The 57,010-nt window shown below is 73.3% G+C and carries 53 protein-coding genes and 1 tRNA gene (2 of these 54 running past the window's edge); 37 read left to right on the top strand and 17 right to left on the bottom strand.

Translation table 11 applies throughout. The features are described from left to right. The 4 genes from AB0K25_RS18225 to AB0K25_RS18240 all read left to right on the top strand — a co-directional run. Positions 1-1,232 carry the 3' portion of a PhoH family protein gene (locus AB0K25_RS18225; protein WP_219467112.1) on the top strand. The gene continues 184 nt to the left of window position 1, outside the view, so only the last 1,232 of its 1,416 coding nucleotides appear in the window; its start codon lies beyond the left edge, outside the window; the stop codon is at positions 1,230-1,232. Between the two features lie 287 nt (positions 1,233-1,519). Continuing rightward, positions 1,520-2,218, top strand: coding sequence for a transglycosylase SLT domain-containing protein (locus AB0K25_RS18230; protein WP_208568575.1), 699 nt, complete (start codon positions 1,520-1,522; stop codon positions 2,216-2,218). Between the two features lie 114 nt (positions 2,219-2,332). Next, a complete protein-coding gene (locus AB0K25_RS18235) occupies positions 2,333-2,986 on the top strand; it encodes a rhomboid family intramembrane serine protease (RefSeq protein ID WP_208568574.1) in 654 nt (217 codons plus the stop codon). 133 nt (positions 2,987-3,119) lie between these two features. After that, positions 3,120-4,088: an NAD(P)/FAD-dependent oxidoreductase gene (locus AB0K25_RS18240; RefSeq protein ID WP_208568573.1), complete on the top strand. Its 969-nt coding sequence runs from the start codon at positions 3,120-3,122 to the stop codon at positions 4,086-4,088. Between the two features lie 130 nt (positions 4,089-4,218). Here the strand turns inward: AB0K25_RS18240 and AB0K25_RS18245 are convergent, their stop codons facing one another. Next, positions 4,219-4,905 carry a TetR/AcrR family transcriptional regulator gene (locus AB0K25_RS18245; protein WP_219467115.1) on the bottom strand — a complete coding sequence of 229 codons (687 nt, stop codon included), beginning with the start codon at positions 4,903-4,905 and terminating at the stop codon, positions 4,219-4,221. A 141-nt stretch (positions 4,906-5,046) separates the two neighbouring features. Between AB0K25_RS18245 and AB0K25_RS18250 the strand changes: the two genes are divergently transcribed. Beyond that, positions 5,047-6,000 (top strand): NAD-dependent epimerase/dehydratase family protein, encoded by a 954-nt coding sequence (locus AB0K25_RS18250; protein ID WP_357536243.1) that lies wholly within the window; start codon positions 5,047-5,049, stop codon positions 5,998-6,000. 75 nt (positions 6,001-6,075) lie between these two features. On the opposite strand, the gene AB0K25_RS18255 is transcribed toward AB0K25_RS18250, so the two are convergent. Together AB0K25_RS18255 and glpX are read right to left on the bottom strand one after the other, a co-directional pair. Then, positions 6,076-7,047: a DMT family transporter gene (locus AB0K25_RS18255; protein ID WP_219467119.1), complete on the bottom strand. Its 972-nt coding sequence runs from the start codon at positions 7,045-7,047 to the stop codon at positions 6,076-6,078. Continuing rightward, positions 7,044-8,075, bottom strand: a complete 1,032-nt coding sequence (gene glpX, locus AB0K25_RS18260) for a class II fructose-bisphosphatase (RefSeq protein ID WP_208568569.1) — start codon at positions 8,073-8,075, stop codon at positions 7,044-7,046. The genes AB0K25_RS18255 and glpX overlap by 4 nt, the downstream gene beginning before the upstream one ends. A gap of 158 nt (positions 8,076-8,233) precedes the next feature. Between glpX and AB0K25_RS18265 the strand changes: the two genes are divergently transcribed. Both AB0K25_RS18265 and AB0K25_RS18270 read left to right on the top strand, forming a co-directional pair. Further along, entirely contained in the window at positions 8,234-8,944 is a 711-nt protein-coding gene (locus tag AB0K25_RS18265; protein WP_219467123.1) for a DUF4245 domain-containing protein, read from the top strand. 287 nt (positions 8,945-9,231) lie between these two features. After that, positions 9,232-10,077, top strand: coding sequence for a hypothetical protein (locus AB0K25_RS18270; protein ID WP_219467125.1), 846 nt, complete (start codon positions 9,232-9,234; stop codon positions 10,075-10,077). Between the two features lie 87 nt (positions 10,078-10,164). Here AB0K25_RS18270 and AB0K25_RS18275 read toward each other — a convergent pair whose 3' ends face one another. Genes AB0K25_RS18275 through AB0K25_RS18285 form a run of 3 tightly spaced genes read right to left on the bottom strand, consistent with a single transcriptional unit; the run spans position 10,165 to position 13,579 of the window. After that, on the bottom strand, positions 10,165-11,079 hold the full coding sequence (locus AB0K25_RS18275) for a PLP-dependent cysteine synthase family protein (protein WP_219467126.1): 915 nt from the start codon (positions 11,077-11,079) through the stop codon (positions 10,165-10,167). 1 nt (position 11,080) lies between these two features. Further along, positions 11,081-12,484, bottom strand: coding sequence for an EamA family transporter (locus AB0K25_RS18280; protein ID WP_219467128.1), 1,404 nt, complete (start codon positions 12,482-12,484; stop codon positions 11,081-11,083). A gap of 12 nt (positions 12,485-12,496) precedes the next feature. Beyond that, a complete protein-coding gene (locus AB0K25_RS18285; RefSeq protein ID WP_357536247.1) occupies positions 12,497-13,579 on the bottom strand; it encodes a serine O-acetyltransferase in 1,083 nt (360 codons plus the stop codon). Positions 13,580-13,801: 222 nt separating this feature from the next. On the opposite strand from AB0K25_RS18285, the gene AB0K25_RS18290 reads away from it, so the two are divergent. Together AB0K25_RS18290 and AB0K25_RS18295 are read left to right on the top strand one after the other, a co-directional pair. Continuing rightward, complete coding sequence (locus AB0K25_RS18290; RefSeq protein WP_219467133.1) at positions 13,802-15,220, top strand: PLP-dependent aminotransferase family protein; 1,419 nt, start codon at positions 13,802-13,804, stop codon at positions 15,218-15,220. 39 nt (positions 15,221-15,259) lie between these two features. Next, the gene (locus AB0K25_RS18295) at positions 15,260-15,997 is read left to right on the top strand and encodes an alanyl-tRNA editing protein (RefSeq protein ID WP_219467136.1); all 738 of its coding nucleotides are present in this window, start codon (positions 15,260-15,262) and stop codon (positions 15,995-15,997) included. Between the two features lie 7 nt (positions 15,998-16,004). Here AB0K25_RS18295 and AB0K25_RS18300 read toward each other — a convergent pair whose 3' ends face one another. Together AB0K25_RS18300 and xseA are read right to left on the bottom strand one after the other, a co-directional pair. Further along, positions 16,005-16,217 (bottom strand): exodeoxyribonuclease VII small subunit, encoded by a 213-nt coding sequence (locus tag AB0K25_RS18300; RefSeq protein ID WP_219467138.1) that lies wholly within the window; start codon positions 16,215-16,217, stop codon positions 16,005-16,007. Beyond that, positions 16,214-17,440, bottom strand: coding sequence for an exodeoxyribonuclease VII large subunit (gene xseA, locus AB0K25_RS18305; protein WP_219467152.1), 1,227 nt, complete (start codon positions 17,438-17,440; stop codon positions 16,214-16,216). Before xseA ends, AB0K25_RS18300 begins: the two co-directional genes overlap by 4 nt. Before the next feature lie 179 nt (positions 17,441-17,619). On the opposite strand from xseA, the gene AB0K25_RS18310 reads away from it, so the two are divergent. Then, positions 17,620-18,606, top strand: a complete 987-nt coding sequence (locus tag AB0K25_RS18310) for a 4-hydroxy-3-methylbut-2-enyl diphosphate reductase (RefSeq protein WP_219467161.1) — start codon at positions 17,620-17,622, stop codon at positions 18,604-18,606. Between the two features lie 228 nt (positions 18,607-18,834). Then, a complete protein-coding gene (locus AB0K25_RS18315) occupies positions 18,835-19,290 on the top strand; it encodes a hypothetical protein (protein ID WP_357536250.1) in 456 nt (151 codons plus the stop codon). 91 nt (positions 19,291-19,381) lie between these two features. Here the strand turns inward: AB0K25_RS18315 and AB0K25_RS18320 are convergent, their stop codons facing one another. After that, entirely contained in the window at positions 19,382-20,533 is a 1,152-nt protein-coding gene (locus tag AB0K25_RS18320) for a DNA recombination protein RmuC (RefSeq protein ID WP_208568557.1), read from the bottom strand. A 53-nt stretch (positions 20,534-20,586) separates the two neighbouring features. On the opposite strand from AB0K25_RS18320, the gene AB0K25_RS18325 reads away from it, so the two are divergent. After that, on the top strand, positions 20,587-21,387 hold the full coding sequence (locus tag AB0K25_RS18325; RefSeq protein ID WP_363821301.1) for a hypothetical protein: 801 nt from the start codon (positions 20,587-20,589) through the stop codon (positions 21,385-21,387). A 155-nt stretch (positions 21,388-21,542) separates the two neighbouring features. Here AB0K25_RS18325 and ppc read toward each other — a convergent pair whose 3' ends face one another. Beyond that, a complete protein-coding gene (gene ppc, locus AB0K25_RS18330; protein ID WP_357536254.1) occupies positions 21,543-24,329 on the bottom strand; it encodes a phosphoenolpyruvate carboxylase in 2,787 nt (928 codons plus the stop codon). A gap of 164 nt (positions 24,330-24,493) precedes the next feature. After that, positions 24,494-25,516 carry a hypothetical protein gene (locus tag AB0K25_RS18335; RefSeq protein ID WP_219467169.1) on the bottom strand — a complete coding sequence of 341 codons (1,023 nt, stop codon included), beginning with the start codon at positions 25,514-25,516 and terminating at the stop codon, positions 24,494-24,496. A gap of 83 nt (positions 25,517-25,599) precedes the next feature. On the opposite strand from AB0K25_RS18335, the gene AB0K25_RS18340 reads away from it, so the two are divergent. Beyond that, the gene (locus AB0K25_RS18340) at positions 25,600-26,640 is read left to right on the top strand and encodes a S66 peptidase family protein (protein WP_219467171.1); all 1,041 of its coding nucleotides are present in this window, start codon (positions 25,600-25,602) and stop codon (positions 26,638-26,640) included. 275 nt (positions 26,641-26,915) lie between these two features. Here AB0K25_RS18340 and AB0K25_RS18345 read toward each other — a convergent pair whose 3' ends face one another. Beyond that, on the bottom strand, positions 26,916-27,812 hold the full coding sequence (locus tag AB0K25_RS18345; protein ID WP_219467173.1) for a helix-turn-helix transcriptional regulator: 897 nt from the start codon (positions 27,810-27,812) through the stop codon (positions 26,916-26,918). Positions 27,813-27,963: 151 nt separating this feature from the next. Between AB0K25_RS18345 and mfd the strand changes: the two genes are divergently transcribed. The 4 genes from mfd to AB0K25_RS18365 all read left to right on the top strand — a co-directional run bounded on the left by mfd (position 27,964) and on the right by AB0K25_RS18365 (position 35,263). After that, a complete protein-coding gene (gene mfd, locus AB0K25_RS18350; RefSeq protein WP_363821306.1) occupies positions 27,964-31,611 on the top strand; it encodes a transcription-repair coupling factor in 3,648 nt (1,215 codons plus the stop codon). Between the two features lie 123 nt (positions 31,612-31,734). Then, positions 31,735-32,520 (top strand): hypothetical protein, encoded by a 786-nt coding sequence (locus tag AB0K25_RS18355; protein ID WP_219467177.1) that lies wholly within the window; start codon positions 31,735-31,737, stop codon positions 32,518-32,520. Next, positions 32,517-33,506, top strand: a complete 990-nt coding sequence (locus AB0K25_RS18360; RefSeq protein ID WP_219470671.1) for a nucleoside triphosphate pyrophosphohydrolase — start codon at positions 32,517-32,519, stop codon at positions 33,504-33,506. Before AB0K25_RS18355 ends, AB0K25_RS18360 begins: the two co-directional genes overlap by 4 nt. 137 nt (positions 33,507-33,643) lie before the next feature. Next, positions 33,644-35,263: a DUF885 domain-containing protein gene (locus tag AB0K25_RS18365; protein ID WP_219467180.1), complete on the top strand. Its 1,620-nt coding sequence runs from the start codon at positions 33,644-33,646 to the stop codon at positions 35,261-35,263. 53 nt (positions 35,264-35,316) lie between these two features. Here AB0K25_RS18365 and AB0K25_RS18370 read toward each other — a convergent pair whose 3' ends face one another. Both AB0K25_RS18370 and AB0K25_RS18375 read right to left on the bottom strand, forming a co-directional pair. Further along, positions 35,317-36,153, bottom strand: coding sequence for an NUDIX domain-containing protein (locus tag AB0K25_RS18370; protein WP_363821310.1), 837 nt, complete (start codon positions 36,151-36,153; stop codon positions 35,317-35,319). A gap of 155 nt (positions 36,154-36,308) precedes the next feature. Beyond that, complete coding sequence (locus AB0K25_RS18375) at positions 36,309-37,001, bottom strand: hypothetical protein (protein ID WP_208568548.1); 693 nt, start codon at positions 36,999-37,001, stop codon at positions 36,309-36,311. A 222-nt stretch (positions 37,002-37,223) separates the two neighbouring features. Here AB0K25_RS18375 and eno point away from each other — a divergent pair, with 222 nt between their 5' ends. The 20 genes from eno to AB0K25_RS18475 all read left to right on the top strand — a co-directional run bounded on the left by eno (position 37,224) and on the right by AB0K25_RS18475 (position 54,275). Next, entirely contained in the window at positions 37,224-38,507 is a 1,284-nt protein-coding gene (eno, locus tag AB0K25_RS18380) for a phosphopyruvate hydratase (RefSeq protein ID WP_208568547.1), read from the top strand. 31 nt (positions 38,508-38,538) lie between these two features. Further along, positions 38,539-39,162 carry a septum formation initiator family protein gene (locus tag AB0K25_RS18385; protein WP_357019836.1) on the top strand — a complete coding sequence of 208 codons (624 nt, stop codon included), beginning with the start codon at positions 38,539-38,541 and terminating at the stop codon, positions 39,160-39,162. Positions 39,163-39,196: 34 nt separating this feature from the next. Further along, complete coding sequence (locus AB0K25_RS18390; protein ID WP_219470673.1) at positions 39,197-39,754, top strand: DUF501 domain-containing protein; 558 nt, start codon at positions 39,197-39,199, stop codon at positions 39,752-39,754. Then, on the top strand, positions 39,751-40,257 hold the full coding sequence (locus tag AB0K25_RS18395; RefSeq protein ID WP_219467207.1) for an amino-acid N-acetyltransferase: 507 nt from the start codon (positions 39,751-39,753) through the stop codon (positions 40,255-40,257). Before AB0K25_RS18390 ends, AB0K25_RS18395 begins: the two co-directional genes overlap by 4 nt. Before the next feature lie 125 nt (positions 40,258-40,382). Next, positions 40,383-41,621 carry a hypothetical protein gene (locus AB0K25_RS18400; protein WP_363821314.1) on the top strand — a complete coding sequence of 413 codons (1,239 nt, stop codon included), beginning with the start codon at positions 40,383-40,385 and terminating at the stop codon, positions 41,619-41,621. A 154-nt stretch (positions 41,622-41,775) separates the two neighbouring features. Continuing rightward, complete coding sequence (locus AB0K25_RS18405) at positions 41,776-42,717, top strand: Ppx/GppA phosphatase family protein (protein WP_219470674.1); 942 nt, start codon at positions 41,776-41,778, stop codon at positions 42,715-42,717. Between the two features lie 435 nt (positions 42,718-43,152). Further along, complete coding sequence (locus tag AB0K25_RS18410) at positions 43,153-43,485, top strand: PadR family transcriptional regulator (RefSeq protein WP_219467211.1); 333 nt, start codon at positions 43,153-43,155, stop codon at positions 43,483-43,485. Then, on the top strand, positions 43,482-44,582 hold the full coding sequence (locus tag AB0K25_RS18415; protein ID WP_363821317.1) for a hypothetical protein: 1,101 nt from the start codon (positions 43,482-43,484) through the stop codon (positions 44,580-44,582). Before AB0K25_RS18410 ends, AB0K25_RS18415 begins: the two co-directional genes overlap by 4 nt. A gap of 108 nt (positions 44,583-44,690) precedes the next feature. Beyond that, positions 44,691-45,182, top strand: coding sequence for a hypothetical protein (locus tag AB0K25_RS18420; RefSeq protein WP_255597890.1), 492 nt, complete (start codon positions 44,691-44,693; stop codon positions 45,180-45,182). A gap of 215 nt (positions 45,183-45,397) precedes the next feature. After that, positions 45,398-46,084: a dienelactone hydrolase family protein gene (locus AB0K25_RS18425; protein ID WP_208568659.1), complete on the top strand. Its 687-nt coding sequence runs from the start codon at positions 45,398-45,400 to the stop codon at positions 46,082-46,084. A 33-nt stretch (positions 46,085-46,117) separates the two neighbouring features. Next, positions 46,118-46,927: a uracil-DNA glycosylase gene (locus AB0K25_RS18430; RefSeq protein ID WP_363821320.1), complete on the top strand. Its 810-nt coding sequence runs from the start codon at positions 46,118-46,120 to the stop codon at positions 46,925-46,927. A gap of 19 nt (positions 46,928-46,946) precedes the next feature. After that, positions 46,947-47,684 carry a DUF4129 domain-containing protein gene (locus AB0K25_RS18435; RefSeq protein WP_363821354.1) on the top strand — a complete coding sequence of 246 codons (738 nt, stop codon included), beginning with the start codon at positions 46,947-46,949 and terminating at the stop codon, positions 47,682-47,684. 72 nt (positions 47,685-47,756) lie between these two features. Continuing rightward, positions 47,757-48,344, top strand: coding sequence for a hypothetical protein (locus AB0K25_RS18440; protein ID WP_357019853.1), 588 nt, complete (start codon positions 47,757-47,759; stop codon positions 48,342-48,344). Then, entirely contained in the window at positions 48,344-49,351 is a 1,008-nt protein-coding gene (locus AB0K25_RS18445) for a MoxR family ATPase (protein WP_208568540.1), read from the top strand. The genes AB0K25_RS18440 and AB0K25_RS18445 overlap by 1 nt, the downstream gene beginning before the upstream one ends. Next, a complete protein-coding gene (locus AB0K25_RS18450) occupies positions 49,351-50,721 on the top strand; it encodes a DUF58 domain-containing protein (RefSeq protein WP_357536355.1) in 1,371 nt (456 codons plus the stop codon). The genes AB0K25_RS18445 and AB0K25_RS18450 overlap by 1 nt, the downstream gene beginning before the upstream one ends. A 5-nt stretch (positions 50,722-50,726) precedes the next feature. Next, positions 50,727-51,287, top strand: coding sequence for a hypothetical protein (locus tag AB0K25_RS18455; protein WP_363821357.1), 561 nt, complete (start codon positions 50,727-50,729; stop codon positions 51,285-51,287). Between the two features lie 91 nt (positions 51,288-51,378). Then, positions 51,379-52,716, top strand: coding sequence for an NAD(P)/FAD-dependent oxidoreductase (locus AB0K25_RS18460; protein WP_208568539.1), 1,338 nt, complete (start codon positions 51,379-51,381; stop codon positions 52,714-52,716). Positions 52,717-52,846: 130 nt separating this feature from the next. Beyond that, positions 52,847-52,930: transfer RNA gene (locus tag AB0K25_RS18465), tRNA-Leu, on the top strand. A 110-nt stretch (positions 52,931-53,040) separates the two neighbouring features. Continuing rightward, a complete protein-coding gene (locus AB0K25_RS18470) occupies positions 53,041-53,862 on the top strand; it encodes a Bax inhibitor-1/YccA family protein (protein ID WP_219467221.1) in 822 nt (273 codons plus the stop codon). Positions 53,863-53,954: 92 nt separating this feature from the next. Beyond that, the gene (locus tag AB0K25_RS18475; protein WP_208568537.1) at positions 53,955-54,275 is read left to right on the top strand and encodes a hypothetical protein; all 321 of its coding nucleotides are present in this window, start codon (positions 53,955-53,957) and stop codon (positions 54,273-54,275) included. Positions 54,276-54,279: 4 nt separating this feature from the next. Here the strand turns inward: AB0K25_RS18475 and AB0K25_RS18480 are convergent, their stop codons facing one another. From AB0K25_RS18480 to AB0K25_RS18490, 3 genes are all read right to left on the bottom strand, one after another. Continuing rightward, positions 54,280-55,542: an acetyl-CoA C-acetyltransferase gene (locus AB0K25_RS18480; RefSeq protein WP_357536271.1), complete on the bottom strand. Its 1,263-nt coding sequence runs from the start codon at positions 55,540-55,542 to the stop codon at positions 54,280-54,282. 249 nt (positions 55,543-55,791) lie between these two features. Beyond that, positions 55,792-56,595 (bottom strand): SGNH/GDSL hydrolase family protein, encoded by an 804-nt coding sequence (locus AB0K25_RS18485; RefSeq protein WP_208568535.1) that lies wholly within the window; start codon positions 56,593-56,595, stop codon positions 55,792-55,794. Between the two features lie 85 nt (positions 56,596-56,680). Then, positions 56,681-57,010, bottom strand: partial view of an SGNH/GDSL hydrolase family protein gene (locus AB0K25_RS18490; protein WP_357536273.1) — the 3' end only. The gene runs 720 nt beyond the window's last position; only the last 330 of its 1,050 coding nucleotides appear in the window; the start codon falls outside the window, past its right edge — the gene reads right to left on this strand; its stop codon occupies positions 56,681-56,683.

Genomic DNA, 57,010 nt, shown 5'->3' on the forward strand with positions numbered 1-57,010 from the left:
ACCGCTTCGCCGAGCACGAGGTGGTCCTGCCCCTCGTGGTGATCTCGGAGCTGGAGGGCAAGCGGCACCACCCGGAGCTGGGTTGGTTCGCCCGCCAGTCCCTGCGGATGCTCGACGAGCTGCGGGTCCGGCACGGTCGGCTGGACCGCCCGGTGCCCGCCAACGAGTCCGGCGGCACGCTCACGGTGGAGCTGAACCACTCGGACGGCGGCGTCCTCCCCCCGGGCTTCCGCAACGAGTCCAACGACGCCCGCATCCTGTCGGTGGCGCTGAACCTGGCCGCCGAGGGGCGGGAGGTGACCCTGGTCAGCAAGGACATGCCGTTGCGGGTCAAGGCCGCCGCGGTGGGCCTGCGGGCCGACGAGTACCGGCACGGCCAGGCCAGCGATCCGACCTGGACGGGGATGGCCGAGCTGGAGCTGGGTGAGGACGAGATCGGCCGGCTCTACGCCGGGGACTGCCTCGACCTGGACGCCGCCGCCGGGCTGTCCTGCCACACCGGCCTGGTGCTGCACTCCACCCGGGGGTCGGCCCTGGGTCGGGTGCTGCCCGACAAGACGGTCCGGCTGGTCCGGGGCGACCGGGAGGCGTTCGGGGTGCACGGGCGGTCGGCCGAGCAGCGGATCGCGCTGGACCTGCTGCTGGACGAGTCGATCGGGATCGTGTCGCTGGGCGGTCGGGCCGGCACCGGCAAGTCGGCGTTGGCGCTCTGCGCCGGGCTGGAGGCGGTGATGGAACGCCGCCGGCACAAGAAGGTGGTGGTCTTCCGCCCGCTCTATGCCGTCGGCGGTCAGGAGTTGGGCTACCTGCCGGGCTCGGAGTCGGAGAAGATGTCGCCCTGGGCGCAGGCCGTCTTCGACACCCTCGGCGCGGTGGTGCACGAGAACGTGCTGGAGGAGGTCACCTCCCGGGGCATTCTGGAGGTCCTCCCGCTGACCCACATCCGGGGCCGGAGCCTGCACGACGCCTTCGTCATCGTCGACGAGGCGCAGTCGCTGGAGCGGGGGGTGCTGCTCACCGTGCTGTCCCGGATCGGGCAGGGCTCGCGGGTGGTGCTGACCCACGACGTCGCCCAGCGGGACAACCTGCGGGTGGGCCGGCACGACGGGGTGACGGCGGTGATCGAGGCGCTGAAGGGACATCCGCTCTTCGCGCACGTCACGCTGAACCGGTCCGAGCGTTCCCCGATCGCGGCGATGGTGACCGATCTGTTGGAGGACATCCCGGGCTGAGTCCTGCGAGGGGTGGGGTCGCCCCCCATCGTCCGCATTCACTTTGTGGCACAGGTCACAATTCGCGCGCCGGGTTTCCCATCAGCCTCACTGTGCGCGATGGTGTCCCACGAGCGCCCACGTCCCGGTGGGGGTCATTGGTGAACGTTCGTCCCATCCGTGGACGAGCCGCCACCGCCCGCCGGTACGTCGGCGGCGACCGGCTGAGGTCGGGGCGCTCGTGGTGCGACCACGCCCGGCACGGGCTGGTCCGCGCCGCGCCATTGCCCCCGACGAAGGGATACTTCGTGAGTCGGCTGTGGAGCCGGTTCGGTGCCCGTACGGCCGCTGTCGCACTGCTCTCCGTGGGCGTTGCCGGCGGTTTCTACCTGGGCGAAGACCGGGAAACCCAGCAACAGGGCCTGACCGCACAGGTCGGCCTCCAGGTCGACCAGGCCGAGTACGACTACCAGCGTGACCGGCAGGCCGACCACCGGCGGGAGTCCGCCAAGCAGCGGTCCGCCGAGTACCAGGCGCGGCAGCGGGCCGCCGCAGCGGCCAAGGAGGCCGCCCAGCGGGCCAAGGCCGCCGAGGCCGCGGCGGCGTCGCGCAAGAAGGAACGTGATGAGGCCGAGGCCAAGGCCAAGTCGGAGGACGGGAAGATCAAGCCCTTCGCCGGCCCGGTCCCGGCCTCGTGCAGTTCCTACAGCGGGCACCGCAAGACCGGTTGCGCGATGCTCCTCCAGGCGGGCTTCAAGATCGACCAGATGCCCTGCCTGGACAAGCTCTGGAACAAGGAGAGCGGCTGGAACCCCAAGGCCAGCAACTCCTCGTCCGGCGCGTACGGCATCCCGCAGGCCGTGCCCGGCAACAAGATGAGCTCGGTCGCCAGCGACTGGCGGACCAATCCGGTCACCCAGATCAAGTGGGGCCTCGGCTACATCGAGGGCCGGTACGACAGCCCCTGCGGGGCCTGGGCCAAGAGCCAGAGTTCCGGCTGGTACTGATCGACGGGTACGACGGCGGGGCGGGTGGGCGACCACCCGCCCCGCCGTCGTCGTACCCCCGGTGGCGCGGGACCCGGGTGGCGGTCGGCGAAGAATGCTGATAGCCATGGTGGGGTGACCCTGCACCCGACGGGCGGCGACCCCGACCGGTTCGGCACCGAGGCGTTCTACGCGTCGCTCGGCCGGGCCTTCGTCGCCATGTGCGCGGTGGTGCCGTTCCTCTTCCTCATCGAGGCCCTCGACCAGGGGCTCGGCTTCGGGCTCGACGTGGCCGCCGGGATCATCCCGCAGCGCATCCAGGGGCTCGACGGGGTGTTCTTCTCGCCGTTCCTGCACCACGGCTTCGACCACCTCTACAGCAACAGCATCCCGCTGATCCTGCTCGGCACCTTCGTGCTGGCCGCCGGTAGCCGCCGGTTCCTCTGGTCCACCCTGGTCATCATCCTGGTCAGCGGCCTCGGCGTCTGGTTCACCGGCTCGCCCAACTCGGTGGTCGTCGGCGCGAGCGGGGTGATCTTCGGCTACCTGGGCCTGCTGTTCACCCGGGGCGTCGTCGAGCGGAGCTGGTGGAACTTCGGGGTGGTGCTGCTGGTCGGCCTGCTCTACGGCTGGCAGCTGCTCGGCATCCTGCCCACCGACGAGCGGATCTCCTGGCAGGGGCACCTGTTCGGGCTGCTCGGCGGGGTGGTCGCGGCGATCCTGTTCCGGCGTCGCCGCCCGTACGACCCGTACGGGGAGTACCGGGTCGAGTCCACGCTGAGGTCCTGAGCGGGGCGCGACCCGCCCGGCACGCGGTACGGCCGGGAGATGCTTGCCCGGACGGGGTGGCGGGCCTACCGTCGGCAGCAGCACGCGTTGATCCAACTGTGTGTGCCCGCCAGCGGAAAGCGACGGTACGCCCATGCGCGAGGTCGATGTCGCCGTGATCGGAGCCGGTCCGACGGGGCTGTTCGCCGCGTACTACGCGGGTTTCCGGGGCCTGTCGGTGGCGGTGGTCGACGCGCTGCCCGAGCCGGGCGGGCAGATCACCGCCATGTACCCGGAGAAACTGATCCTCGACGTCGCCGGTTTCCCCGCCGTCAAGGGCCGGGAGCTGGTGGCCAACCTGGTCGCTCAGGCCGCGCCCTACCACCCGGAATACCTGTTGGGCACCCGGGCCGAGAAGCTCGCCCACCTCGACGGCCGACCGGTGCTGGGCCTGGCCGGCGGCGAGCAGCTGCGCTGCGGTGCGGTGGTGGTCACCGGGGGGTTGGGCAGCTTCACCCCGCGTCCGCTGCCGGTGGCGGACAGCTTCCTCGGTGGCGGGATCGTCTACTTCGTACCGGAGCCGGCCGCGCTCGCCGACCGGGACGTGCTGATCGTGGGCGGCGGTGACTCCGCGTTCGACTGGGCGGCGACCCTGCAACCGTTGGCCCGTTCGGTGACCCTGGTGCACCGCCGGGAACGGTTCCGGGCGCACGCCGGCACGGTGGCCCGGGTGCTGTCCCTGCCGGTGCGGGTCGTCGTCAACGCCGAGGTGACCCGGCTGTACGGCGACGACACGGTGACCGCCGCCGAGATCACCGTACGGGGTGGCGCGGCGGAGACCCTGCCGGTCGACACGGTGGTCGCGGCGCTCGGTTTCACCGCCGACCTGGGGCCGCTGGCCGAGTGGGGGCTGCGGCTGGACCGGCGGCACATCGTGGTGGACAGCGCGATGGCGACCAACCTGCCCCGGGTCTTCGCCGCCGGGGACATCACCGAGTACCCGGGCAAGGTGCGGCTGATCGCCACCGGTTTCGGTGAGGCCGCCACCGCCGTCAACAACGCCGCCGTGGCCATCGACCCGGCGGCGCATCTCTTCCCCGGCCACTCCTCCGACGCCGGCTGACCCGGCGGCCACGGCCGGGCCGAGCCGGTGCCGGCCGGTCTGCAGGTGAGACCTGCGCCGTTCGGTGCGCTGCGGGAGGCCGGTGCCGGGCGGTCCGGCGCGGTGGCGGTCGGCCCTCGCCCGCCCCGGGTCAGGGCAGGCCGACGAGGTCGGCCATCAGGGCGGTCTGGTGGTCGAAGTAGGCGTCCCGGTGGGGCAGGGCCGGGCCGAGGCGGCCGAAGAGGTCGAAGCTGATCAGCCCGAAGAGCTGGGTCCAGCCGGCCATGCCCCGGGCCAGCAGGGCCTCGGGCAGGCCGGGGAAGAGGCCGGTGGCGATCTCGGCGAGGTCGGAGCGGACCGGTTCGGGCAGGTCGTCGTCGGGTGGGGCGAGCCGGCCGTCGGCCACCCCGTCGCGGAGGATGCCGATCAGGGTCCGTGGCGGGCGCTGGGCGGGGAGCACGGTGTCGACCGGGGCGGCGTACCCGGGGACCGGGCTGCCGTAGAGCAGGGCGTACTCGGCGGGGTGCGCCAGCGCCCAGGCGCGGGCGGCCCGGCACGCGGCGTGCCAGCGTCCGCGCAGGTCGGCCCGGTCGACGGCGGCGTCGGCGGACTCCACTGCTTCGCCGAGTGCGTGGTACGCCTCGATGATCAGCGCGGTGAGCAGGTCGTCGCGGCTGGGGAAGTAGCGGTAGATCGCGGACGAGACCATGCCCATGTCCCGGGCGACCGCCCGTAGGGAGAGGTCGGCACCGTCGGTGGCGAGGTGGCGGCGGGCGGTCGCCTTGATCTCGTCGATCATCTCGGCGCGGACCCGGGCGCGGATCGAGGAAGCCGGCATGGCTCCACTCTGCCACGGTCCAGAGCGGCAATCAAAATAGAGAGCACTGCTCTTGACGGGGAGCGGTCGGTCGGACATGCTGAACACGGTTCAACGAGAGCACTGCTCTCTATCCAGCCTCCCGCTCTGAAGGGTTCTCCCATGTCACTGCACGTGATCGTCGGTGCCGGTCCGGTCGGCACCGCCACCGCCCGCCACCTCGCCGAGCGGGGCGAGCAGGTCCGGCTCGTCACCCGACGGGGCACCGGCCCCGTCGACCCGGCCATCGAGCGGATCGCCGCCGACGCCGCCGACACCGACCGGCTGACCGCCCTCACCGGCGGGGCGGTCGCGCTCTACAACTGCGCCAACCCCGCCTACCACCGGTGGGCCACCGACTGGCCGCCGCTGGCCGGCGCACTGCTCACCACCGCCGAGCGCACCGGCGCGGTGCTCGCCACCGTCGGCTGCCTCTACGGCTACGGCCCGGTCGACGCGCCGATGACCGAGGACACCCCGCTCGCCGCCACCGGCACCAAGGGGCAGGTCCGCAACCGGATGTGGACCGAGGCGCTCGCCGCCCACCACGCCGGCCGGGCCCGGATCACCGAGGTGCGCGGCTCGGACTACCTCGGTGCCGAAGGCAACTCCCTGCTGCCGTTGGTGCTGCCGAAGGTGCTCGCCGGGCAACGGGTCTTCCTGCCGGTGAACTGGGACGCCCCGCACAGCTGGACGTACGTCGGGGACGTGGTGCGCACCCTGGTCGCCGCCGCCACCGACGAGCGGGCCTGGGGACGGGCCTGGCACGTGCCGAGCAACCCGGCCGTCAGCGCCCGCGAGCTGGCCGGACGGGTGGCGCAACTGGCCGGCGCCCCGGCGCCGAGGCTGGTCCGGATGCCCTACCCGTTGCTCTGGCTCGGTGGCCTGAACGACCCGTTCGCCCGCGAGCTGCGGGAGACCGCACACCAGTTCGCCCGGCCCTTCGTGCTGGACTCGACCCGGGCCACCGAAACCCTGGGCATCACGCCGACCCCGCTGGACGAGGCGCTGGCCGACACCGTCCGGATCCTCGCCGCCACCATCCGGACGCCCACCCCGGCGGGCGGGGCGCACTGACCGCCGCCCGACGGTCGGGCCGCGCGGACGCTCGACCGGCCGACGGCCCGCCCGACGGCAGGTCCGGTGCGCAGGTCAGCGACGGTGCACCGGGCCGAGCGCCGCGACCAGCACCGCGACCAGGGTGAGTGCCGCGCCCGCCAGGGTGGCCGGGCCCGGGTGCGACGCCGCCGTCGGGAGCACCACGTCCAGGACGACGGCCCCGACGACCTGACCGGCGATGGTGGCGAGCCCCAGCAGCAGCACCCCGGTGAACCGGACGAGTGCCGCCGCGACCGCGATGAAGACGATGCCGATCGGGCCACCCAGATAGAGCCACGGCTCGGTCGGCAACCGGCCGGCGGGGCCACCCCGGATGGCCACGTCCACGCCGAAGGCGACCAGCAGGGCCGCCGTACCGACGGCGAAGTTGACTCCGGTGGCGGTCAGCGCGCTGCCCGCGGCCGCGCGGACCAGGCCGTTGACCGCCTGCTGCCAGGCCAGGCCCAACCCGGCCAGCAGGGGCAGCAGAGCCAGCGCCAGGGTGCCCGGGTTACCCAGCCGGTCACCGACCGCCAGCAGGACGGCCAGCACGGTCAGCACCGCGCCGGCCAACCGGGCCACGGTCACCGGCTGACGCCCACCCGGCCCGATACCCGCCCGGTCCACGGCCAGGCTGCTGGCCGACTGCCCGGCGACCACCGCCACCGTGAAGACCGCCACGCCGAGCACGCCGATGGTGAGGCCCTGGGTGGCGACCAGGAACGCCCCGCACACCCCGCCCAGCATCTGCCAGGGGCGCAACGTGCCGGAGCGCAGCGCGGCACGCAGGTCGGCCAGCCCGCGTCGCCCACCGGGCAGCGCGGGGACCAGCACCAGCAGCACCACCAGGCCGAGACCGAAGGAGACCACCGCCGCGGCGATCCCGTCGGCCAGGCGTACGCCCAGCTCGCCGTTGATCCGGGACTGGACGGCCACCCCGACCCCGGCGGCGGTCGCCAGCCCGATCCCGGCGATCCGGCGGGAGGTGGGCAGGACGGCGGGAACCGCCGTGCCGGTCGCGGTCACTCCTGCTCTGCCAGGGGCCTGCCGTCGAAGTCCACCGCCGAGTAGAGGGCCAGCTTCTCCAACCGGTGGTACGAGTCGATCACCCGGATCGTGCCGCTCTTGGACCGCATCACGATCGACTGGGTGTACGCCCCACCGGCCTGGTACCGCACCCCGCGCAGCAGGTCACCGGAGGTGACCCCGGTCGCCACGAAGAAGCAGTTGTCCCCGGTGACCAGGTCGTCGGTGCCCAGCACCCGGTCCAGGTCGTGCCCGGCGGCGAGCGCTTTCTCCCGCTCCTGTGCGTCCTGCGGCCAGAGCTTGGCCTGCATCGCCCCACCCATGCACTTGAGCGCGCACGCGGAGATGATCCCCTCCGGGGTGCCGCCGACGCCCATCAGCACGTCGACGCCCGACTCGCCCCGGGCGGCGGCGATCGACCCGGCGATGTCGCCGTCGGAGATGAACCGGATGCCCGCCCCGGTCCGCCGGATCTCGTCCACCAGGTCCGCGTGCCGGGGACGGTCCAGCACGCAGACGGTGACCTCGGCGACGTCGGTGCCCTTGACCTTGGCGATCCGTCGGATGTTCTCCGCCGGCCCGGCCTCGATGTCGACCACGTCGGCGTACTCCGGGCCGACGGCCAGCTTCTCCATGTAGAACACGGCGCTCGGGTCGAACATCGCCCCCCGCTCCGAGACGGCCAGCACCGCGAGCGCGTTGGGCATGCCCTTGCTCATCAGCGTGGTGCCGTCGACCGGGTCCACCGCCACGTCCACCTCGGGGCCGGTGCCGTCACCCACCTGCTCGCCGTTGAACAGCATCGGGGCGTTGTCCTTCTCGCCCTCGCCGATCACCACGACGCCGCGCATCTGGATCGAGTTGATCAGCTTACGCATCGCGTCGACGGCTGCCCCGTCGCCGCCCTCCTTGTCGCCCCGGCCGACCCACCGACCGGCGGCCATCGCCGCGGCCTCGGTGACCCGGACCAGGTCGAGGGCGAGGTTGCGGTCGAGATCCTGTGGGACCCGCGTCCTGGTGTTCGTCATGGCGGCTTTCCTCCTCGCGACGGTGCGGGGTGGACCGGCAGGGGCTGCGCTCGCCACTGCCAGCTTTGTCGCTGATCCTCACACGATGCCAGGTCCGGCGGCGGGGCGGGGCGATGGTGGGCGGGATCGCCCCACCGGGCGGCTGCCAGAATGGGCCGGTGGAGCCCGCACAGCCTGCCGACCGCGTACCCGCCGATCCGACCCCGCCGGACGGCCAGCCGCCGCTGCCCCCGGGTGACGGGCCGGTGACCGGTGCCGCCCCCGCCGGGCCCGCCCCCGCCGCCGAACCGGCGCTGGTCGCGGCGGCGGACGACCGGGCGGGCGAGCCGGTGCCGGTCCGCTCCGGCCGGGCGGAGAAGTCCCGCTCCGAGCGCTCGCCGAAGGACATGGCGTTGTCGCTGCTGGTGCTGCTGGTGCCGATCGCCCTGCTACTCGCCTTCTACCGGGGCTTCCTCGGTGGCGAGCAGCCCACCACCGTCGACGCCGCCCCCGCCTACGAGCAGGCCCGCGCCGCGAACGTCTTCCCCGTCACCGAGCCGTCCGGGCTGGGCTCCGGCTGGCGTACGGTCAGCGCGAGCTTCCGCACCGTGGACGACGGGGCGAACCTGCGGGTGGGCTATCTCACCCCGGAGGGGCGGGGCGCCCAACTGGTGCAGAGCAACGTGCCGCCGGAGCGGTTGCTGCCCGCCGAGCTGACCGCCGAGGGGCAGCCGCAGGGGCCGGCCGACCTGGGCGGGGCGAACTGGCAGCGGTACACCGGGCGGGGCAACGAGCAGGCCCTGGTGCTGCTCGAACCGGGCCGTACGGTGATCGTGGTCGGCGACGCCCGGGACAACGAGCTGCGCGAACTGGCCGGCGCACTACGCTGACCGGCCGCGTGACCCTGGTCGGCGCGGTGCTGCGGACGGTCGGCGCGGTCCTGCGGACGGTCGACGCGGTGCTGATCGTGGTCGGGCCAAGCGGCGTCGGTCAGGAAGTCCGCGGCAGTTGCGGGCGGGTGGATTGCGGAAGGCGACGCGCGGGAACAGAAGGGACGCGACCCCCGGGGTCCGGCGCGACCGGGCGGGGATCGCGCGCCACGCGGGAAGCGTCACGCCCGCGACGCCACGCCCCCGACGCCCGCCGGGGGTCGGACGACCCGACTGGAGAGCCTGACGTGACCATTCGACGTTTCAGCGCGGCGGTCTTCGCCGCAGCGCTGCTCACCCCCGGCCTGGCCGCCTGCAACAACGCCGGGAGCGGCGAGGCGGGGGCCTCCGCATCCCCGACGGTCTCCGGCGGCGCCGCCTCGGGCAGCGCCTCGCCGGGCACCTCCGAGGCCAAGCAGGCCCTGCTGAACTCCACCAACGAGATCCGCAACGGCAATTTCCGGTTCACCATGACCGGGGTGGGCTCCACCGCCGAGGGGCAGGTGCACCAGCCCAGCCAGAGCGCCCAGATGAAGCTGAGCATCGGTGACGCGTCCTCGGACCTGATGATGAACCTGGACCTGATCCACGCCAAGCCGGACAGCTGGGTGAAGCTGGACCTGGGCGGCAAGTCCGCCAGCAGCATCCCCGGCGCGCAGAAGCTCAGCCTCGGCAAGTACCAGCACCTCGACCAGACCCGGATCAAGGGCAACAAGTCGCTCGGCTTCGACTTCGAGAAGGTCGACCCGGCCGGCAGCGCCGTGCTGACCCAGGGCATCACCGAGGTCCGGCAGACCGGCGAGGGCGCCTACGCCGGCACCCTGGACGTGTCGAAGGCCGCCGAGGCCGGTTCCGTCGACCAGACGGTGATCACCGCGTTGGGCGCCCAGGCGCAGTCGGTGCCGTTCACCGCGAAGCTGGACCCGCAGGGCCGGCTCAGCGAGCTGGTGGTGCAGATCCCGGCCGCCGGCCAGGTCGCCGCGCAGGACATCAAGATCACCTACTCCGACTACGGCAACGCCACCGCCGCCCAGAAGCCCGCCGCCGACCAGGTGGTCGAGGCACCGCAGGAGCTGTACAACCTGTTCAGCTGAGCGTGTGTACCGACGGCGGGGTGGCCCCGGGGCCACCCCGCCGTCGGCGTGTCCGCCTCAGCACCCGGTGGTGCGGTCAGCCCCGGTTCAGAGCAGTTCCAGGTAGTCGTTGACCCGGTCGTAGGCCACCGTCAGCAGGGTCAGCGGCTCGTCCGAGGCGGCCAGCAGCCGGCGGCACGCGGCGATGTTCGCCCCGGTCGACGGCCCCGCGCCGATGCCCTCGCACTCCATCAGCCGACGCATCCCGTCGATGGCGTCCGCCTCGCTCACCGTGACCATCTCGTCGATGATCTCGGTGTTGAGCACCGGCGGGATCATGCCGATGGACAGCCCCTGGATGCGGTGCGGGACGAACACGTCGGCGAACATGTCGCAGCCCTCCGGCTGCACGCCGAGGATGCGCAGCCCGCCCTGGTGCTGCCGGAGCACCTCACCGATGCCGGTCAGGTGACCGCCGGTGCCGATGCCGGCCACGTAGGTGTCCACCCGGGTGCCGTCCAGGTCGGCGATGATCTCGCGGACGGTGGTCAACCGGTGGATCTCCGGGTTGGCCGGATTGGCCGCCTGGTTGAGCATCACGTACTCGGGGTGCTCGAACTGGATCTCGGTGGCCAGCTCGCCGTGCGAGTTGTTGCCCCGGGTGCTGTCCGAGAGCCGGACGTCCACCCCGAAACTGGCCAGCAGGCGACGCTTCGACTCGCTGTAGTTGTCCGGAATGACCAGCACCACCCGGTAGCCGAGGACCGCGGCGGCGATCGCGATCCCCATCCCGGTGTTGCCCCCGGTGGGCTCCAGGATGGTCTGCCCGGAGCCCGGCTTGAGCAGGCCGTCCCGCTCCGCCGCCCGGATCATGTTCAACGCGATGCGCATCTTGTGGCTGCCGCCCGGGTTGTTCAGCTCCAGCTTGAGCAGGATCTCCCCGGGCAGGTCGGCGGTGAGCCGGCTGAGCCGCACCAGCGGGGTGCCGCCCACCGTGTCCAGGATCGAGTCACGAATGCCCATCTCAGCCCACCTCCGCCGTACGCCGGTCCGGGCCGGGCAGGAAGCGCAGCTCGGTGTAGTCGCCTTCGACACACCGGAACAACCGCGCCTCCCGGACGCCGGTGTCGTCGATGCCGACCACCAACTGCGTAAGCGTGGGATAGAGCGGCGCCCCGTCGACAAGCGCGTTGCGCCGGTCCTCGTCACTGAAGTAGGCCCGGCCGTTGGGATGCGAGTGGTAGAGCACCACCACCGGGTCGTCCCCGTCGAGGTTGTCCTCCAGATAGATCAGGTCGGCGGGGGCCAGCACGTAACCGGTGGTGGCGGTGCGGGGGAACCGGACCGGGTCCTGCCGGTGCATCTCGTCGGCCATGTTGCGCGCCTCGTGCACCCGTCCACTGGCGTGCACGAACCCGCACGCCTCCCCGGGGTAGGCGGTCCGCGCGTGCTCGTAGACCGCGTCGAGGGTGGACTCGTCGAGCGTCGCCCCGTCGTCCACGGGCACCGGTGCGGGCGTCGCCGCCGACCCGCCCCCGGTCGCCTTCTTGGTCAGACCGAACGCGGCGAGCATGACCACCGCCAGGACCACCGCCAGGGCCGGCAGCGCCGAGTTCTCCAGCACCGCCGAGCCGAACAGCGCCACCACCGGGAAGAGCACGAAGACGTACGACACCAGCACCGCGTCGACGTGCTGGAGCAGGTAGAAGTAGGCGGCGAAGCCGATCACCGAACCGACCAGCCCGAGATAGAGCACGCCGGTGAGGGACCGGCCGGAGACCGCGCCGAGGTCGGGCTGCTCGACGGTCACGCCGAGGACCACCAAGCCCAGCGCGCCGAGCCCGATCGGGAGGGTCTCCTGGGTGAGCACGTGCACCGTGCCGCCGTAGCGGGCCATCACCGCGTACGTCAGGGCGTGCATAACCGCGGCCAGGAGCACGGCGGCCGGCGCGAGGACGCCCCGGGCGCTGATCCCGGCGGTCAGCTGGACGATGCCGACCAGGCAGCCGAGGCCGACCACCACGCCGGCCCACTGCATCCAGCTCACCGAGATCCGTGAGATCAGCACGGAGAACAGCAGCAGGAAGACCACGACCGACGAGAAGATCAACGCGGCCAGGCCGGAGCTGATGTGCTGCTCACCGTAGTTGATCAGGGCGTACGGGACGGCGACGTAGACCACCGCGATGAACGGCACCACCCAGCGTCGCCCCGGCGGCGGCAGCAACGACACCCCGGGTGTGGCGAGACAGACGGCGAGCAGGAACGGGAAGGCCACCAGGAAGCGCAGCCCGGCCGCGGTGATCGGGGGCAGGGTCTCCACACTCATCTTCATGCCGTACCAGGTGGTGCCCCAGATCAGGCACACCAGCAGATAGAGCAGCCCGAGCTGCCAGCGGCCGGCACGCCGGCCGGTGTCGTTCGTCATGTCATCTCCTGGTCACGCGAAGCCGAACTCGTCGAGCGCTCGCCAGAGTTGCTGGAGGTTGTAGAGGACCGTCTCGTTCCCGCAGGTGTCGATGATCCGGAGCCGCTCGTCGGTGCCGGGACGGTTCACCGCGCACCGGACCCGCCGGTCGTCGCGTTCGAGGACCACCACCGGGCGGTGCTGGCCGGTGCTGGTCACCAGGTCGACCTCGATCGCGGCGAGACCGGTGCCGTGCACCTCGACCACGCCCTCGCAGACCGGTACGACGCCGAAGACCCGGACGTTGCACTCGCCGGAGGTGCCCTGGTACTGGTTGAGCAGCCGGACCCGGCGGTGGCTCGGCACGTCGGTGGTGACGATGATCCCGGGCCCGATCAGCACGTCGTCGCCGACCGTCACCGCACCGAGGATGCGGGCGAACGCCCCCACCTCGACCCGGTCCCCGAGCCGGGGGTGCCGCCTGCCGTTGGGGTTGTCGGCGATGCCCCGGGCACCGAGCACCACACCCTGGAGGATGTACGCGTCGTCGCCGATCACCGTGGTCTCGCCGATCACCGTGCCGAGCCCGTGGTCGATGATCAGCCGTCGTCCGATGCGGGCGGCGGGGTGGATCTCCACGCCGGTGCGGACCTTGGCGACCTCGGAGACCCGACGGGCCACGGCGAGCCGGACGTCCTGACCCAGCGGGGTGTCCTCGGCCTGGTGGATGGCGTGCGCCACCCGGTAGGCGAGGGTGGCCCGGTAGGCGATGTAGCTGTCCCAGACGTACCGCCACGAACTGCCGGCGGCCGGGTCCCGGCGGGCCAGCGCGAGCAGGTCCTCCATGGCGTGCGCGCAGATGGTGCGCAGTCGTTGCGGGGACAGCAGCACCTGGGTCACCGACGAGGACGCCTCGGCCTCGGTGATGCGCACGATCTCCTGCCGCAGCAGCGGCTCCAGGGCGTCGGTCGACTCCTGGGCGACGTCTGCCGCCCGGGAGGTCACCGGTGACGGCCTGTCGTCCGGCCCCGGGGGCGGTGTGGAGCCGGTACGGGGGCCGGGCACGCGCTGCCCGGTGCCGGTCGAGCCTGCGGTTTCGTGCAACGACGACTCCATGCGGCTCCTGCTCCCCGTTCTGCTGTGAACCGTCTCCTTTGGCGGCTCGAGTGAGGTGACACTCGCTGCGGTGTCACGACCCGGGAAGCTGGCAATGGCCGCCGAGCGGGCACGGGGCGTTACCAGGTGGTAGTCACAGCCCCCCGCTAACGTGACGATGGAATATTGCTCAAGTCAGTGGCTGAGGGAAATAGCCAATCCTCAGTCCATTGGGGGGAGAGCATGAACGCGGAAGAGTTGGCGGCTCAGCTCGGTGCGTGGAAGCAGGACCAGACCCGGCTCTACCGGGGGCTGGCCGAGCAGCTGCGGCTGCTGATCCGCCTCGGCTCGCTGCCCCCGGGCAGCGAGCTGCCCCCGGAACGCCGGCTCGCCGTGGTGCTGTCCGTCAGCCGGACGACCATCGCCCAGGCGTACAGCCTGTTGAAGGACGAGGGTTGGCTGGTCAGCCTCCAGGGCAGCGGCACCCGGGTCGCGCACGCCCAACCCGCCGTCCTGCCGCCCGCCGACTACGGTGCCGCGGCGAGCGGTTTCATCGCCGACGTCGTCCGCGATCGGGTGCGTACCGTCGACCTGACGGTCCCGGCGCCACCGCCCGGCCCATGGCTGATGACGGCGATGTCCCGGCTGCCCGCCCTGGCCGCCGCGGCACTGCCCGGCCGGGTGTACGAACCGGCCGGCTACCCCGCGCTGCGGGACCGGATCGCCGGCAAGCTGACCGCCGACGGCCGGGTCACCGCCGCCGAGGAGGTGATCGTCACCAACGGCGCGACCCAGGCGCTGTCCCTGCTGGCCGGGGTGTTGACCCGCCGGGGCGACACCGTGCTGGTGGAGGAGCTGACCTGCCCGACCGTGCTGGCGTCGCTGCGTACCGCCGGACTACGGCTGGTCGTGGTGCCGATCGAGCGGGAGGGGGCCGACCCGCAGGCGGTCGAGGCAGCCGTCCGCCGGTACGAACCCTCCTTCATCTATGTCATCCCGACATACCACAACCCGACCGGGTGGACGATGACCGAGCAGCGCCGCGCAGCGGTCGCCGCCATCGCCCGCCGGTACGGGGTCCCGCTGGTGGAGGACCTCACCCTCGCCGACACCCGGATCGACGGCCCCCTCCCGCCGCCCCCGATCGCCGCGTACGCCCCCGGCGCGCAGATCTACACGGTGGGCAGCCTCAGCAAGGTCTGCTGGCCGGGGCTGCGGATCGGCTGGCTGGTCGGGCCCCGCCGGGAGCTGCAACGGATCGTGCACCTGCGGGCCATGTACGACCTGGGCTGCCCGCTGCCCACCCAGTTGCTCGCCGTCGAACTCCTCGACGACCTGCCGCAGATCCGGCTCGAACGGCAACGGGACCTCCTCCTCCGTCGCGACACCCTGCTCGCCGCGCTCGCCGAGCACCTGCCGCAGTGGCGGTACGAGTCACCGCACGGCGGGCTCAGCGTCTGGTGCGCCACCCCCCGACCGCTGCAACAGCTCAACCACGTCGCCCAGCACCACGGCATGCAGTTGATGCTGGGTGCGCACTTCGCCGTGGGGGCGCGCTCCTACCTGGACCATGTCCGGCTTCCCTTCACCCTCGACGAGGGGGAGCTGGTCGAGGTGGTCAAACGGCTGGCCGGCTACTGGGCCGAGGCCGGGCGTGGCTAGGCTCACGATGCGCGACGATCGGTAGTACGCTGCGCCCCCATGGGCATCTCCCACCACGGACGCACCGAACGTCTCGACCTCGCCGACCCGTCCCTGCGCGAGTGGACCTGCCGGGTCGTGCACGTCGACCCCGAGCGCGGCATCGTGCTGGACCGGTCCGCTTTCTACCCCGGCGGCGGCGGACAGCCACCGGACCACGGCGTCCTGCTGTGGCAGGGGGTGCAGACCCGGATCGTCGGCACCCACAAGGGTGACGACCTCTACCTGATCCCCGCCGAGGGCGACCCGACGCCGCCGGTCGACGCCGAGGTCCAGGGCGCGATCGAGGACGAACGCCGGTTCACGCTGATGCGTACCCACTCGGGGCTGCACGTGCTCTGCGGGGTGGTGTTCCGCGACTTCGGCGCGCTGGTGACCGGCGGCAACATGGAGCCGGGCGAGGCCCGGATGGACTTCAACCTGCCGCAGCCCCCCGAGGGCTTCAAGGGGCTGCTGGAGGAGGCGGTCAACAAGGAGTTGGCCACCGACCGGCGGATCTCCGTGCGGGTGCTGCCCCGAGACGAGGCGTTGGCCATCCCCGACATCGTGCGCACCCAGACCAACCTCATCCCCCCGGACGAGCAGGAGGTCCGCATCGTCGACATCGAAGGGCTCGACGTGCAGGCCGACGGCGGCACCCACGTGGCGTCCATCGGGCAGGTCGGGCGGCTCCAGGTGGTCAAGGTGGAGAGCAAGGGCAAGCAGAACCGTCGGGTCCGCATCCGCCTGGTCGGCTGACGCCGGATCAGGCGTCGGTGGCCGACCGGGCGGCGTCGATCCGGGCCCGCGCGCCGTCGAGGGAGCGTTGGCAGGCGGCGGCCAGCCGCTCGCCGCGCTCCCACAACGCCAGCGACTCCTCCAACGAGGTGCCACCCGCCTCCAGCCGCTCCACCACCTGGGCCAGTTCGGCCCGGGCCTGCTCGTAGCTGAGCTGCTCGTCGGCTTTCCGGTCGCTCATCTCGTCCTCGTCTCCTCGACGGTCGTGGTCAGTTCGCCCTCGGCGAGGCGTACCCGCAGCGGATCGCCCGTGGCCACCTCGCCGGCCGCCCGGACCACGTGCCCGTCGGCCCGTTGCACGATGGCGTAACCCCGGTCGAGGGTGGCGGCGGGGGAGAGCGCCCGCAACCGGGCCAGGGTGTGCCGCAGGTCGCCGGTGGCCGCGTCGAGCCGGTGGTGCAGGTTGCGCCCCGCCCGGTCCCGCAACGCCGACACCTCGGCCGCGCGCTGCTCGACCATCACCTGCGGGCGGGCCAGCACCGGCCGGGAGCGCAGCAGGGTCAGCCGGTGCGACTCCCGGTCGACCAGGTTGCGGACCGCCCGCTCCAGCCGGGACCGGGCCTGGCCGATCAGGCGTACCTCGTCGGCCAGGTCGGGGACGACCCGCTTGGCGGCGTCCGTCGGGGTGGAGGCGCGCACGTCGGCGACGTAGTCGACAAGCGGGGCGTCCGTCTCGTGGCCGATCGCGCTGACCACCGGGGTACGGCAGGCGAAGACCGCCCGGCACAGCGCCTCGTCGGAGAAGGGCAGCAGATCCTCGATGCCGCCGCCGCCCCGGGCCAGGATGATCACGTCGATGGTCTCGTCGGCGTCGAGGACCCGCAACGCGTCGACGATCTGCGACACCGCACCCGGCCCCTGCACCGCCACGTTGACGGTGCGGAACTCCACCGCCGGCCAGCGTCGCCGGGCGTTGGTCAACACGTCCCGCTCGGCGGCCGACGCCCGGCCGGTGACCAGGCCGATCCGCTGTGGCAGGAACGGCGGCCGGCGCTTGCGGGCCCGGTCGAACAACCCCTCGGCGGCGAGCAGCTTCTTGAGCTTCTCCAGCCGGGCCAGCAGCTCACCGAGCCCCACCTGGCGGATCTCGTCGGCGCGCAGGCTCAGCGTGCCCCGGGCGGCATAGAACTCCGGCTTGGCGTGCAGCACCACCCGGGCGCCCTCGCGCAGCTCCGGTGCGCCGGCGTCCAGGACGTCCCGGTTGGTGGTGACGGTGAGGCTGAGGTCGGCCGACGGGTCGCGCAGGGTGAGGAAGACCGTGCCCGCCCCCGGCCGGCGGCTGATCTGCGCCACCTGCCCGTCGACCCAGACCCAGCCGAGCTTGGCGATCCAGGCGCCGACCTTCTGGCTGACCACCCGGACCGGCCAGGGTTCCTCGGGGGTGCTGCGGGGGGCATCGGTCACCCGCCCACCCTACGGTCCGCCTCCGACGACCCGGGGCAGCCCCGACCGCCCGCGCCACGCGTCCCGGCCGGGTCCCGGGAGCTGCCGCGTGAGCACGCCACGGGACGGGACGGCGTACCCCCGCTGTGGTACGGGTCGCAGCTCCTGCCGGTGGGGATGCCGGCACGTACGATGGGCGGGTGACCGAGGCTGAGGCGACCCCCAAGACCGGCAAGCGCGTGCTCCTGGCCAAGCCCCGCGGCTACTGCGCGGGGGTGGACCGGGCGGTGCAGACCGTCGAGGAGGCGCTGAAGCTCTACGGTGCCCCGATCTACGTCCGCAAGCAGATCGTGCACAACAAGCACGTGGTGCAGACCCTGGAGGCCCAGGGCGCGATCTTCGTGGAGGAGAACGAGGAGGTGCCCGAGGGCGCCACCGTCATCTTCTCCGCGCACGGCGTCGCCCCCGAGGTCTACGAGCAGGCCAAGGCCCGGTCGCTCAAGGCGATCGACGCGACCTGCCCGCTGGTGACCAAGGTGCACCAGGAGGCCAAGCGGTTCGCCGCCGAGGACTACGACATCCTGCTGATCGGCCACGAGGGGCACGAAGAGGTCATCGGCACCGCCGGGGAGGCTCCCGCCCACATCCAGCTGGTCGACGGCCCCGACGACGCCGACACGATCACCGTGCGGGACCCGAGCAAGGTCGTCTGGCTCTCCCAGACCACCCTGTCGGTCGACGAGACGCTGGAGACGGTGGCCCGGCTCAAGACCCGGCTGCCGCTGCTCCAGTCGCCGCCCAGCGACGACATCTGCTACGCCACCTCCAACCGGCAGCACGTGGTCAAGGAGATCGCCCCCGACTGCGACGTGGTGATCGTGGTCGGCTCGCGCAACTCCTCCAACTCGGTACGCCTGGTCGAGGTGGCCCTGGACGCCGGGGCCCGCGCGGGGCACCTGGTCGACTTCGCCCACGAGATCGACGACGCCTGGCTGACTGGTGCCGCCACCGTCGGGCTGACCTCCGGTGCGAGCGTGCCCGACGAGCTGGTCCAGGAGGTGCTGGCCCACCTGGCCGAGCGGGGCTTCACCGACGTCGACGAGGTGGTCACCGCCAACGAGCGGCTGACCTTCTCACTGCCCCAGGAACTCAAGCGCGACATGAAGGCCGCCGCCGCCCGCGGCTGACGGTCCGCCGCGTCCTGGGCTGACGGTCCGCCGCTGCGCTGCGCTGACGGTCCGCCGCTGCGCTGCGCTGACGGTCCGCCGCGTTGGGCTGGGTGACCGCCGCCCGCTGGGCTGTCGGGCCTTTCGTGCCCGGGGTCGTCGGGGCCCGTGGCCGGGACCGACGGGTTTCCCCGGGGATCGATGCCTGTCCCACGGAACGGAACGCGGAAGGGGTGCGTCCCAGTGGGTATGAGAACTCCTCGGATGGCGTTGGTCGTGCTGCTGGCCGCCGGTGTGGCGCTCACCGGCTGTGGCGGGGACGATGCCGACGTCACCGGCCCCCCGGCCGTGCCGACCAGCTCCCCGACGGACCCGGCCACCCCGTCGCCGGCCTCGGTGGCCCCGTCCACGTCACCCGCAGGCCCGGTGCCACCCGGCGCGTCGGTGCCACCCGGCGGGCCCAAGTTGCCCGGTGGCGGGCCGAAGGTGCCGCCCGGTCCGGGCGCGACCGAGCTGACCGGCACGGTCGAGTCGGGGGTCGAGCCGGGCTGCCTGCTGCTCGACGGGCACCAACTCGTCGGCGGCCCCAAGGACGTGCTCGTCGTGGGGGCCCGGGTCAGCGTCACCGGCCGGGCCCAGCCCGACCTGATGAGCACCTGCCAGCAGGGTGTCCCGTTCGTGGTGGAATCCGCCCGCCGCTCCTGACCCGCCCGGCCCGCCCGGCCCGGTGCCCACGCCTGCGGCCGTGCCCGGGGCCGGCGGGCCGGACCGGCAGGTGGAGCGGGTGGGGGGCGGCCTAGGAGCGGTCGTCGGTGGGGAGCAGCTCGGGGGCCTGGGGCTGGCGGGGGGCCAGCTCGACCTGGGCGGGGACGGCCAGCTCCTGGTCGGAGACGCCCAGCTCGGCCAGCTTGCGCGCACTGACCAGCACCCGTGCCTCCAACGAACCGACCGCCCGGTTGTACGCCGTCACCGCGCCACCGAGCGAGGTGCCGAGCTTGCCGACGTGATCGCCCAGGGTGGACAGTCGGCCGTACAGCTCGCGGGCCAGCGAGTGCACCGCCACCGCGTTGCGGGCCAGCGCCTCCTGCCGCCACGAGTAGGCCACCGTACGCAGCAGCGCGACCAGGGTGGCCGGGGTGGCCAGCACCACGTTGCGGGCGAACGCGTGCTCCAGCAGCGTCGGGTCGCGCTGCAACGCCACGTCCAGGAACGGGTCGGCCGGCACGAACAGCACCACGAACTCGGGGGTGTCGTCGAACGCCGCCCAGTAGGTCTTCGCGGCCAGCGCGTCGACGTGCCCGCGCAGGTGCTTGGCGTGCCGGTCGAGGTGGGTGTCGCGGCCGTGCTCGTCGCGCGCCTCCATCGCCGTCAGGTAGGCGTCGAAGGGTGCCTTGGCGTCCACCACCACCGTGCGCCCGCCGTGCAACCGGACCACCAGGTCGGGGCGGACCCCCTGGTGGTCGGTCGTGGCGGTGACCTGTTCGCTGAAGTCGCAGTGCTCCAGCATGCCGGCCGCCTCGACGATCCGACGGAGCTGGTGCTCGCCCCAACGCCCGCGTACCTGCGGGGCGCGCAGCGCGGCGACCAGCTGTTTGGTCTCGGTGCGCAGCTCGCTGGAGACCGCCCCCATGGAGCGGACCTGTTCGCGCAGCTCGGCGTAGGCGTCGACCCGGTCGCGTTCCAGCTCGCCGACCCGGGTCTCGTAGCGGCGCAGGGTGTCGTGCAGCGGGGCCACCGCGCGGGCCACCGCCTCCTGGGACTGGGCGGTCGCCTCGTAGCTGAGCGCCCGCATCGACTGCTCCAACCGGCCCTCGCCTTCCCGGGTGGCGGCGAGGGTGGCCTCCAGCCGGGCGATCTCGGTGGCCGACCGGGAGCGGGCGGCGTACCAGCCGAGGGCTCCACCGGCGGCGAGACAGACCACCACCACGGCCAGCGTCGAGAAGTCCATCACCAGAGCTTGCCAAACGGGTACGACTCGACGCCCCCGGGTACGTTCGTAGGATGGAATTTCTGCTCGTGGCGATCCTGATCGCCCTGCTGGTCGGTGGTTTCGTCTGGTGGCGGCGGGAGAAGGCGGCCCGGGAGGCGCGCAGCCTCGCCGACGTGCGGGCCGACGCCCAACGGTGGTACGAACGCCTCGGCGGTCAGGTGATGAACCTGCACGGCGACGACCCGGCGGTGCGTCAGGCCCTGGTCGACGCGGGTGAGCGGTACAACGCGGCGGGCAGCCAGTTGGAGCAGGCCCGGACGGTGCACCAGTTCCGGCTGGCCCGGGAGACCGCGTTGGAGGGGCTCGCCTACGCGCGGGCGGCCCGGGTGGCGCTCGGCCTGGACCCGGGCCCGGAGCTGCCCCCGCTCGCCGCCGCGCAGGGGGCCGGGGAGATCACCCGGGAGCGTCAGGTGGACGTGCAGGGGCAGACGTTCAGGGCCGGCCCGCAGCCCGGCCGGGACACCCCGTACTACTACCCGGGCGGGCGCTACCAGGGGCGGCCGGTGCCGGCCGGCTGGTACTCGACGCCCTGGTGGAAGACCGCGTTGGGGGCGGGCGTCGGTGTGGTCGGCGGGATGCTGATCGCCGACGCGCTCTTCTCGCCGGCGTTCGCCGACCCGGGTTACGACGCCGGCTACCAGGAGGGCTTCGGCGACGGCGCGGACTTCGGCGGTGATTTCGGCACCGCCGGGGACGCCGGCGGCGGTGACTTCGGCACCGCCGGTGACTTCGGCGGGGGTGACTTCGGCGGCGGTGGGTTCGGCGGCGGCGACTTCGGGGGTGGCGACTTCGGCGGTGGTGGCGACTTCTGACGTCAGGGCTCACGCTGTGGGCCCCGACCGGTCCCTACCCGCCGCGCACCTACCGCGATCCGGGCCGGCCCGGATCGCTTCGGCCGGCCTGGATCGCTGCGGCCGGGCCGAGCGGGCCCCTGCGGTAGCCGTGGCGTCGGCAGGGGCCCGGCGCGTCAGCCGGTGTTGCGCATCCCGGCCGCGATGCCGTTGACCGTGGTGAGCAGGGCACGCTCCAGGGCCGTACCGTCGCTGGGGGCGCGTCGGCCGCCCGGCGCGGTGGCCACCGCCCGGCCGGCGGCGCCGGAGTCCCGGTACTGCCGCAGCAACGCCACCTGGAGGTGGTGCAGCGGCTCCAGGTAGGTGTCGCGCACCGCGAGGGTGCGTTGGAGCACCGGTGAGTTCTCCAGCAGGGCCGGCGACGAGGTGACCGCCAGCACCTCCTGCTTGGTCAGCTCGTACTCCTGCTCGATCTTGTCGAAGATCGGGTGCAGCTGCTCCGGAACCAGCGTCTCGACGTACCGGCGGGCGATGCTGAGGTCGGTCTTGGTCAGCATCATCTCCACGTTGGACAGGAACGTGCGGAAGAAGTGCCAGTTGCGGTTCATCTCGGCCAGCACGTCCTCCAGGCCGGCGGCGCGGGCGGCGGCGAGGCCGGAGCCGACCCCGAACCAGCCGGGCACGATCTGCCGGGTCTGCGTCCAGCCGAACACCCACGGGATGGCCCGCAGGCCGCCCAGACCGGCCCCGGTGTTGGGCCGCTTCGCCGGCCGGGAGCCGATGTTGAGCGCACCGAGCAGCTCGGTCGGCGTGGACGCCCAGAAGTACGCCGGCAGGTCCGGGTCCTCCACCAGCCCACGGTAGGACCGGAAGGCCGACTCGGAGACCACGTCCATCGCCGCGTCCCAGGTCTCCAACTGCTCGGCGGGTTGCCGGGGTGCGGTGTGCAGCAGCGTGGCCTGGAGCACCGCGGCCACGGTCAGTTCCAGGTTCTCCCGGGCCAGCGCCGGCAGGGTGTACTTGTCGGAGATGACCTCACCCTGCTCGGTCACCTTGATCGCGCCGTCCAGGGTGCCGTACGGCTGGGCCAGGATCGCCTCGTGGGTGGGGCCGCCGCCGCGCCCGACCGTGCCGCCCCGGCCGTGGAACAACCGCAGGTGCACGCCGTGCTGGGCGGCCACGTCCCGCAGCGCCCGCTGGGCCCGGTGGATCGACCACTGGCTGGTGGTGATGCCGGCCTCCTTGTTGGAGTCGGAGTAGCCCAGCATCACCTCCTGCACGTCGCCCCGGGCCGCGACCAGCGCCCGGTAGGCCGGCAGGGAGAGCAGTTCGTTGAGCATCTCGCCGCCGGCGTTCAGCTCGGCCGGGGTCTCCAGCAGCGGCACGAAGCCGATCCGGGCCCGCCCGGTGTGCACGTCGACCAGGCCGGCCTCCCGGGCCAACACCACCGCCGCGAGGACGTCGTCCACGCCGAGGGTCATCGAGATGATGTACGACTCGATGACCTCGCCACCGAACCGGTCCTGCGCCTCGCGGATGGTCCCGAACACGTCGAACGTCTTGCGCGCCCCCTCGGTCAACGGGGTGTCCAGGGCGGACAGCGGCCGGCGGCCGGTCAGCTCGTCGGCGAGCAGCTTGGTGCGCTCCAGGCGGGTCAGCGCCGGGTAGTCCGACACCTCGCCGACCGCCGCGTACAGCTGGGTGAGCACCTCGTGGTGCTTCTCGGCGTGCTCCCGTACGTCCATGGTGGCCAGGTGCAGGCCGAACGCGGAGACGGTACGGATGGTCGAGGCGAGCCGGCCGACGGCGGTGAGCTGCCCGGAGTTGCGGGCCAGCGAGGCGCGCAGCAGCTCCAGGTCGGCGATCAGCTCGCCGGAGCCCTGGTAGTCGCGGCCCGGCACGTGCGGGGTGCCGGCGCGCAGCCGCTCCCGGGTGTTGGCCAGCTTCGCCTTCACGCAGCGGGCCTTGAGCCGGTAGGGCTCCTCGGCGTTGACCCGGCGGAACCGGGGGGCCACCTCGGGCAGCGCGTCCAGGTCGGCGGCGAGGCTGGCCGACAGGTCCAGCGACACGGCGCGTAGCCGGCGGGAGACGGAGACCTCGTTGACCAGGTGCTCCATCGCCGCCTCGGTGGCGGTGATGCCGTGCTCGTGCTGGATGCGCAGCACCTCCCGGGTGACCACGGGGGTGACGAACGGGTTGCCGTCCCGGTCGCCGCCGATCCAGGTGCCGAAGGTCAGCGGGCGCGACGTCGGCGAGGTCTCCACGCCGAGGGTGCGCAGCGTGTCGGCCAGGTCGTCGAGCACCTGCGGGGCGGCCTCGGCGTACAGGTCGCGCAGGTAGTAGATGGCGTTGCGGGCCTCGTCGGTCGGGTCGGGCCGGTCGAGGCGCAGCTCGTCGGTCTGCCACATCAGGTCGAGCAGTTCGGCGAGGCGGCGGTTGGCCGGGCCCTCGTCGCTCGCACCGTAGAGGATGGCGTTGGCGGTCTCGGTGTCCAGTTCGTCGGCGATGGCGCGCAGCTTGGACAGGATCGACCGGCGGGCCGCCTCGGTGGGGTGGGCGGTGAAGACGGGGCGTACCGCGAGGCGGCGGGCGGCGGCGGCGATCTCCTCGGCCGGCACCCCGCGCTCGGCGATCATCTTGGCGGCCTGATCGAGCCAGCCGCCCTGGATCGCCCGACGGCGGCGCAGGTCCCGGGCCCGGTGCACCTGCTCGGTGATGTTGGCCAGGTGGAAGTAGGTGGAGAAGGCGCGGGCCAGCTTGGTGCCGGTGGTCACGTCCAGCCCGCCGAGGCGCTGCGCGGCGGCCGGCGCGTCGGAGCGGACCTGGGCGCGGATCTCCTCGACCAGGTCGAGCAGCGGCCGACCCTCCTGCCGGGCCAGGGTCTGGCCGAGCAGGGTGCCGAGCCGGCGGATGTCGGCCCGCAGGGCGGCGTCGGGCCCGTCGTGATCATGCTGGTCGGTCACCGTGCGCTCCTTACGTGAGTACGAAGGACAGCGCTGTCCGACTCCCTGGATGGTATCTGCGCGGCCCGGTCGGCGAGGAAGGGGTTCGGTGTGTCACCTTCCCCACGATCGCCGTGTCCCACCCCCGCCCGGTGGATTCGACCCCGCCCGCCGGCGGTCCGGCCTCACCCGTCCGGTCGGGTGTCGACCCGGTGGGTGGTGGTCCGGCGGGCCCGGAACCGGGCGGCGGTGAGCAGGCCGAGCAGCCCCAGAACGGCCCAGGTCAGCAGCCCTGCCAGGGGCCAGCGGGCCGACCGCCAGTCGAAGTAGACGGCCGACTTGAGCAGGTCGGTGGCGAGGCCGGGGACGTTCCAGCGGTGCATCCCGCGCAGCGCGGCGGGCAGGAACTCCGGGGCGTAGATGCCGCCCGAGCCGGGGTTGCCGAGCACCACCAGCAGCAGGATCACCAGCCCGGTGCCGAGCAGTCCCAGCCAGCCCTGCACGGCGGCGGCGACCATCGCGGCGGTGAAGACGGTGAGCGTGCCGACCGCCGCCACCGTGACCAGGTCGTGGTCCCAGACGTCGAGGACCGGGCCGACCAGCACCGCGCCGATGGTCCCGAGCAGCACCGCGTGCACGGCCAGCGAGCCGATCCGCAGTCCGGCCCGGCGCAGCCCGCGTGGGGCGGTGCCGAGCGAGACGCCGAGCGCGGTCGAGGCCAGGTAGCCGCCGAGCACCAGCCCGACGGCCAGGTAGAACGGCACCAGACCGCGCGGGTCGTCGGGGGAGACCGGCACCTGGTCGGTGACGGTGAGCGGCAGTCCGGCCTGCTGGGCGGCCGGGGTGAGGACCCCGGTGACCAGTTCGGTGGCGGCCGGGGCGGAGGCGCTGGCGGTGGCGAGGGTGAGCGTGCCGTCGGGGGCCGAGGTGAGCACGGCGTACACCTGGCGGGCGGTGAGGGCGTCGTCGGCCGCGCCCGGGTCGGCGTACCCGATGGGCTCGATGGTGTCGGTGCGGGCCCGCACGGCGGTCAGCAGCGCCTCGGCGCGCTGGTCGCCGGTCACCACCCCGACCGGCACGTCCCGGGGGTGCGGCTGGTGCAGCGCGCCGACGTAGGCCGCGATGAACGCGCTGGCCAGCACCAGCGTGCCGAACAGCAGCGCCGCCGTGCGGGGCAGCCAGGCCCGGGTCCGCGGCTCCTCGTCCACCGGCTCAGCCTATGGCCCGTAATGCCCGGCCTGTGGGGTTTCGTCAGGCGAAAACCGCTGGTGACGGGCGGTAGGTTCCGACCGTGAGCCGTCCCGCGTACCCCGCCAAACCGAAACCGGGCGACCGGGTCGCCGTCGTCTCCCCCTCCGCCGGCCTGCCGGGTCTGTTCCCGCACGTGTACGAGCTGGGCCTGCACCGGCTGCGCGAGGAGTTCGGCCTGGTGCCGGTGGAGTACCCGACCACCAGGCAGACCCGGGCCGACCCCCGGGACCGCGCGCGGGACCTGACCGCCGCCTTCGCCGACCCGACGGTCACCGCCGTGCTCGCCACCGTCGGCGGCGACGACCTGATCACCGTCACCCCGCACCTCGACGACGCGGTGCTGCGGGCCAACCCGAAGCCCTACTTCGGCTACTCGGACAACACCAACGTCCTCAACCACCTCTACCGGCTGGGGATGGTGGCCTACCACGGCGGCTCGGTGCTGGTGCACCTCGGCCGACCCGGTGCGCCGCACCCGCTGACCCTCGACTCGCTGCGTGCCGCCCTGTTCACCTCCGACTGGTACGAGCTGACCCCCGCGCCGCAGTGGGGTGACGAACCGGGCGACTGGCGGGACCCCGCCACGCTCACGGTCGAACCGCCGATGCTGCCCGGCGAGGGCTGGCGCTGGCGGGGACCGTCGACGGTCGTCGAGGGCCGGACCTGGGGCGGTTGCCTGGAGATCCTGCACTGGCTGATGGCCGCCGACCGGGTCCCGTCGGCCGCCGAACTGGCCGGCTCGGTGCTCGTCGTCGAGACCTCCAACGAGCTGCCCGACGCGCAGGAGGTGTTCCGGATCGTGCGGAACATGGGGGAGCGGGGACTGCTCGCCGCCTTCCCGGCGATCATCGTCGGCCGGCCCAAGGCGTGGGACTTCGCACGACCGCTGCCGGTGGCGCAACGGCTGGCGTGGGCCGCCGCCCAACGGGGTGCCATCGTCCGGGCGCTGAGCGCGTACCGCCCGGACGCGGTGGTGGTCTTCGACGTCGACCTGGGCCACACCGACCCGCAGTTGATCATCCCGTACGGCGGGGAGATCCGGGTCGACGCGGTCGAACGACGCATCGCCGTGCGCTACTGAACGGGACGCGGCCGGGTGTGGAGGTGCCGCACCGGGGTACGGCACCTCCACCGGGCGCCGGACGGCATCCCCGGTCAGCCCGACTGGGGGGTACGCGGGCCTCCCCGAACAGGTCCGCGTCTCCCTCGGCCGTCGCAACGTCGACCGACCGGGCTGGCTGTTCCATCCTCGGTTGGCACGGGGGTCGAAATCTTGAAGATTCGTGCGCGGTTCGGTTCGACCGGCGGCCCCGCCACGACGAGCGCCCCGCGGCCCGGGTGCCGGGCAGCGGGCCGTCAGTCGGCGGGTGCGAGCAGTCGACGCAGGCGGGCGGGCGGATGGCCGACCCGCTCCCGGACCACCCGGCTCAGGTGCGCCTGGTCGGCGAAGCCGTACTCGGCGGCGATCGTCACCAGCCGGGGCGGATCGGAGCGGCCCAACAGATCCAGCACCGCCCGGACCCGCAGCTCGTTGCGGTAGGCGGTGAGGCTGCGCCCGGTGACCCGCTGGAACACCCGGCTCAGGTGGTGCGGTGAGCAGCCGACCAGCCGGGCGACCTCGGTGAGCCCCAGGGTGAAACCCGACGCGGCGAGCACCTGGCGGGCCTGGTCGGCGAGGCGTCGATGGGCGGCCAGGGTGGCCGGTCGCCGCCCCACCGCACGGTCCAGGTCCGCGCCCGGGGCACCCCGGCCCAGCGGGCTGCCACTGAGCAGGGTGGCCAGGAACTGGTGGGTGTGCTCGGTCAGCTCGAAGCCGTCCAGACCCCGCCGGCTGCGGGCCACCAGCATCCGGTGCTCCAGGTCCAACGCGGCGTCGAGCTGACCGTCCCAGCTGCGCCGGGTGAACCAGTCGCGGGCGTCCGGGCGTTCCTCGAGGACCTCGGGGCGGATCTCCAGGCACGAGTAGACGTCGCCGCAGCCGAGCGGATGGGCCACGCTCATCTCGTCGCCGGGTCGGGTCAGCAGCACCGACGTCGCATCGGCGAACGCGATCTCACCGTTGAGCCGGCGCAGGTATCCGCCGGAGCGCCCCAGGTAGACCCGGTAGCCGAGGTTGGGCACCGGGCCCACCCAGCCCGGCTCGTCGATCAGGCAGCGCACCTCGTAGAAGGTCATCCCGTCGGGCAGGCCCAGACCCCGCCACCGTCCCTGGGTGGTCTGTTGGCGTGGGTCCGCGCCCCACTGCTGTGGCATTGGTCCTCCCCCGTTCCGGCACCGCCGCTGCGGGCTCGATTGTCTCCCTCGCGAGATAGGCTGGCGGCCGTGCACCCCCCGGCCCGGCCGGGCGTGGGGGCATCTTCGCGCGCCCCGGGCCGACCGGCGGCTTTCCTGGAAGTGATCACTGATGCTCACCGGACTCTTCTCCGCCGCCCTGGCCGACCCCGGGCTGGCCCGTGCTCGTGACCTGGCGCGCTCCGGTGCCGCCCAGGTCGACGGGCTGGACCTGACCGCCCCGGCCGCGCTGCGCCCGTTCGCCGTGGCCGCCGTCGCCGCCGACGAGCCGGTCGGCGGGGCCGGCCGGCCGGTGCTCGCGGTGACCGCCACCAGCCGGGAGGCCGACGACCTGGCCGCCGCGCTGGGCAGCCTGCTCCCGGCCGGGCAGGTGGCGGTCTTCCCGTCCTGGGAGACGCTGCCGCACGAGCGGCTCTCACCCCGTTCCGACACCGTCGGCCGGCGACTGGCCGTGCTGCGCCGCCTCGCCCACCCCGACACCGCCGACGCGCAGGGGGTGACCGGCCCGCTGCGGGTGGTGGTGGCCCCGGTGCGCTCGCTGCTGCAACCACAGCTCAAGGGCCTCGGCGACCTGGACCCGGTGCAGCTCGCCGCCGGGGAGGAGGCCGACCTGGAGCAGGTCGCCCGCCGGCTCACCGACCTGGCGTACGCCCGGGTCGACCTGGTCACCAAACGCGGCGAGTTCGCCGTGCGCGGCGGCATCCTGGACGTCTTCCCACCCACCGACGAGCACCCGTCCCGGGTCGAGTTCTGGGGTGACGAGGTGGAGGAGATCCGCACCTTCGCCGTCGCCGACCAGCGCACCATCGAAGGCGTACCGCAGCTGTGGGCCCCGCCGTGCCGGGAGCTGCTGCTGACCCCGGCGGTGCGCCGGCGGGCCGCCGCGCTCGCCGGGGAGCACCCGGAACTGGCCGAGATCCTCGACAAGCTGGCCGAGGGCATCCCCGTCGAGGGGATGGAGTCGCTGGTGCCGGCGCTGCTCGGCAGCGAGAGCCTGGAGCTGCTGGTCGACACCATGCCGGCCGGCACCCACGTGCTGCTCTGCGACCCGGAGCGGATCCGCACCCGGGCCCACGACCTGGTGCGTACCTCGGAGGAGTTCCTCCAGGCGAGCTGGGCCGCGGCCGCCGTCGGTGGCCAGGCCCCGGTCGACCTCGGCGCCGCCGCCTTCAAGTCCCTGGCCGAGGTACGCGCCGCCGCCCGCGCCCTGCGCCAGCCCTGGTGGACCCTCGCCCCGTTCGGGCTGGTCGAGGCGGACGCCGCCACCCCCACCCGGCAGCCCTGGGAGGATGCGCCGGGCGGGGGAGACGTGACCCCCGACGACGCGATCACGGTGACCCTGGCCGCCCAGCCGGCCCCGCTCTACCACGGTGAGACCGGCCGGGTGGTCGACGACATCAAGCGCTGGACCGGCGAGGGCTGGGCGGTCGCGTTGGTCTTCGAGGGGCACGGTCCCGCCCAGCGGGCCGTCGAGGTGCTCCGCGACGCGGGCCTGGGCGCCCGGCTCACCGAGCAGGTGCCGGCCGCGCCCGCCCCCGGCGAGGTGCTGGTCACCTGCGGCTGCCTGACCGCCGGCTTCGTCGACGAGGCGTCGAGGTTCGTGCTGCTCACCGGCAACGACGTCACCGGTGGCCGGGGCACCTCCACCCGGGACATGCGCAAGATGCCGAGCCGGCGGCGCAACACCATCGACCCGCTGGAGCTGAAGGCCGGCGACTTCGTCGTGCACGAGCAGCACGGCATCGGCCGGTACGTCGAGCTGGTGCAGCGCACCGTCAACGGCGCGTCCCGCGAATACCTGGTCATCGAGTACGCGGCCAGCAAGCGCGGCCAGCCCGGCGACCGGCTCTTCGTCCCCACCGACCAGCTCGACCAGCTCTCCCGCTACGTCGGCGGCGAGCAGCCCACCCTGCACAAGATGGGCGGCCCGGACTGGCAGAAGTCCAAGGCCCGCGCCCGCAAGGCGGTCCGGGAGATCGCCGCCCAGCTGATCCAGCTCTACGCCGCCCGCAAGGCGTCCAAGGGGCACGCGTTCGCCCCGGACTCCCCGTGGCAGCGGGAGCTGGAGGACGCCTTCCCGTGGCAGGAGACGCCCGACCAGTTGGCCGCCATCGAGGAGGTCAAGCGGGACATGGAACAGACCGTCCCGATGGACCGGCTGATCTGCGGTGACGTCGGGTACGGCAAGACCGAGATCGCCGTCCGGGCGGCGTTCAAGGCGGTGCAGGACGGTAAGCAGGTGGCGGTGCTGGTGCCGACGACGTTGCTGGTGCAGCAGCACTACAACACGTTCGCCGAACGGATGAACCAGTTCCCGGTGACCATCCGGCAGCTGTCCCGCTTCCAGACCGCCAAGGAGAGCGAACGGACGTTGGAGATGGTCGCCGACGGCACCGTCGACATCGTCATCGGCACCCACCGGCTGCTCCAGACGGCCACCCGGTTCAAGCAACTCGGCATGGTGGTCATCGACGAGGAGCAGCGCTTCGGCGTCGAGCACAAGGAGCACCTCAAGACGCTGCGCGCCTCGGTCGACGTGCTGAGCATGTCGGCCACCCCGATCCCGCGGACGCTGGAGATGGCGATCACCGGCATCCGCGAGATGTCGACCATCGCCACCCCGCCGGAGGAGCGGCACCCGGTGCTGACCTTCGTCGGGTCGTACGACGACCGGCAGGTGGCCGCGTCCATCCACCGTGAGTTGCTCCGCGACGGGCAGGTCTTCTACCTGCACAACCGGGTGGAGTCGATCGACCGGACGGCGCGGAGGCTGCGCGAGCTGGTGCCCGAGGCGCGGGTGGCGGTGGCCCACGGGCAGATGGGCGAGGAGGCCCTGGAGAAGGTGATGGTCGGCTTCTGGGAGAAGGAGTTCGACGTCCTGGTCTGCACCACCATCGTGGAGTCCGGCATCGACATCCCGAACGCCAACACCCTCATCGTGGAGCGGGCCGACCTGCTCGGCCTGGCCCAGCTGCACCAGATCCGGGGCAGGGTGGGTCGGGGCCGGGAGCGGGCGTACGCGTACTTCCTCTATCCGCCGGAGAAGCCGCTCACCGAGCACGCGCACGAGCGGTTGGCCACCATCGCCCAGCACACCGAGCTGGGCGCGGGCATGTACGTGGCGATGAAGGACCTGGAGATCCGGGGCGCCGGCAACCTGCTCGGCGGCGAGCAGTCCGGACACATCGAGGGCGTCGGGTTCGACCTGTACGTCCGGATGGTCGGCGAGGCGGTGTCGGCGTTCAAGGGGGAGAGCACCGAGTCCGACGAGCTGGCGACCGACGTCCGCATCGATCTTCCGGTCGACGCGCACCTGCCGCTGGACTACGTGGGGGTGGAGCGGCTGCGGCTGGAGATGTACCGCAAGCTCGCCGAGGCGCGTGACGACGAGCGGCTGCGCGAGGTGGTCGCCGAGATGACCGACCGGTACGGCGAGCCGCCCGCCCCGGTGCAGAACCTGGTCGCGGTGGCCCGGTTCCGGTTGCTGGCCCGCCGCTACGGCCTCTCCGACGTGAGCGTGCAGGGCAAGCACCTGCGGTTCGGGCCGCTGCCGTTGCCCGATTCCAAGCAGTTGCGGCTCAAGCGCTACCACCCGGACTCGGTCTACAAGCCGGCCACCGACCAGGTCAGCGTGCCCCGGCCGAGCACCCGCCGGGTCGGTGGCGAGCCGTTGCGTGACCAGGCGCTGTTGGAGTGGTGCGCCCAGCTCCTCTCCGACGTCCTCGGCGAGCCGGCCCCGCTGGCCGGGGCGCGGGCATGAGCGGCCGGTCGGGTCCGGTGACCCGGGGTGGCCGGGGCCGGGGGCGCGAAAGCTGCGGGCGGGGGCCGCAGCGCGTGGTGGGCGGCGTCACCGTAGCCGGGCAGGCATGAGAGAGTGACCGTCATGCGTGCACGCCGTCTCATCGCCGCCGCCAGCGTCGCGGCACTGGGTGTCCTCTCCCTCACCGCCTGCGGCAAGGCATCTCCGGATGTGGCCGCATACATCGGCGACAGTCGCTACTCGGTCGCCCGGGTGGACGCGATCTACACCGACGCGCAGACGAGGTACGCCGAGGCGGTGCGGCAGGGCGCGGCCCAGTCCGGCCAGACCCCGGCCCCGGAGCAGCTGCGGGCCGGGGTGACCCGGCAGGACGTGGTGAACCTGCTGGTCAGCATCGACCTGGGCAAGCGGGTCGCGGCCGAGAAGGGCCTCCAGGTCCCCGACCAGATCACCCCGGACCAGCTGGCCCAGCAGTTGCAGATGCCGCCGCAGGCGGAGTTCGCGAAGCTCTGGGGTGAGTGGGCGGACCTGTTCTCCGTGCTCAGCCAGCAGTTGCCGCCGGCCGACCTGAGCGACGAGTCGGTGATGGCGGTCTACCACGCGATCGAGAAGACCGGCGGCATCGACAAGGGGCTGCCGGTGGCGCAGGTGCGGCAGCTCTTCGGCGACGGCGGTTTCGTCCGCAGCGCCGCCGCGTTGAGCAACGCGCTGGGGGAGCAGGCCGACAAGCTTGACGTCGAGGTCAACCCCCGGTACCGGCCGCTCGGCGTCCCGGCCTGGGTCAACAAGGGTCAGGAGCTGGTCTTCTACGCGCTGCCGTACATCGACGCGAGCGGCCCGGTGACCGACGTGTCGACCCCCGAGCCGGTCGGCAGCCCGACCCCGGCGCAGGGGCCGGTGGCCTCCTGAGCACGTCCCACCGGATCGTCCTGCTGGTCACCTCGCCCCGGTTGCCGGCCGGTCTGCTGACCGCCGCCGCCTGGGACGTGCTGCGCTCCGCGCCGGTGCTGACCGGTGCACAGAGCGCCCAGGTCGCGGCGGTACGCGCGGCGGGCGTCGAGGTCACCGTCGTCTCCGGCGGAGCCACCGACGCGTTGCTCGACGCGGCGGCGGCGGGCGGTACGGCGGTCTGGCTGGCCGGCCCGGCCGGCGACGAGTCCCTGGCCCGGGAGTTGGGTCTGCGGTTGGCCCGGCAACCGGGGCTGGCCGAGCTGGAGCTGATGTACGGCTCGTGGGACCCGCCGGGGGCCCGGCTGCTCGATGCGGTCGAGGTGATGGACCGGCTCGCCTCCCCGGGTGGTGACCCGTGGAAGCGGGCGCAGACCCACCGTAGCCTCGCCGGTTTCCTGATCGAGGAGTGCTACGAGGCGTACGACGCGATCAGCGACGGTGACACCGACGCGCTCCGTGAGGAGTTGGGCGACGTGCTGCTCCAGGTGCTGCTGCACGCGCGCCTGGCGGAGGACCTGCCCGAGGGTGAGCGGTGGAACGTCGACGACGTGGCCGGCACCCTGGTCGACAAGATGGTCCGCCGGAACCCGCACGTCTTCGCCGGTGCCGAGGCGGGTTCGCTGGCCGAGATCGAGGCGAACTGGGAACGGATCAAGCGGGCCGAGAAGGCCCGTGCGTCGGTGCTCGACGGCATCGCGTTGAGCCAGCCGGCGCTGGCCCTGGCGGCCAAGGTGCTGGACCGGGCCGGTCGGGCCGGCCTGACCGCCCCGCTGCCGTCCCCCGACGCCCAGCCCGACCCGGAGTCCCACCTGGGTGCCACCCTGCTGACCCTGGTCGCCGAGGCCCGCCACGCCGGCCTGGACCCCGAAGCGGCTCTCCGCCGCACCACCCTGGCTCACACCCGAACCCTCCGCACCACCGAACCCCCCACCTCGTCGAGTTGATCAAGAGGTTTGCGTCAGCCCTGCGCGATCCGGTGACGCGAACCTCTTGATCACGAGAGCGGGGCGGGTGTGCGGTGCCGCGAACCTCTTGATCGACGAGGCCGGGGCGGGCGGTGGGGAGTGGGTAGGGTCGGGGGATGGGTTCATTCGTGCCGTTGGCGGAGCGGATCGTCGAGGCCGTGCTGGAGAGCCGGCCGGGGGTCGCCACGTCGAGCGGGGACCACCGCTACGACGACCGGTTGCCCGATCTCTCCGCCGGGGCGGTCGCGGCCGACCAGGCGATGCTGAGGGAGGCCGCCGACGCGCTCGCCGAGGTCGACACGGACTCGCTCGACGTCGAGGAACAGGTCGACCACGCGCTGCTCAGTGCCCTGGTCGACCGGGAACTGTTCGAGTTGAGCGAGATCCGGGCCTTCGAGTGGGACCCGCTGGTGCACAACCCCGGTCCGCTGCTGCACGCCCTGCTCGCCCGCCCGTACGCCCCGGTGGAGGAGCGGCTGGCCCACCTGGCCGGGCGGCTGACGGCCGTACCCGACGCGTTGGCGACCGCGCGGACGACGTTGCGGGACATGCCCCGGGTACACGCCGAGACGGCGGTCGGGCAGTTCGTCGGCACCGCCGCGCTGATCCGCGACGAGGTGCCGCTGCTGCTCGCCCAGGCACCCACGCTGGCCGGCACGGTCGGGCCGGCCGCGACGGCGGCGATCGCCGCGCTCGACGAGTTCGTCGGCTGGCTGCGCGCCGGGCTGGCCGCCGAAACCGGGCCGGGCCGTGACCCCCGGCTGGGCCGCCGCCGCTGGGAGGCCCGCCTCTGGCACACCCTCGACACCGAGCTGGGCGCCGCCGAGGTGCAGCGCCGCGCCTGGGCCAACCTGGACCGGGTCACCGCCGAGATCCGCGCGGCGGCCGTCGAGCTGGTCGGTGGCCCGGCCGACGACGAGACGGTACGCCGGGCGCTGGACCTGCTGGCCGCCGAGCACCCCGACGACCACTCCATCGTGGACCTCGCCTCGGTCACCCTCGACGAGGCCGTCGACTTCGTCCGGGCCCACGACCTGGTCGGCCTGGTCGACGACCCGTGCGTGATCCAGGAGATGCCGGAGTTCGCCCGGGGTGTCGCGGTGGCCTACTGCGACTCGCCCGGCCCGCTCGAGCCGGCCGACCTGCCCACCTTCTACTGCATCGCGCCCACCCCGGCGGACTGGCCCGCGCACCGGGTCGACTCGTTCTACCGCGAGTACAACGACCACATGATCCGCAACCTGACCGTGCACGAGGCGATGCCGGGGCACTTCCTCCAGCTCGCCCACGCCCGCCGGTACGCCGGCCCCACCCGGGTCCGGGCGCTGACCGAGTCGGGGGTGTTCATCGAGGGCTGGGCGGTCTACACCGAGGAGCTGATGGCCGGCCTCGGCTTCGGCGGCCTGCCGGTCCGCCTCCAGCAGCTCAAGATGCAGCTGCGGATGACCATCAACGCGCTGCTCGACCAGTTGGTCCACTGCGACCAGATGACCGAGGCGGACGCGTTGGCGCTGATGACCGAACGCGGCTTCCAGGAGGAGGGCGAGGCGGCCGGCAAGTGGCGGCGGGCGCTGCTCACCTCGACGCAGCTCTCCACCTACTTCGTCGGCTACAGCGAACTGGCCGACGTCGCCGCCGCCCGGCCGGCCGGGGTGTCGGTGCGGGACTGGCACGACGCGATGCTCGCCCACGACTGCCCGCCCCCACGCCACCTGCGCACCCTGCTCGGCATCTGACCGCCACGCCACCCCGGCCGGGTGCCCGCCGTCCGGGCCGCGCGGGTGCCGGCTCAGCCGCGGGCGGCGACGGCGTCGATCAGCCAGCGGGAGATCGAGTACGCGGGCGGCAGCTCCGCCGGCAACGCGTCCACCGGGAACCAACGGGCCCGCACCAGCTCCCGCCCGTCCACCACCGGTTCGGCTCCGGCATCGGCGACGGTGGCGGTGAACCCGGCGAGCAGCACCCCCGGCCCGGAGATCGCCCAGGGTTGGCTGCCGAAGTAGTCGATCGTGTCGAGGTCGAGCGAGACCTCCTCGGCGACCTCCCGCCGGACCGCCGTCTCCAGCGACTCGCCGGCCTCCACGAATCCGGCGACCAGCGCCCACAGCTCGGTCGGCCCGGACGCATGCCGGACCAGCAGCAGCTCGGTGGGGCCACCGGCCGGGCCGGGGCGGGTGATCGCGGTGAGCACCGCCGGGGAGAGCCGCAGCGGCACGTACAGGCCGCAGTCGGGGCAGCGGCGGGCCGTCTCGCCCGGCACGTCGGCCAGCGCCGCCCGGCAGACCCCGCACCAGCGGTGGGTACGCCGCCAGGTGACCACGGCCACCGCCCGTCCGGCGAGCGTGGCGACCGGCTCGGACAGCTCGGCGGCGAGCGCCCGCCAACTGCGCCACCGCCCGACCGGCTGTCGACCCCCGGCCCTGCTCCCCATGGTCTCCCCGCTCCCCGGCTCCCCGCCCTCGGTCGGGTTGTCCCGGGTGGCTGGCCGGCCCGGGTCGGCCGTCTCCAGCGCCCAGGCCGGCACGCCGTCGAGCGTGCCCAGCGGCACCCATCCGGTCCCGGCCGGCAGCTCGCCGACCCGGGGCAGGCCACCGTCGGGGGTGGTGAACAGCCGGGTGCCGGCCACCAGCAGACCCAGATCGCCCGACGCGGGCGCGGGCCCGGCAGCGTGGCCGGCCGCGTCGTCAGCCGGAGGCGTGGGGCCGGCGGGGCGGTCGGTGGCGGTCGTGGAGGCCGCCGGGTGGTCGGCCGGGGGCGTGGGGTGTCCGGGCGGTGGGACGGTCACGACGACGCCGGCCGGCGGTCCGTCACCCCGGCACCGGCCGGCAGGTCGAACGCCGTCGGCGTCACCGAGTCGGTGAAGCGTTCCAGGGCCAGCTCGACCGGCTGGCCGTCGAGCAGACCGGTGAAGCTGCCGAGCACCCCCTCGGTGGTGACGCAGGCGTCGAAGTCCCCGGCGGAACGCCGGACGGCGACGCAGGTGGCGTGGTGGCCGACGAGCGTGGTGTCGCTCTGCTTGACCTGGGCCTGCGGGTCCAGGGCGGCCTCGGTGAGCAACCGGATGACGGCGGGCGGGGTGACCAGCCCGGCCTTGCGGGCCTCGGCGAACAGCGGCACGGCGGCCTTGCCGGACATCAGCACCGGCGGCTCCACCGTGCAGGCGGTCCGCCCGGCGGTGGTCGCGCACCGGGTGATGGCCTGCTCGGAGACGGTGATCTTGCCGGCGGCCCAGGTGTACGCCGAGCGGGCCGGCTCCTTCTCCTGGGCGATGGTGGTGGTCCGGCCGCCGGGGAGCCGGTATTCGGCGGTCCAGGTCTGGACCAGGGACTCGTCCAGCCGGGTGGCGAGATCGTTGATCAGATCGGACCGGCCGAGGGTGCGTCCGGTGTCGTCGAGGGTCTGACAGCCGGTGACGGTGAGCGACGCGATGACCGACACGGCGAGCACGCGGAGGGTGGTCGAGACGGCGGGCATGGCGACCAGCGTGGTCGATCGTGTCCACCCGGCGCAAACCGGTTGCCGGTTGAGGGGTGAGAATCCGGGAATGTCCGTTAGGGCGGGCTGATTAGGGGTGGGCTACGTGTGCCCGGACGCCGTGCAGCCGAGCGTCGCCCGATACGCTGCGTTCAACACAACTGCCCCAGCCGCACCGTCGCGGCCCATACCGGATTCGCACAACGAACGAGGAGCGACTCAGTGGCAACCATCGAGGGAATCGTCGCCCGGGAGATTCTCGACTCACGGGGCAACCCGACGGTCGAGGTCGAGGTAGGGCTGGACGACGGCACGATCGCTCGCGCCGCCGTACCCTCCGGCGCCTCCACCGGCGCCTTCGAAGCGGTCGAGCTGCGCGACGGTGACAAGGACCGCTACCTGGGCAAGGGCGTCGAGAACGCGGTCGCCAACATCGAGGACAAGATCGTCGACCAGCTGATCGGCTACGAGGCCAGCGAGCAGCGGCTGATCGACCAGAAGATGCTCGACCTCGACGGCTCCGACAACAAGGGCACGCTGGGCGCGAACGCCATCCTCGGGGTCTCCCTGGCGGTGGCCAAGGCGGCTGCCGGCAGCGCCGAGCTGAGCCTGTTCCGTTACCTGGGTGGCCCGAACGCCCACCTGCTGCCGGTGCCGATGATGAACATCCTCAACGGTGGCGCGCACGCCGACTCCAACGTCGACGTCCAGGAGTTCATGATCGCGCCGATCGGGGCCCCCAGCTTCCGGGAGGCGCTGCGCTCCGGTGCCGAGGTCTACCACGCGCTGAAGTCGGTGCTCAAGAAGAAGGACCTCTCCACCGGTCTGGGTGACGAGGGTGGCTTCGCCCCCAACCTGCCCAGCAACGCCGCCGCGCTCGACCTGATCGCCGAGGCGGTCGAGAAGGCCGGTTACCGGCTGGGCACCGACATCGTCTTCGCCCTCGACGTGGCCGCGACCGAGTTCTTCGACAACGGCACCTACACCTTCGAGAGCGCCGCCAAGAGCGCCGAGGAGATGAGCAACTACTACACCAAGCTCATCGGCGACTACCCGATCGTCTCCATCGAGGACCCGCTGGCCGAGGACGACTGGACCGGCTGGGCCACCCTGACCGCCGCCGTCGGCGACCGGATCCAGATCGTCGGCGACGACCTGTTCGTCACCAACCCGCAGCGCATCGCCCGGGGCATCGCCGAGAAGTCCGCCAACGCGGTGCTCGTCAAGGTCAACCAGATCGGTTCGCTGACCGAGACCCTGGACGCGGTGGACCTGGCCCACCGGGCCGGTTTCAAGTGCATGATGAGCCACCGCTCCGGCGAGACCGAGGACACCACCATCGCCGACCTGGCCGTCGCCACCGGCTGCGGTCAGATCAAGACCGGTGCCCCGGCCCGGTCCGACCGGGTCGCCAAGTACAACCAGCTCCTGCGGATCGAGGAGGAGCTGGCCGACGCGGCGCGGTACGCCGGCGCCGGCGCGTTCCCGCGTTACCGTTCGGCCTGACCCAGGCGAACCTCGGGGGAGGGGTGTGACGATGCAGCAGCGCCGCACACCGGGTGGCCAACGCCCGGCCCGCCGGCCGACCGGTCGGCCGGGCGGGGCCCGGGGCGCCCGGACGCCGCTGCGCGACGGCGGGGTCCGCGCCGAGCCGCGGGCTGCCGCGGCCCGGTCGCGGACCGCCGACGGGGTACGGTCGGCGAACCGTCCGGCGGCGGCCCGCCGGACGGCGGCCGGCGGCACCATCCGGCGACTCACCGCGCCCCACCCCCGACGGTTCACCGGCCGGGCCACCGTGCTGTTCGCGGTGCTGCTCGCGCTCGCCCTGGCGTACACCTATCCGGTCCGGGTCTATCTCGACCAGCAGGTCGACATCGAGCGGATGGAGGCCAGCCAGGCCGCCCAGCGTACGGAGATCGCCGAGCTGTCGGCCCAGGCGGCGAAGTGGCAGGACCCCGAATACATCAAGATCAAAGCGCGGGAACGGTTCTTCATGGTGGCCCCCGGTGAGACGCCGGTGATCGTGCTCAACGACGCGGACGGCGCGGCCCGGGACGCCAACGGCGGCCGGCCGCCGACCCCACCCAAGACCCCCGACCCCTGGTACGACACCCTGTGGTCGAGCGTCCAGGCGGCGAACGGCGACGCCCCGGACCAGTGAGCAGTACCCGCGTACCGAACGAGAGATGGGCACCGTGACTGTCGTACCACCGCAGGAGCCGGCGGCGGACTCCGTACCCCCGCCGGAGCACCAGCCGGCCACCGAGGCCGACCTGGCCGCGGTGGCCGCGCAGCTCGGACGCCCGCCCCGGGGCACCCGGGCGGTGGCCCACCGCTGCCCGTGCGGCCTGCCCGACGTGGTGGAGACCACCCCCCGGCTCGCCGACGGCACCCCCTTCCCGACGCTGTTCTACCTGACCTGCCCCCGGGCGACGGCGGCGTGCAGCCGGCTGGAGTCGGCCGGGTTGATGAAGGAGATGGCCGAGCGGCTCGCCGAGGACCCGGAGCTGGCCGACCGGTACCGGGCCGCGCACGAGGACTACCTGGCCCGCCGGGCCGTGATCGGCGAGGTGCCGGAGATCGCCGGCATCTCCGCCGGTGGGATGCCCGGCCGGGTGAAGTGCCTGCACGTGCACCTGGGCCACGCGCTCGGTGCCGGCCCCGGCGTCAACCCGTTCGGCGACGAGACGCTCGCCTTGGTGGAGAAGTGGTGGACGGCCGGGCCGTGCGTGGACCTGCCGGCGGCGCAGTGACCGACGAGATCGTGGTACGCCGGGCCCGCACCGGCGACGTACGCGGCATCCGCCGGCTGGTCGACACCTACACCGACGACCGGCGGCTGCTCAGCAAGGCCACCGTCACCCTCTACGAGGACGTGCAGGAGTTCCGGGTCGCGGTCACCGGCGACGGGCGGGTCGTCGGCTGTGGCGCGCTGCACGTGATGTGGGAGGACCTCGCCGAGATCCGTACCGTGGCCGTCGACCCGGCCTGCCGGGGACGGCGGCTCGGCCACCGGATCGTCACCGAGCTGATCGACGCCGCCCGGGAGTTGGGCATCGCCCGGATCTTCGTGCTCACCTTCGAGACGGCGTTCTTCGGCGCGTTCGGGTTCACCGAGATCGACGGCGCCCCGGTGCCGCAGCCCGTCTACGAGCAGCTGCTGCGCTCCTACGACGAGGGCGTCGCCGAGTTCCTCAACCTGGAACGCGTCAAGCCGAACACCCTGGGCAACACCCGGATGCTGCTGCGCCTCTAGCCCCGGACGGCTGGGTCCGCGCCCGGTGCTGCTGCGCCTCTAGCCCCGGACGGGTCCGCGCCCGCTTGCGGCGGCCCGAAGGTGCGGCCCCGGCCGGTCTTGACCCGGCCCGCCACCCTGGGTCGGTGACGATCGTGCGCCGGTTGGGCGCGGTGCTCGCCGCCCTGGTGACCCTGTTCGCCCTGGTCGGCATCGCCCGGCTGATCGCCCCGGCGACCGGTGGCGTCGACCGCCAGCCGTCCGGGGTGGACCGGCAACTCGACTACCTGCGGGCCGAACTGGACGACGGTGCCGGCGAGGACGCCCAGGCGATGTTCCCGGAGGGCTGGTTCTTCGCCCACGCGCTGTACGGGCTGGCCCGGGTGGAGACCGGCCTGCGGCAACCGCCGCAGGGACGTGACGAGGCGCTGCGGGAGGCCCGGTGGGCGCTGGCCCGGCTGGAGTCACCGGCCGGCACGGCCCCGTTCAGCCGCGACCTGACCCCGGCGTACGGCGTCTTCCACGCCGGCTGGACGAACTGGCTGCGCGGCGGGGTGCTCGCCCTGCAACCGGAGTCGGGGCGGGACCCGGCCGAGGTGCGCCGGTTCGCCGAGGCGTCGGCGACCCTGGCCGCCGCGTTCGACGCCTCTCCCACGCCGTACCTCGCCGCCTATCCCGGGCAGGCGTGGCCGGTCGACTCGACGGTGGCGGTGGCCTCGCTGCGGCTGCACGACGCTCTGCTACCGCCGCGTTTCGCGCCGACCACCGGCCGCTGGCTCGACGGGGTACGCCAGCGCCTCGACCCGCGTACCGGTCTGCTGCCACACCGGGTCGACCCGGGCACCGGAGCACCGGCCGAGGTGGCCCGGGGCACCTCGCAGAGCGTCATCCAGCGGTTCCTGCCGGAGATCGACCCGACCTTCGCCCGCGAGCAGTACCTGCGCTTCCGCACCGACTTCGTGGTGTCGCCACTGAGGCTCGGCCCGGCGGTGCGGGAGTACCCGCGCGGCCTGGACGGCCCGGGGGACGTCGACTCGGGACCGCTGCCGCTCGGGGTGAGCTTCTCCGCCACCGTGGTGACCCTCGGTGCGGCCCAGGTGCAGGGCGACGACGCGTTGGCCGGGGCGTTGGCCAACTACGGCGAACTGGTCGGCTTTCCGCTGGACACCCCGCACACCCGCCGGTACGCCTTCGGGCTGCTCCCGATCGGTGACGCCTTCCTGGCGTGGTCGAAGACCGCCCGCCCGTGGGTCTCCGCGCCCACCGACCCGCCACCGGCGACGGTGGACCCGTGGTGGCGCGCGCCGCTGGTGGCGCTGCTGGTGCTGCTCGCCGTGCTGCCCTGGGTGCCGTGGCTGCTGTGGCGTCGGCGCCGGCGACGGTGACCACCGCCGGCCCGGCAGGCGCTGCCGGGTGCGGTTGGCGCTGCCGGGCACCCTGTCGGTGCTGCCGTGCGTCGGGGCGGTGCGGTCGGGCGTCGGGTCGGCGCTGCCGTGCGCGGGCGACTGCTGCCGTAGGGTTGCTGCCGTGACGACGCGTGTGGCCGCCATCGACTGCGGGACCAACTCCATCCGCCTGCTGGTCGCCGACCTGCCCGATCCGTCGGCCGGGCCGCAGGCCCCGCTGGTCGACCTGGCCCGCCGGATGGAGATCGTCCGGCTCGGTCAGGGCGTCGACCGGACCGGCCGGCTGGCCCCGGAGGCGATCGAGCGGACCCGGGTGGCGCTCGCCGGGTACGCCGCCGAGATCGACAAGCTGGGCGTCGACCGGGTGCGGATGTGCGCCACCTCGGCGTCCCGGGATGCGAGCAACGCGGCCGACTTCCGGGCCATGGTGGAGCAGACCCTGGGCGTCGCGCCCGAGGTGGTCACCGGCGACGAGGAGGCCCGGCTGTCGTTCACCGGCGCGGTCCGGGGGCTGCCCGCCGACGCGGAGCCGCCGTACCTGGTGGTGGACATCGGCGGCGGTTCGACCGAGTTCGTGGTGGGCACCCGCGACTCCGGGGTGCAGGCGGCGATCTCGGTGGACATCGGCTGCGTCCGGATGACCGAACGGCACCTGCACGGCGACCCGCCGACCGTCGCCGAGGTCGCCGCCGCGCAGGCCGACATCGCCGCCGCCGTCGACCGGGCGCTCGCCGCCGTCCCCGGCAGGGAGGCAGCCACACTGGTCGGGCTCGCCGGTTCGGTCACCACCGTCGTCGCCATCGCCCAGGACCTCCAGGAGTACGACCCCGAGCGCATCCACCACGCCCGGGTGCCGTACGAGCGGGTGGCCGGGGTGACCGCCGACCTGCTGGGCCGGACCGCCGCGCAGCGGTTGGCGATCCCGGTGATGCACCCGGGCCGGGCGGACGTGATCGGTGCGGGTGCCCTGGTGCTCAAGGTGATCATGGAGCGGGCCGGGATGTCCTCGGTGGTCGCCTCCGAACACGACATCCTCGACGGCATCGCCTGGAGCCAGCACCCCACCCCCAGCTGACCCCCACGCTCCCCCTCCCCCTCCCCCTCCCCCTCCCCCCTCTCCTCTCCTCTCCTCTCCCTCCCCTCCGCTCGACATCGAGCCCGGTGATCAAGAGCTTTGCGTCAAATTTCCCGGCGAGAACGACCCAAACTTCTTGATCACCGGGCCGAGGGTGTGGTGATCAAGAGGTTTGCGTCGGAAATCCGGGTGGGGATGACGCGAATCTCTTGATCACCGGGCCGGGGTCGGGGGTCGGGGGCGAGGGCCGGGGTCGGGGGCGAGGGCCGGGGGCCGGGGGTGAGGGTCGGGGCGGGGGATGGGCCGGGGCTGGGGTGAGCCGAGGGTGAGGGCTGGGGCGGGGTGGGGGTGGGGTGGGTGGGGGTGGGAGATGAGGACGGGGGTGGGGTATGGCGTTGTTGACGGTAGTGCGCAGTGCGCAGTAGTGTGTGATGCGTGGACACCACACAACTACTCAAGGGTGTGCTCGACCTGGCCGTGTTGGCCGTGTTGCGGGATTCCGACGGGTACGGCTACGACATCCTGCGGCGGCTGCGCGAGGCCGGGCTGGATGAGGTCGGCGACGCGTCGGTCTACGGCACCCTGCGCCGACTCTTCGCTGCCGGCCTGCTCACCACCTACGTCGTGCCCAGCGAGGCCGGCCCGCACCGCAAGTACTACGCGCTCAACGCCGCCGGCCGTGACCAGCTCACCCGCTCCGGCAAGACCTGGCGCGCGTTCGCGACGACGATGGACCAGCTGCTCGACGATCGGGGGATGGCGGCATGACCGTCACTGGGCAGGAGATAACGGACTACGTCGAGCGGGTGCGGACCGCCCTGGCCGACCTGCCACCGCAGGTACGCGAGGAGCTGACCGAGGACCTTCCGGAACACCTCGCCGAGGTGGCCGCCGAGGCCGACGGTTCCCTGGTCGACCGGCTGGGCACCCCCGAGGCGTACGCGGCGGAGTTGCGCGCCGCCGCCGGGGCGGGTGACCCGGCGGCCGGCCGGCGGGCGCTGGAACGGCGGATCGCCACCATGCTGGGGCGTACCCGGGCCCGGGTGGATCGGGTCGACGCCCGGCTCGGCCCACTGTTCGGTCACGACACGGCGGGGGAGTTCCTGCGGCTGCTGCGCCCGGCGTGGTGGGTGGCCCGCGCCTACCTGGTCGCGATGATGCTCACCGCGCTCAGCACCGACGGGCCGCTCGGCCTGCTGCCCCGGCTCGACGGCCACGCGTTCGTCGGCCTGCTGGTCTTCGCCGGCCTGGTGTGCGGCTCCGTCTGGTTGGGTCGGCGCACCCCCGAGCTGCGGTCCTGGCGGCGCTGGGCGTTGCACGCCAGTTCGGCGGTGCTGGCGTTGTTCGCGATCGCCGCGGTGGCGAACGTGGACGACCAGGCCCGCTCCGGCTACGGCTACGGCTACGAGACGACCTCCGTGCAGAACCCGTACGACCAGGTGCAGGACGTCTACGTCTACGACAGCGAAGGGCGGTTGGTGGAGAACGCCCGGCTCTTCGACCAGAACGGCACCCCGATCCGGTTGGGCTGGCCGGCCTGCGACGATCCGGCCCTGCCCGACGTCAACCCGGTGCAGCGCGGCTACCCGTACTGTCCGCAGCAGGCGCCGTTCCGGCCGCGTCCGCCGGCCGTCGCCCCGCTCCCGCCCGGGTCCGGCGTGAGCCCCGGCGGGTCGCCGACGGCCACCGCGCCGGGTGCGGCGCCGACGGCCACCGCACCGGGTGTTGCGCCGACGGCCACCGCGCCGGGTGTTGCGCCGACAGCCACCGCGCCGGGAAACCCCGTACCCACGGGATCGGTGCCGGTCGCGTCGCCCTCGGTGTCCGGGCCGGCGGGGGTGCCCCTGCCCACCGCCACCGGCTGACCTGCCGTTGCTGGGAAATGGCTGAACGGACGAGGGGAACGGGGCAGCACGCGCTGATCTTCGTCGCTACGTTGTCGTCTGCTCATTCGCCCCTCGGAAGGAAATTCAGTGTCAGAGCAGGTCGCATCGTCCCCCGCGCCGCAGGCGGAGCAGGTGGCCCAGCCCGAACCGGTCACCCCGGCCACCGCCGCGCAGCCGACGGAACCGAAGGGTGGCGGGGCGAAGAAGGTGCTCGGCATCGTCGGCGCGATCGTCGCCTTCCTGGTGATCGCGGCGCTGAAGTTCGGCGTCGCCAATGCCATCGGCAACTTCCTCAACCCCGACGAGACGGCCGAGGCGAAGGCCGGTGACTGCATCGCCGAGCTGCCGGAGGTGACCGGCACGCAGGAGAAGTCGGTCAGCGACGCCAAGGTGGTCAAGTGCACCTCGACCGACGCCGTCTACAACGTGGTCGGCCGGGTCGAGGAGCAGACCGAGGCGCAGGCCAAGACCGGTAAGGCGTGCGAGCAGTACATCAAGGAGGGTGAGGACGGCTACGTCTTCTACAACATCGCCCCGGGCGGCAAGGGCTACCTGCTCTGCCTCACCAAGAAGGCGTGACCGACAGGGCCTGACCGGTCCGTACGACGATCAGCCGACGGCGGCGCGGGATTCCCGCGCCGCCGTCGGCGTGTTGCACGCCACCGTTCGATGAACGCGAGGTATATGCCACTGTTCTGGCATCTTCCCGGCACGCGTACGGCGTGGCAGGCTACCGACACGTAGGAACGCCCTGCGACCAGCCGACGATGACTGACCGACAGGAGGACGGGCCGATGGGCGAGATGGTGAGTTACCGCCGGAACGCAGGGACCGGCGAGGGGTATCTCGCGGTACCGGCCAGTGCGACGGCCAGCCCGGCGGTCATCGTCATCCAGGACTGGTGGGGTCTCGTGCCGCACATCCGCTCGGTGGTGGACCGGTTCGCCGAGGCCGGCTTCGTGGCGTTGGCCCCCGACTTCCGGCACGGCCAGCCGGCCAGCAAGCCCAGTGAGCCCCGGCAGATGCTCAACAGCACCCAGATGGACGAGGCGGCGGCCGACATCGCCGGGGCGGCGGAATACCTCGCCGGTCGGGCCGAGGTGACCGGCAAGGTGGGGTGCGCCGGGTTCTGCGCCGGTGCCAGCCTGGCGCTGTGGGCGGCCACCCGCGCCGAGCGGATCGTCGCCACCGCCGCCTTCTACCCCCGGCTGCCGTGGGACGGGATGCCCACCGAGTGGACCGACTACGCGGGTAAGGCGGCGGTCGTGCACTGCTCAGAGGCCGACGGACTGTCCGCCGCCGACGGCGTGCAGACGGTACGCCGGGCCGTGGAGAACGCCGGCGGCACCTGCCAGACCTACGACTACCCGGGCACCGCGCACGCGTTCTTCAACGAGGACCGGCCGGAGAACTTCGACCAGCGGGCCGCCGCCACCGCCTGGGCCCGCACCCTCGAACTCTTCCGGGCCAAGCTTGGCTGAGCGCCGGTCAGCCGACGGGCGCAGGCGTTGACGGTGCCCAGGCCGACCGTGTCCCGTACCCCCGCCGAGGTGGTCGCCCGCGCCGCGCGGGCGACCGACCTGGCCGACCTCGACGCGGCGGTCAGCGACTGTTTCGCCTGCCCGCGCCTGGTCGACTGGCGGGAGGAGGTCGCCCGGACGAAACGGGCCGCGTTCCGCGACCAGGACTACTGGGGTCGCCCGGTGCCCGGCTTCGGCGCCCCCGACAACCGCACCGGGCGCGGCGGCGCGGGCCCGTCCGCCACCCCACCCGGCCCGGTGTCCGAACCCCGGATCGGGATCCTCGGCCTGGCCCCGGCGGCCCACGGCGGCAACCGGACCGGGCGGGTCTTCACCGGCGACCGCTCCGGCGACGTGCTCTTCGCCGCCCTGCACCGCGCGGGGCTGGCCAACCAGCCCACCAGCGTCGCCGCCGACGACGGCCTCGCCCTCACCGGCGTGCGGATCTTCGCCGCCGTGCGCTGCGCCCCGCCGGACAACAAGCCCACCCCGGCCGAGCGGGACACCTGCGCCCCCTGGGTGCACCGGGAGGTGGCCCTGATCCGACCCACCATGCGGGTGGTCGTCGCCCTGGGCGCGTTCGCCTGGGCGGCGTGGTGGCCGGTGCTACGCCAGGTGTACGGCGTCCGACCGCCCAGCCCGCGACCGGTCTTCGGCCATGGGGCACACTGGTCCGGGTCGGCCGCTCCCGATCTGCTCGGTTGCTACCACGTCAGCCAGCAGAACACCTTCACCGGGCGGTTGACCACACAGATGCTGGACGACGTGTTCGCCCGGGCGAAACAGCTCGCGGGGGTGGACTGAGCAGCGTGGGGCGGTGGCGATGGACCTCGGCGTACTGCGCAGGTGGTGGCCCGTCGCCCTGGTGACGCTGCTGCTGCTCGCCGCCGCGCTCTCCGCCGGGCACTCCTCGATCGGCGCGAGCCGTATCCCGCCGGCCGCCGACAACATCCCGTACGTGCCGGATTACCCGTCCGCCGAGCCGGCCGCGTCGATCCCGATCGAGCCCCGTGCCGACGCCGAGCAGACCCGGGCGAGTGTTCCGCAGTGGACCGCCACGGCGGCGCTCGGCCTGCTCGGGCTGGCGATCCTGGCCGCCGTGGGCTACCTGGCCTGGACGCTGCTGCGCGGCGCGCTGCGCCGGACCACCCGGGCGGTGCCCGCCGCGCGGGCCCGGCGTACCGCCGAGGGGACCGCCCGGGAGGTGGTGGCCGCGCTCGACGCCGGCCTGGAGGAGCTGGACGACGCCGACACCGACCCGCGTACCGCCGTCATCGCCTGCTGGGTGCGGCTGGAGGAGGCCGCCACCGAGGCCGGCGTGCCGAGGCTTACCGGGGACACCCCGACCGACCTGGTCACCCGGTTGTTGCGGGGAGACCCGGCCGCCGGGGTGCCCGCCATCGCCAGCGCCGACGTGCTGGACGGCTTCGCCCACGTCTACCGCGAGGCCCGCTACGCCACCCGCAGCGTCGACGCCCGGATGCGGGACCAGGCCCGGGGGGCGCTGCGCCGGCTGCGTGGCGAACTCACCGCCCTGGCCGACCCGCAGGTGCCGGCGTGACCGCCCGCCAGCACACCGCACCCGGTGGGGTGCCGGCGTGACCGCCCGCCACCCGTCCGGCGGGGTGTCGGGGTGAGCGAGTCGACCGGTCTGGACGACCTGTTCCGTTTCGAGGAGGAGCCGTCGGCCCGGTCCGGCCGGGCCCGGGGCGGGCGCGTGCGCTGGCTGTTCCGGCTGCTCCTGACCACCGCCGGGGTGACCGCCGTGGTCCTGGTCGGCCTGCGCGCGGTCGGTCTGCAACTGTCGATCGGCATCGTGGTGGCGGGGGTGCTGGCGGTGCTCACCGTCCGTCGGGTCACCGCCGCGCTGGCCCCGCCGCCCCCGCCCCGCAGCGGGGCCCGGACCCCGGCCGGTGAGGAGCCGGGCGCCTACAACTGGGCGGCCCGGGACGCGCTGCGGGCCGCGATCAACGGCTGGGAACGACCGCTGGACTGGTCCTCGGGCAACCAGGAGCGGTTCACCGAGCGGATCCTGCCCCGTCTCGGCGAGCTGGCCGACGAGCGGCTGCGCCAACGCCACGGCCTGACCAGGGAAGCCGACCCGACCCGGGCCCGGGCCCTGCTCGGGGACCCGCTGTGGAGTTTCCTCGAGACCCCCTCCCGCCGTCCCCCGTCGCCGCGCGACCTCGCGGCGATCGTCGCCGAACTGGAGAAGATCTGATGAACGACGTGGACCGCAGCATTCCCGCCACGGAGGTCGGCCACCTGGCCCGGGCGGTGCTGGACGCGGTCGGCACGGTCGTGGTCGGCAAGCGGGAGTCCCTGGAACTGGTCCTCGCCGGCATCCTGGCCGGCGGGCACGTGCTGCTGGAGGATCTGCCCGGCCTGGGCAAGACACTGACCGCCCGTTCCTTCGCCCAGGCCCTCGGGTTGGACTTCCGCCGCCTCCAGTTCACCCCCGACCTGCTGCCCGCCGACGTCACCGGCTCGTTCCTCTACGACCAGCGCACCGGCGACTTCTCCTTCCGGGCCGGTCCGCTCTTCACCAACCTGCTGCTCGCCGACGAGATCAACCGGACCCCGCCGAAGACCCAGTCGGCGCTGCTGGAGGCGATGCAGGAGAAGCAGGTCTCCGTCGAGGGCGTCACCTACCGGCTCGACGAGCCGTTCCACGTCCTGGCCACCGCCAACCCGATCGAGTACGAGGGGACGTACCCGCTGCCCGAGGCGCAGCTCGACCGGTTCCTGCTGCGGGTGTCGTTCGGTTACCCGCAGCGCGACGAGGAGTGGGAGGTGCTGCGCCGCCGGATGGACCGCCGCCGCGAGGAGGCGCAGATCGAGCCGGTGGTCGACGCCGCAACCCTGCGGGCCATGCAGGCCGCGTTGGAGGACGTGGTGGTGGAGGACTCCGTCGGCAAGTACATCGTGGACCTCACCGCGGCCACCCGGGAACACCCGTCGGTGCTGGTCGGGGCGTCCCCTCGGGGTTCGCTGGCGTTGCTGCTGCTGGCCCGGGTCCGGGCCGTCTTCGCCGGCCGGGACTACGTGGTGCCGGAGGACGTGAAGGAGGTGGCCGCCCCCGCGCTGGCGCACCGGATCACGTTGCGTCCGGAGATGTGGCTGCGCCGGGTCGACCCGTCGTTCGTGGTCGGCGAGGTGCTGGAGCAGACCCCGGCCCCGGCCAGTGGGGCGCTGCCCAGCTACGCGGCCGGCCGGGCCGGGCGCTGATCGTCGTGCCGGACCGTCAGGAGCCGACGGCGGGCTGGTCGCCCACCTGGGCGCTCGGCCGGGCGGTGCTGCTCACCGGGCTGCTGCTGATCGCCGCGGTGCTGCTCGGCCGGGTCGACCTGGTCGTGCTGGCCACCCCGTTCGCGCTCGGCACCGCGTACGCGTTGCGTCGCCGGCCCTCCGCCGCCCCACAGTTGGAGATCATCGCCGAGGATGCCCAGCTGGTAGAGGGCGGTGACCTGGCCGGCGCGGTGGCGGTGGGCAATCCGGACACCGTGCCGTACGACGTGGTGGTGGTCCGGACCCGCGTCTCGCCGTGGCTGTCGGTGCGGCGGGTCGGTTTCGGCGGCATCGAGCTGGATGTCAGCCGCTCCGGCGGCATGGATCGGCCCTTCGTGACGGCGTTGTCCACCGGCACCGCCGTCGACCTGGAACTGTCCGGCACCGCGCTGCGCTGGGGGCGGCACCCGGTCGGTCCGGCCGGTGCCCGGGCCGCCGCCGCCGACGGACTGCTGGTCTCCCGTGCGGTGCTCACCGAACCGGTGCGGATGCGGGTGTACCCGAAGACCGAGCCGTTCGACGCGGTGGAGGCGATGCCCCGGGCCGCCGGGCTGGTCGGCGCGCACCACTCGCGCCGGCCGGGGGAGGGCGGGGAACTGGCCGGGGTGCGGGTCTTCGGGCCGGGGGACCGGCTGCGCCGCATCGACTGGCGGGTGTCGCTGCGGACCCGGCAACTGCACGTGGCGTCGACCCTGTCCGACCGGGACGCCGAGGTGGTCGTCCTGCTCGACGTGCTGGCCGAGGCGGGGCGGTCCGGCGGGGTGGCCGGAGCGGCATCCGTGTTGGACACCACCGTCCGGGCCGCCGCCGCGATCGCCGAGCACTACCTGCACCGGGGCGACCGGGTGGCCCTGCTGGAGTACGGCCCGGCGGCCCGTCGGCTGCGCCCCGCGACCGGCCGCCGGCAGTACCTGACCGTGCTGGAGTGGCTGCTCGACGTGCACGCCGAGTCCTCCCCACACGAGCCGTACGACCAGGTGTTCGGGCCGCAGGTGCTCTCCGCCGACGCGCTGGTGGTGGTGCTCACCCCGCTGCTCGACGAGCGGTCCGCGCAGATGTTGGCCCGGCTGGCCCGGGGCGGACGGTTCGTGGTGGCGGTGGACACCCTGCCGACCGACCTGGCCCCGCCCGGCGACCGGGGCTGGGCACCGGTTGCGTACCGGCTGTGGCGGCTGGACCGGGACACGATGATCGCCCAGCTCCGGGAGCACGGCGTGCCGGTGGTGGGCTGGGCCGGCGCGGGCAGCCTGGACCAGGTGCTGCGGGACGTCGCCCGGCTGGCCACCGCCCCCCGGGTGGGTGGCCGGTGAGCCCGGTGGACGCGGCCCGGGAGCGGGTCCGGGCGGCCCGCACGGCGGTGCGTCGGGTGGCGCTGCTGCCGTTGCTGGTGCGCGGGGCGGTCTTCCTGGTGGTGCTGGCCGGCCTGCTGCTGGCGTACCCGGTGGAGCTGTTCCAGGCCCGGTCGCTGCTCGCGCTGACGGTGGTGGCGGTGCTGCCGGCGGTGGCCCCGCGCCGGGTCTGGCCGACCTTCGCCGTGCTGGTCACGGTCGCCGGCTGGGTGTTCGCCTCGGCCGGTTACGACCGCCCGATCGCGTTGTGGCGGTTGCTGGCGGTGGCGACCCTGCTCTACCTCGGGCACACCCTCTGCGCCCTGGTGGCCGTGTTGCCCTACGACGGGGTGACCGACCCGAACGTGGTGCTGCGCTGGCTCACCCGGGCCGGCGCGGTGGTGCTGGCCTCCGCGGTGATCGGCGTGTTGCTGACCCGGGCGGGGCAACTCGGCCCGGATGACGGTTTCCAGACCGCCACGGTGGTCGGACTGCTGGTGGCGGTGGGTCTGAGCGGGCTGCTGGGTTGGCTGCTGCGCCGCAGATAGCGCGACGTTGCGCAGCTCACAGGTGTTGTGCTCCGTCACAGATGGGGGTCTCGAGGGGTATTACCGCAGCCGCCCGGGGAAAGATGGATACGTGAATCCGAAGCGGATCCTTGTCGTGGGTGCCGGGCACGTGGGCCTGTACGCCGCTCTGCGCCTGTCCAAGAAGCTGAGCTCCCGTGAGGCCGAGGTCGTCGTCGTCGACCCGCAGCCGCACATGACCTACCAGCCGTTCCTGCCCGAGGCGGCGGCCGGCAACATCTCGCCCCGGCACTCCGTGGTGCCGCTGCGGCGCGAGTTGCGCAAGTGCAAGGTGGTCGCGGGCGCGGTGACCCGGATCGACCACAGCCGCAAGACCGCGGTGGTGCAGCCGATCTCCGGCCCGACCCGGGAGATCCCCTACGACCACGTGGTCGTCGCCCCCGGCTCGGTGTCCCGCACCCTGCCCATCCCGGGCCTGCACGAGCACGGGATCGGCTTCAAGACCATCGGTGAGGCCATCTACCTGCGCAACCACGTGCTGGACCGGCTCGACGTGGCCGCCGCCACGCCGGATCCCGACGTCCGTCGCTCCGCGTTGACCTTCACCTTCGTCGGCGGCGGCTACGCCGGCATCGAGGCGTTGGCCGAGATGGAGGACATGGCCCGGGACGCGCTGCGCTACTACCCCGAGCTGGAACCGGACGACATGCGCTGGGTGCTGGTCGAGGCGACCCAGCGGGTGCTGCCCGAGGTCGACCGGGACATGGGCGCCTACACGGTGCAGCAGTTGCTCAAGCGGAACATGGACATCCGGTTGGACACCCGGCTGGAGTCCTGCGTCGACGGTGTGGTGAAGCTCTCCGACGGCGACAGCTTCCGCTCCGACACCATCGTCTGGACGGCCGGGGTGAAGCCGTCGCCGATGCTGGACCGCACCGACTTCCCCCGCGACGAGCGGCGGCGGGTCACCTGCCTGCCCACCCTCCAGGTCGTCGACGGCGACCGGGTGGTCGAGGGGGCGTGGAGCGCCGGTGACTGCGCGGCCGTGCCGGACCTCACCAAGGAGCCGGGCAACTACTGCTCGCCGAGCGCCCAGCACGCGGTGCGGCAGGCCGCCCGGATGGCCGACAACATCGCCCTGGTGGTCCGGGGCCGGCCGCCTGTCGACTACAAGCACAAGCACGCCGGCAGCGTGGCCAGCCTCGGCCTGCACAAGGGCGTCGCCCAGGTGTACGGCATCAAGATGACGGGCTGGCCGGCCTGGTTCATGCACCGGACGTACCACATGAGCCGGATCCCGTCGTTCAACCGCAAGGTCCGGGTCGTGGTCGACTGGTCGCTGGCCTTCTTCCTCAAGCGTGAGGTGGTCGCGCTCGGTCAGCTGCACGACCCGCGGGAGGAGTTCGCGGAGGCGTCGCAGCCGATCCCGATCACCAGCAGGGCGGCCTGACCGCCGCTCCGACACCGAACGCCCCTGCCCGCCGGAGCGGGCAGGGGCGTTCGCGTCGCCGGGTACGCCGGGGCGACACGGACCGGTTACCGTGGGACTGCACCGCCGCGCATCGACGTGACGCGCTTTCGCCCGGGTGGTGGAACGGCAGACACGGCCGCCTTAAAAGCGGCTGCCGCAAGGCGTGCGGGTTCGAGACCCGCCCCGGGCACCACACACTCTCAGCTTTCCCACAGCGTCCCGGCCGTACCGGCTGGCACCGGGCCGTTTACCCTGGGAGTGCACGTTTGCGTGCGACTGACCCCCTGAGGGAGGCCTGAGACAGTGAAGACCTCGAACCCGGTGCTCGCCCGGCTCGGCCAGGCGGCCGAGCGGGAGCGCTCCGCCGGGTACGCCCAGCCCGGGCCGTACGGTTACGGACAGCCCGGCGTTCCCCAGCAGTACCCGGGTCAGCCCGGTTCCCCGGTCGCCCCGCAGGTGTCCGGCACGATGACCCTCGACGACGTCGTCGTCAAGACCGTCACGCTCCTGGCGATCCTCGGCGTCTCCGCCGCCGCCGCCTGGATCCTGGTGCCGGATTCGGTGCTCGGCGTCGCCTGGATCGGCGCCGCTATGGTCGGCCTGGTCCTCGGGCTGATCATCTCGTTCTCCCGGGTCGCCAACCCGGCGCTGGTCGTCGCGTACGCGATCGTCGAGGGCGCGTTCGTCGGCCTGGTCAGCAAGGTCTACGAAACGGCCTACCAGGGCATCGTGCTCCAGGCCGTGGTCGCCACCTTCGGCGTCTTCTTCGTGATGACCATCCTCTACAAGGCGCGCGTCATCCGGGCCACCCCCAAGTTCGTCAAGGGCATGATCGCCGTGATGGCGGGCCTGTTCGCCGTCATGCTGATCAACCTGGTGCTCGCGCTGTTCGGCGTGAACACCGGCCTGCGCGACGGCAGCCCGCTGGCCATCGGGTTCAGCCTGGTCTGCATCGTGGTCGCCTCGCTGAGCTTCGTGCTCAGCTTCAAGGAGGTCGAGGACGGCGTCCGGATGGGGCTGCCGGCCCGCTATTCCTGGACGGCCGCGTTCGGCATCGTGGTCAGCCTCGTCTGGCTCTACCTGGAGATGCTCCGTCTGATCAGCTACTTCCAGGGTGACGACTGACGCTTTCGCACCCGACGCCCGCCACCGTGCACCCTGCGGCGGCGGGCGTCGTCGTCTACGCACCCCGACCGGGGTGCGTAGACTCGCCGACGATGAGCGCAGCGGAGTTGGGCCGGGCGGTGGACCTGCTGGTCCGTCAGGTGGGCCACTGGCAGCAGCCGCGCTGGGCGGCGGTCGCCGAGGGCGGCAACGTGTCCCGGGCCGACCTGGTGCACAAGCTGGTGCAGGAGGTCGCCGACCTGGCGGCCGACGCGGAGGGTGAGCCCCGGCGGGACGTACCCCGGTTGGCGCACCCGATGGCGCTGCCCGACCAGCTCCGGGTGGTCACGGCGGACCTGGTGGCCGCCGGCCCGCCGGAGGCGGTACTGGCCGGGGCCGCCGCCCTGGTGACGGCGACCCGCGGCGCGCTGTAGCGGCTCAGCTGAGCCGTTCGAGCACCATCGCCATGCCCTGACCGCCGCCGACGCACATGGTCTCCAGGCCGATGGTCGCGTCGTGCCACTGCAGGGCGTTGAGCAGGGTGCCGGTGATCCGGGCGCCGGTCATCCCGAACGGGTGGCCGACGGCGATCGCCCCGCCCATCACGTTGACCTTGTCCTCGGGGATGCCGAGCTGCCGGTACGACGGGATCACCTGGGCGGCGAACGCCTCGTTGATCTCGACCAGGTCGACGTCGTCGACGGTCATCCCGGCCCGGCGCAGCGCCTGCCGGGACGCCTCGACCGGGCCGAGGCCCATGATCTCCGGCGACAGGGCGGTGACGCCGGTGGAGACGATCCGGGCCAGCGGGGTCAGCCCCAACTCGTCGGCCCGCTGGGCGCTCATCACCACCACGGCGGCGGCCCCGTCGTTGAGCGGGCAGCAGTTGCCGGCGGTGATCCGGCCGTCCGGGCGGAAGACCGGCTTCAGCCCGGCCACCGCCTCCAGGGTGACCCCGGCGCGCGGGCCGTCGTCGGTGTCGACCACGCTGCCGTCCGGGGTGGTGACCGGGGTGATCTCGCGGACCCAGAAGCCGTCGGCGATGGCCTTCTCGGCGAGGTTCTGGCTGCGGACGCCGAACGCGTCCATCTCCTCCCGGGTGACGTCGTACACCTGGGCCAGGTTCTCCGCCGTCTGCCCCATCGCCAGGTAGATGTCGGGGAGCTGCCCGGCGTCGCGCGGGTCGGTCCACACCTCGGCGTCGCCCTGGGCGCGGGCCACCGACCGCTGCCGCGCCTCGGCGAAGCGCGGGTTCTCCCAGCCACCGCCGACCAGCGCCTGCGCCTCGGGTGGCAGGGTGTCGGAGTTGCCCCGGGCGTACCGGGAGACCATCTCGACCCCGGCGGAGACGAAGACGTCGCCCTCGCCGGCCCGGATCGCGTGCATCGCCATCCGGGTGGTCTGCAACGACGACGCGCAGTAGCGGGTGAGGGTGGCGCCCGGCAGCCCGTCCAGGCCCATCAGGGTGGCGACCACCCGGGCCAGGTTGAAGCCCTGCTCGCCGCCGGGCAGCCCGCACCCGAGGTAGAGGTCGTCGATGGTGGTCGGGTCGAGCCCGGGAACCTTGTCCAGCGCGGCCTGGACGATGGTGGCGGCGAGGTCGTCCGGGCGGACCTCGCGCAGGGAACCCTTGAACGCGCGGCCGATGGGGGACCGGGCGGTGGCGACGATGACGGCGTCGCGGGACGACTCAATCGGCATGAACCAACGTTAACTTGACGGTAACTTGGCGCGGAAGCAGCCCGACCAGCGGGAAATGTCACCCGGGCGGCATGCCGGTGGCGGCGGCGTCGACCCACCGGCAGCTCGGACCCGCCGGCCCGGGCTACGCCGGCCGGGGTAAGCCGGACCGCGGGGCCACGCCGGACCGCCGGGGCACGCCCGGCCGCCGGGCGGGGTATGCCGGACCGCCGGGCGGTTACGCCGGACCGCCGTGCGTTCCGGGGCCGGTCAGTGCCGGGAGGCGACGTTCGCGGCGGCGACCACCGCCGGCAGCAGGGCGTGCGCCCACACCCGGTAACCGTCGGCGGACGGGTGGAAGCCGTCGTGACACAGCGTCCCGGCGTCGGCCCGGAACACCGGCCCGGTCTCCGTACCCAGGTCGACGACCGTGCCCCCGGCGTCCAGCACGGCGGCGGTCTGTGCCCTCGCGACCCGCCGGCCCGACCACCCGATCACCTGCCGCAGCGGCGGGGCCACCGCGCGCACCGCCCCCAGGTCCGGGCAGGTGCCGACGACGACCTCGACCCGGGCCTCCCGCAGCCGGCGCACCGCCGAGGCGAGGTACGCCGCCGCCTCCAACGGCCGGCTCATCGCCGTGGCGTCGTTCGCCCCGATCAGCACCACCGCCACGTCCGGCCGGTCCCCGAGCAGCGCCCGCGCCACCTGGGTGGACAGATCGGTGGAGCGGGAGCCGGAGACACCCACGCTGGACAGGTGCACCCGACGACCGGTCGGCCCCTCGGCCAGCAGGTAGGCGAGTTGACCGCCGACCGTCTCGTCGAAGCGGCCCACCCCGACACCGAGCGCCGAGGAGTCCCCGAGCAGCACCAGCCGCAGCGGTGGGGCACCGGCCCGGCCGACCGTGGCCCGCAGCGCCAGGCCCAGTTCGGGCTGGGCGTAGTCGCGGTTGCGGGCCGCCACCGCCTGGCCGGCGAGCACCGCCGCCCCGCCGATCGTCCCGGCGACCAGGGAGACCGCCGCGGCCTTACCGAGGCGTACGGCCAGCTCGCCGCCCACGGACCGGCCCGTCATGGCGTCACCGTCGGCAGGTGCACGTCGATGCCGACCGGCGCTGCGTGGCATTCGTGGCACCCGGTGGTTCGCTCGCTGTGCTCGCTCATGCCAGTTCCTCCAGTTGGGGTGAGTCGGCGGCGGCACCGGACTGCGGCACCGCGCCGACGCCGAAGAAGGCCCGCCGCCGCAGTTGCGCCCAGCGGCCGGCGGGGCCGCGCTCCCGACCCCGGAACTGCGCGCCGCTGACCTCCGTGCCGGCGTGCCGGGCTGCTTCCTGGGCGGCCTCGGGCAGCGACCGCACGCCGTCGCTCCGGCCCGGGGCGGGTCGGCGTTCCCCGCCGCCGAGCGCCGACACTACGGTCGGCAGGAGCGCGGCGGCGGCCATCGCGTACCCCTCGGCGGAAGGGTGGAACCGGTCCGAGGCGAACATCCG

This window comes from Micromonospora sp. NPDC049257 (assembly GCF_040678915.1).
GTDB lineage: Bacteria > Actinomycetota > Actinomycetes > Mycobacteriales > Micromonosporaceae > Micromonospora > Micromonospora antibiotica.

Excerpts from the sequence above, each read along its gene's own strand:
- AB0K25_RS18355 (WP_219467177.1), top strand. The coding sequence starts at position 31,735 with ATGCGTGCACGCCGTCTCATCGCCGCCGCCAGCGTCGCGGCACTGGGT.
- AB0K25_RS18415 (WP_363821317.1), top strand. The coding sequence starts at position 43,482 with ATGACCGTCACTGGGCAGGAGATAACGGACTACGTCGAGCGGGTGCGG.
- AB0K25_RS18315 (WP_357536250.1), top strand. The coding sequence starts at position 18,835 with ATGAGAACTCCTCGGATGGCGTTGGTCGTGCTGCTGGCCGCCGGTGTG.
- AB0K25_RS18240 (WP_208568573.1), top strand. The coding sequence starts at position 3,120 with ATGCGCGAGGTCGATGTCGCCGTGATCGGAGCCGGTCCGACGGGGCTG.
- AB0K25_RS18320 (WP_208568557.1), bottom strand. The coding sequence starts at position 20,533 with ATGGACTTCTCGACGCTGGCCGTGGTGGTGGTCTGTCTCGCCGCCGGT.
- AB0K25_RS18280 (WP_219467128.1), bottom strand. The coding sequence starts at position 12,484 with ATGACGAACGACACCGGCCGGCGTGCCGGCCGCTGGCAGCTCGGGCTG.
- AB0K25_RS18300 (WP_219467138.1), bottom strand. The coding sequence starts at position 16,217 with ATGAGCGACCGGAAAGCCGACGAGCAGCTCAGCTACGAGCAGGCCCGG.
- AB0K25_RS18250 (WP_357536243.1), top strand. The coding sequence starts at position 5,047 with ATGTCACTGCACGTGATCGTCGGTGCCGGTCCGGTCGGCACCGCCACC.
- mfd (WP_363821306.1), top strand. The coding sequence starts at position 27,964 with ATGCTCACCGGACTCTTCTCCGCCGCCCTGGCCGACCCCGGGCTGGCC.
- AB0K25_RS18485 (WP_208568535.1), bottom strand. The coding sequence starts at position 56,595 with ATGACGGGCCGGTCCGTGGGCGGCGAGCTGGCCGTACGCCTCGGTAAG.
- AB0K25_RS18245 (WP_219467115.1), bottom strand. The coding sequence starts at position 4,905 with ATGCCGGCTTCCTCGATCCGCGCCCGGGTCCGCGCCGAGATGATCGAC.
- AB0K25_RS18375 (WP_208568548.1), bottom strand. The coding sequence starts at position 37,001 with ATGCCCGCCGTCTCGACCACCCTCCGCGTGCTCGCCGTGTCGGTCATC.
- AB0K25_RS18445 (WP_208568540.1), top strand. The coding sequence starts at position 48,344 with ATGAACGACGTGGACCGCAGCATTCCCGCCACGGAGGTCGGCCACCTG.
- AB0K25_RS18425 (WP_208568659.1), top strand. The coding sequence starts at position 45,398 with ATGGGCGAGATGGTGAGTTACCGCCGGAACGCAGGGACCGGCGAGGGG.
- AB0K25_RS18285 (WP_357536247.1), bottom strand. The coding sequence starts at position 13,579 with ATGGAGTCGTCGTTGCACGAAACCGCAGGCTCGACCGGCACCGGGCAG.
- AB0K25_RS18275 (WP_219467126.1), bottom strand. The coding sequence starts at position 11,079 with ATGGGCATTCGTGACTCGATCCTGGACACGGTGGGCGGCACCCCGCTG.
- AB0K25_RS18345 (WP_219467173.1), bottom strand. The coding sequence starts at position 27,812 with ATGCCACAGCAGTGGGGCGCGGACCCACGCCAACAGACCACCCAGGGA.
- AB0K25_RS18385 (WP_357019836.1), top strand. The coding sequence starts at position 38,539 with ATGCAGCAGCGCCGCACACCGGGTGGCCAACGCCCGGCCCGCCGGCCG.
- AB0K25_RS18290 (WP_219467133.1), top strand. The coding sequence starts at position 13,802 with ATGAACGCGGAAGAGTTGGCGGCTCAGCTCGGTGCGTGGAAGCAGGAC.
- glpX (WP_208568569.1), bottom strand. The coding sequence starts at position 8,075 with ATGACGAACACCAGGACGCGGGTCCCACAGGATCTCGACCGCAACCTC.
- AB0K25_RS18480 (WP_357536271.1), bottom strand. The coding sequence starts at position 55,542 with ATGCCGATTGAGTCGTCCCGCGACGCCGTCATCGTCGCCACCGCCCGG.
- AB0K25_RS18475 (WP_208568537.1), top strand. The coding sequence starts at position 53,955 with ATGAGCGCAGCGGAGTTGGGCCGGGCGGTGGACCTGCTGGTCCGTCAG.
- AB0K25_RS18365 (WP_219467180.1), top strand. The coding sequence starts at position 33,644 with ATGGGTTCATTCGTGCCGTTGGCGGAGCGGATCGTCGAGGCCGTGCTG.
- AB0K25_RS18435 (WP_363821354.1), top strand. The coding sequence starts at position 46,947 with ATGGACCTCGGCGTACTGCGCAGGTGGTGGCCCGTCGCCCTGGTGACG.
- AB0K25_RS18325 (WP_363821301.1), top strand. The coding sequence starts at position 20,587 with ATGGAATTTCTGCTCGTGGCGATCCTGATCGCCCTGCTGGTCGGTGGT.
- AB0K25_RS18295 (WP_219467136.1), top strand. The coding sequence starts at position 15,260 with ATGGGCATCTCCCACCACGGACGCACCGAACGTCTCGACCTCGCCGAC.